The sequence below is a fragment of the Citromicrobium bathyomarinum genome (assembly GCA_001306305.2).
Taxonomy (GTDB): domain Bacteria; phylum Pseudomonadota; class Alphaproteobacteria; order Sphingomonadales; family Sphingomonadaceae; genus Alteriqipengyuania; species Alteriqipengyuania bathyomarina.
Window position 1 is genome coordinate 619851 of record CP155577.1, and the last position, 54998, is coordinate 674848.

A 54998-nucleotide genomic window follows, 5' to 3' on the forward strand; every position below is an offset into this window, starting at 1 on the left:
TGAGCACGATGAACTTCCGCAACATCTCCGCCTGGTCGATCCGCAACCCGGTCATTCCGCTGGTCTTCTTTACTGCGCTATTGCTGGCGGGTCTGCTCAGCTTCAGCCGGATGGACGTGGTCAACAACCCGGAGATCGAATTCCCTGCGGTCAACGTCAATATCTCGCAGCCCGGCGCGGCGCCGACGGAGATCGAGAACCAGATAACCCAACTGGTCGAATCCGCGGTCCGCTCGATCAACGGCGTGAAAAACATCAATTCGACCGCGTCGGAAGGCAATTCCAGCACCTTCATCGAATTCGAGATCGGCACCGATCCGAATGATGCGGTGTCCGAAGTGACCAACGCGATCAATACGGTTCGCGGCTCGCTGCCCGACGGAATCCTCGAACCACGCGTTTCGAAGGAAGAGATTTCCGGAGGTTTCCTGGGGATCTACGCGGTCGAAGCCGACGACATGACGCTGGAGCAGCTCAGCTGGTTCATCGACGATGTGGTGGCCAAGCGCTTGCTCGGCGTGGAAGGCATGGCCGAGGTCAATCGCTTCGCGGGGGTCGATCGCGAAATCGAGGTGATCCTCGATCCCCAAGCCATCCAGTCCTACGGAGTCACCGCCAGCCAGTTGAACGGTGTGCTGCGGCAGAACAACCTCAATGCCGCAGGCGGTGCAGCCGAGGTTGGTGGCACGCGCCAGTCTGTGCGCGTGCTGGGCAATAGTCAGGACGCCTATGCCCTTTCGCAGCAGCAGATCCAGCTGGGCGACGGGCGCACGATCAAGCTCGCCGATGTTGCGACCGTGCGCGACGGCTATTCCGAGCAGACCTCGATCAGCAAGGTCCGCGACAAGGAAGTCGTCAACTTCGCCATGTCGCGTGCCAAGGGCGCGTCCGATGTTTCGACCTTCCATGACGCGCTTGAGGAAATCGAGAAGATCGAGGCGGAAAACCCGGGCGTCCACTTCATCCAGCTGTTCAACACGGTGAAGTATACCGAGGAACAGTACGAGAGCTCGATGGCGATGATGATCGAGGGCGCTTTGCTCGCGGTCGTGGTGGTGTTTTTCTTCCTGCGCGACTGGCGCGCGACGTTCATTTCCGCGGTTGCTATCCCGCTCTCGGCGATCCCGACCTTCTGGTTCATGGATCTGCTCGGGTTCAACCTGAACTCATTATCTTTGCTGGCGCTCGCGCTGGTGGCAGGCGTGCTGGTCGACGATGCGATCGTGGAGATCGAGAACATCGTCAGACACATGCGAATGGGCAAGGACGCCTACGAGGCGTCGATCGATGCGGCGGATGAGATCGGTCTGCCGGTGGTCGCGACCAGCTTCTGCATCGTCGCGGTCTTCCTGCCTGTCGGCCTGATGCCGGGCATTTCCGGACAGTTCTTCAAGAACTTCGGGATCACCGTGGTGGTTGCGGTGCTGATGTCGCTGGCGGTCGCCCGCATGATCACGCCTATGCTCGCGGCCTACTTCCTCAAGTCCAAGGGCCATGCCAGCCATGGTGAGGGCCCGATGATGGACCGCTACATGGGCATCCTCCACTGGACGCTCGAACGTGGCAAGATGCTCCGTCGTCGTGAAGGCATCGAACCCCCGAAAAAGCGGTTTGCCTACCTGCCGGCGCTGCTGGTGACGGCGCTGGTGCTGATTGCGGTGACCGCCGTGGCCTTCTTCGGCGTGAACGGCGCGCTGAGCGGGCTGGGTCTTGCCGAGAAGGTGGGTGGCGCGGTCGCCTCTTCACCCGAGTCCGTGGCGGGCACATTCTATAACCGGATCGTTGGGATCGTGCAGATGGCGCTGGCCGCCGCGATCGCCTTCGCCGCCGGCTGGATCGTGCTCAAGCTGCTCGGCTTGCTGAGCTCGGTGTTCGGCCCGCGCGCCCGCGAAGTGTGGCGCTATCTCGAGGCGCGCTTCTACGACCATCGCGTGTGGATGCTGATGATCGGCTATTTCGCGCTGCTGCTGACCGTGCAGCTGTTCATGAGTGTGCCTGGCCAGTTCCAGCCGAATGTCGACAGCGACAACAGCCAGGTCCAGATCGAAATGGTCCCCGGTACGACGCTGGAAGATACCGAGGCAGTCGCAGACCGGGTCGCCACGCTACTGTACGAACAGCCCGAGGTGGAGCGTGCGCTGGAGCGGGTGCGGATGGGCAGTGCGACGATCTACATCACCTTGTCGCCCGATCGTGAACGGACCTCGATCCAGTTCGAGCGGCAGCTCGCGCCTCTGCTTGCCACCATTCCCGACGCCCGCGTGCGCTTCCAGTCGCAGCAGGGCGGCGGCGGCGGGAGCGGCCGTGACATCACCGTGATGCTCGCCGGATCGAATCCCGAAGTGTTGCAGGAAACGGCATCGCAGCTGGTCGAGCAGATGAAGGGGCTGAAAACCATTGTCGCCCCGCGCATCAACGCCGACCTTTCCCGGCCCGAGCTGATCATCGCGCCCCGGCCCGATCTGGCCGCCGATCTCGGCGTCTCGACGATCGCGCTGAGTCAGACCATCCGGATCGCAACGCTGGGCGAGATCGAGCAGAACGCGGCGAAGTTCTCGCTGTCGGATCGCCAGATTCCGATCCGCGTGAAACTGCCCGAAGCCTCGCGCGAGAGCCTGACCACGATCGAGAACCTGCCAGTGCCGACCCTTCGCGGGGGGACCGTTCCGCTGAGCCGGGTCGCAGATATCCGGTTCGGTTCGGGGCCGACCGCGATCCAGCGCTATAACCAGAGCCGCCGCATCCTGGTCGGTGCCGACCTCGCCGAGGGCGTCGTGACGGGCGAGGCGCGCGCGCAGATCGAGCAGTTGCCGGTGCTGCAGGATTTGCCTGCCGGCGTGACGCGTGACGCCGTGGGCGAGGAAGAAATCCAGAACGAGCTGATGACGAACTTTGCGATCGCGGTTCCGACCGGTGTGTTGCTGGTCTTCGCGGTGCTGGTGCTGCTCTACAAGCGTCTGATGAGCCCGCTGGTCAACATGACCAGCCTTGCGCTCGCGCCGCTGGGCGGCATCTTTTTGGTCTGGCTGGTCGGACAGCCGCAGTCGATGCCCGTCTATATCGGCGTGCTGCTGTTGTTAGGGATCGTGTCAAAGAACTCGATCCTGCTGATCGACTTCGCGATCGAGGCGATGGCCCATGGTCAGGACAAGATGGATGCCATCATCGATGCGGGGCACAAGCGCGCCCAGCCGATCGTCATGACGACCTTTGCGATGACCGCCGGGATGATCCCCACTGCGCTTTCGGGCGTGCTCGGATCGGGCGATGGGGCATGGCGCGCGCCAATGGGCACCATGGTGATCGGCGGGCTGGTGGTTTCCACGCTGCTGACCCTGCTCATCGTGCCGGCTGGTTTCAGCCTTGCCGACGGGTTCGAAAAGCGGGTCGGCCCCGCCTTGCGCAAGATGCTCTCGATCAACGCCGCCTCGAAGGAAGGAGCCGCACTCACCCCCGGTGTCGCGGCCCCATCCTCCGATTAAGCAAGCTGCTTGTATGGAGCGATCAGTGGCACAAGAAGATCTGTGCGACCCATTCGCTGTAGGTCCGGGCTTCGCGGGTGCAGATATCCGGCACGTCCTGCTGCGCCATCGCAAGAGTCGGGGTCGTCACAGCGCCGAGTACGAGAGCGCAAGCCAGGCTTTTCTTGATGATTTTCGACATCCGGTGTTTCCTTATACCAGCACGGAGATAGGTTCGTCTCCGCGTCGATGTATAAGCGAATGAGAGACAACCGGCTGATTGTAGGATCGTCTTTGGACCAAACCCGGCAGATCCGCCGCACCGCCACCGGCCTGCTTCTCGCCATGGCGGGCGTGTTCGTGGTGGCGGAGGTCAACCTCGATATACATCCGTTCTGGGGCTACCTGCACGCCTTTGCCGAAGCGGCTATGGTTGGCGGGCTGGCCGACTGGTTCGCGGTGACCGCGCTGTTCCGCCATCCGCTGGGCGTACCGATCCCCCACACCGCGATCATTCCGCGCAAGAAAGACCGGATTGCAGACACCATGGCGCAGTTCCTTCGCGCCAACTTCCTCACCCCCTCGGTCGTCGCGCGGCGGATGCGGCGGACGAATGTAGCGGCGAACGCGGGCGAGTTCCTGGTCAACCGTGAAGGTGGAGAACGCTCGCGCTTCATGGGCGGCGGCGCGGAGCTGGCGGCAGAGGTGCTCGAATCGCTCGACCCCGAGCGGCTGGGCCTGCGGGTGCGCGCGGGGCTCGCCAGCCAGTTGTCCAGAATTGAGCTCGCTCCGCTGCTTGGCAACCTGCTCGAAAACCTGATCGCCGATGGCCGCCATCGTCCGCTGCTCGACGGGCTGATCCGCTGGGCCGGGCTGACGCTGGAGGACAACGAGGAGGCGGTGCGTGAGATCATCCGCAGCCGCGCCAACTCGGTGCTGCGCTGGACCGGGCTCGACAGCCGTATCTCCAGCTCCGTCCTCGACGGAGTGTACCGCCTGCTGGCCGAAGTGCTGGTCGACCCAGAGCACCCGATGCGCGGCAAGATCGACGCGGCTCTGATCAAACTCGCGACACAGCTCAAGACCGATCCGGAGATGCAGGCCAAGGTCGAGGCGGTGAAAATGGACCTGCTGGAAAACCCGGCGCTGGCGGACTGGTGGATGGGCGTGTGGGAACGGATGCGGCGTTCGCTGATTGCCCGCGCGCGCGACCCCAACAGCGGACTGGGCAACGACCTGCGCGAGGCTCTGCGCGAGCTGGGCAAGGCCCTGCAGGACGATCCGCGCCTCCAGCGGCAGATCAACCGCTTCGCGCGACGTACTGCGGTAGGGATGACGTCACGCTATGGCGCGCAGATCGTCGCGCTGGTGTCCGACACCGTGAAGCGGTGGGACGCCGGCACAGTGACCGACCGGATCGAGAGCGCGGTGGGCCGCGACCTGCAGTTCATCCGCATCAACGGCACGCTGGTGGGCGGGCTGGTCGGCGTGACGCTGCACGCGATCACGCAGGCGTTCTGAACCGCAGCATCGCCGGGGCGCGCAAAAAAAGCCCCGCCACGAGGGCGGGGCTCTCCTGTAACCTTAAAGGCGTTGAGCCCTCAGAGCTTTTCGGTCAGTTCCGGCACCGCTTTGAACAGGTCCGCGACCAGGCCGATGTCCGCGACCTGGAAGATCGGGGCGTCCTCGTCCTTGTTGATTGCGATGATGGTCTTGGAATCCTTCATCCCGGCAAGGTGCTGGATCGCGCCCGAGATGCCGATCGCGAAATAGGCTTCCGGCGCGACGATCTTGCCGGTCTGGCCGACCTGGTAGTCGTTCGGGACATAACCCGCATCGACCGCCGCACGACTCGCGCCGATCGCGGCGCCCAGCTTGTCGGCCAGCGGCGTGATGTATTCCTCGAACGTCTCCGCGTCCTTCAGCGCGCGGCCGCCCGACACGACCACGCTTGCGCTGGTCAGTTCGGGGCGTTCGCTCTTGGCGAGTTCGCGGCTGACGAATTCGGAGGTGCCGGCATCGCCGGTGGTCTCGACCGTCTCGACAGTGCCGCTGCCGCCTTCGGCTTCGGCCTTGTCGAACGCAGTGCCACGCACGGTCAGGACCAGCTTGTCTTCGGTGCTTTCGACCGTGGCGATCGCGTTGCCCGCGTAGATCGGGCGGGTGAAGGTCTTGTCGCCTTCGACGCTCATCACTTCGGAAATCTGCATCACGTCGAGCAGCGCGGCGACGCGCGGGGCAATGTTCTTGCCGGTGGTGGTGGCAGGCGCGACGAAGGCGTCGTGATCGGCCATCAGCTTGGCGGCGAGCGGCGCGATATTCTCCGCCAGCATATCCTTGTAGGCGGCGTCGTCCGCAAGGTGGACCTTGCCCACGCCGGCGATCTTCGCGGCGGCATCGGCCACGCCCGCGCAGTCTGCGCCAGCGACCAGCAGGTGCACTTCGCCGAGCTTGGACGCGGCGGTGACGGAAGCCAGCGTCGCGTCCTTCACTTCTGTGTTGTCGTGTTCGACCAGAACCAGAGTTTTCATGTTCTTACCTCAATATCTCTAAGCGGGCGCAGGCCCTCAATCAGGCGATCCCGAGCGCCTTGACCTTGGCGACCAGCGCATCGACATCCTCGACCTTTTCGCCAGCCTGACGGACCGGCGGCTCGGAGACCTTGAGCGTCTTGAGGCGCGGCGCGGTGTCGACGCCGAAATCGGCCGGGCTCTTGGTGTCGAGCGGCTTCTTCTTGGCCTTCATGATGTTGGGCAGCGAGGCATAGCGCGGCTCGTTCAGGCGAAGGTCGGTGGTGACGATCGCGGGCAGGGTCAGCTTGACCGTTTCGAGGCCGCCATCGATCTCGCGCTTCACGGTGATCGAATCGCCTTCGAGCGTGATCGTGTTGGCGAAGGTGCCCTGCGGCCGGTCGAGCAGTGCGGCGAGCATCTGGCCCGTCTGGTTGCTGTCGTCCGAGATCGACTGCTTGCCCAGCAGTACGAGGCCGGGCTGTTCTTCCTCGACGATCGCCTTGAGGATCTTGGCGACGGCGAGCGGCTCCAGATCTTCATCGGATTCGACAAGGATTGCACGGTCCGCGCCCATGGCGAGCGCGGTACGCAGCGTTTCCTGCGCCTTTGCCGGGCCGACCGAGACCGCGACGATCTCTTCGGCATTGCCCGCTTCCTTGATCCGGATCGCTTCTTCGACCGCGATCTCGTCGAACGGGTTCATGCTCATCTTGACGTTGGCGAGGTCGACTCCGGAGCCGTCCGCCTTGACGCGGGGCTTCACGTTGTAATCGATCACCCGCTTGACGGGCACGAGTATTTTCATCGGTTGTCCTTTCGCGTGGATGGCACGGCGAGGGCTCGCCGGGCCGCGGAATGCTATATTTGTTCCAATGGCTGCGGGCGGTGTTGCGTTCCGGAAACAGCGCCGTCAAGGGCGCGTTCGGTGCGCCGCGAGAGCGTAGCGTCAGGTATGCCGCCCCCGCGCCTCCCCCGCCGAGGGCAGGCGGCCGCGAATCATCTGGCAGCAGGGCGGAACCGTCGCACTGCAGGGGGTTTGGACTATCATGGCGGATACCCCGAAGAACGTGTGCGGCATTCTCGATCGGCTGACCGATATCGGCGATCAGAATGACCGGGCGACCATTGGCGACATCGTCGAATCCTTCGGCAGCCGGTCCTACGGCCCGGTTCTGCTGGTGCCCGCGCTCATCGGCATATCGCCTATAGGCGGGATCCCCGGTGTGCCCACCTTTCTCGCCGTCACGCTTTTACTGATCGCGGTCCAGCTGGTGTTCGGCAAGCAGCACCTGTGGCTGCCCGGCTTCCTCAAGAACCGCTCGGTGGAGGGCGAGAAGCTCGCCAACGCGGCGGAGGATATGGAGAAGGTCGGCGCATGGCTGGACAAGATCTTCCACGGACGGCTGGAGATCTTCACCGGGCCGACCGCGGCGCGCATCGCCGCAGCGGTGATCGCGCTGCTGTGCCTGGCCGTGCCCCCGCTCGAACTGCTGCCCTTCGCCGTCGTCCTGCCGATGGCGGTGATCGCGGCATTCGGCATCGCGCTGACCGTGCGTGACGGGCTGCTGATGCTGATCGCCTTTCTGGGCAGCGGCGCGGCGTTCTACGTCGTCGTGAGTAAGGTGCTGCTCGGGGGAGGCGGCGGCGCGGCTAGCGGCGGGATGTTCTAGGCTCGCACCCGGCCATGGACCGCAATGACAAACGGGGCGCGAAAGTCTCCTCTCGCGCCCCGCTTTGCTGATCGGCCCACCGAATGATGGGTCCGGGCTTACTTGGCCTTGTTGACCTCGGCCACGATCTTCTTGGCGGCATCGCCCAGATCGTCTGCGGGCACGATCGCGAGGCCGGAATTGGCGAGGATTTCCTTGCCCTTTTCGACGTTCGTGCCTTCGAGGCGAACCACCAGCGGAACCTGGATGTTCACTTCCTTGGCCGCCGCGACGATGCCGTCGGCGATCACGTCGCACTTCATGATCCCGCCGAAGATGTTGACCAGGATGCCTTCGACAGCCGGGTCCTTCAGGATCAGCTTGAACGCCGCGGTCACCTTCTCCTTGTTGGCACCGCCGCCAACGTCGAGGAAGTTGGCCGGGAACGCGCCGTTGAGCTTGATGATGTCCATCGTCGCCATGGCGAGGCCGGCGCCGTTGACCATGCAGCCGATATTGCCGTCGAGCTTGATGTAGGCGAGGTCGTATTCGCTCGCTTCCACCTCGGCTTCGTCTTCCTCGGTGACGTCGCGCAGCTTTTCGACTTCCTTCTGGCGATACATCGCGTTCGAATCGAAGCTCATCTTGGTGTCGAGCACCAGCAGGTTGCCGTCTTCAGTTTCGACCAGCGGATTGATCTCCAGCATCGCGCAGTCATAGGCGAGGAAGGCTTCGTAGAGCTGCTTGGAGAGCTTCTGCGCCTGCTTGTTGAGATCGCCTTCCAGCTTCAGCGCGAAGGCCACCGCGCGGCCGTGGTGCGGCATGAAGCCCTGCGCCGGGTCGATGGTGATGGTGGTGATCCGCTCGGGCGTTTCGTGCGCGACGGTTTCGATGTCCATCCCGCCTTCGGTCGAGGCAACGATGGCGACTTCGCCGCTTGCCCGGTCGACCAGCAGCGCGAGGTAGTATTCCTTCGCGATGTCGACGCCATCGGTGACGTAGAGGCGGTTCACTTCCTTGCCCGCATCGCCGGTCTGCACGGTGACCAGCGTGTTGCCGAGCATTTCGCGCGCGGCCTCTTCGACCTCTTCGATCGACTTGGCGAGGCGCACGCCGCCCTTCGCGTCAGGGCCCAGTTCCTTGAACTTGCCCTTGCCGCGACCACCGGCATGGATCTGCGCCTTCACGACATAAAGCGGGCCGGGCAGCTGCTTGGCGCCCGCGACGGCTTCTTCGACGTTCATCGCAGGGATGCCCTTGGGGATGGCGATTCCGTGCTCGGCAAGCAGTTCCTTGGCCTGATACTCGTGAATGTTCATGGGGCGGTGCGTCCTTCGTGGCTGACAGCGTGATATAGGTATTCGTGGGGCGCCTAAGCATGGATGCGCCCGCTTGAAAAGGGCGAGAACCGGACGCACATGCCAAGTGCCAGTTATGATCGACTATCCCCGCCTTGAAGCCATCCTGCGCGAAGCGGGACGAATCGCCATGAATCGCTGGCCCGGAGCCGGAAACAGCGTGGAGGTGTGGGACAAGGGCACCAATGATCCGGTGTGCGAAGCCGATCTGGAGGTCGACACCTTCCTGAAGCGAGAACTGGGGGCCCTGCTGCCCAGCGCGGGCTGGCTATCCGAAGAGAGCGCCGAGAATGCCGAGCGGCTGGACGACCGGCTGGTGTGGGTGGTCGACCCGATCGATGGCACCCGCGACTTCATCCGCGGGCGCAGCGGCTGGGCGGTATCGGTCGCGCTGGTATCCTCGGGCAGATCGCTGATCGCGGCGCTCGAAGCGCCCGCGCGCGAGGAAAGCTGGCGGGCCACGGCAGGACGCGGCGCGACCCTCAACGGAGAGGCGCTCGCCACGTCGCGGCGCGAACAGCTGGATGGTGCGCGCATTCCCGCCAATGATCTGGCCAAAGACGATCGTGGCTTCACGAAGGTCGAGCAGCCCAACGGCATCGCCCTGCGCGCCGCGATGGTCGCCGCGGGCCAGGCGGACCTGCTGGCCACCATGCGCTGGGGCTACGAGTGGGATATTGCCGCCGCGACCCTGATCGCGCGCGAGGCAGGCGCTTCGGTGAGCGATATTTTCGGCCAGCCACTCGGCTACAACAAGCGCGATCCGCGCAGTTTCGGGCTGCTGGTATGCGCGCCCACGCTGCGCGAGCCGGCGATCGAGCATTTCGGCCAGCGGGCGCGCGAACTGCTCGCCCAGAGCAAGGCCCGATAGCGCGAGCGACAGAAAAGGGCCGACGCATCGCTGCGCCGGCCCTCCTGATATTCGATGCCGTAGCGGCGGAAGTTAGCGGCGCGCGGCGGCCACTTCTTCCTGACTGATCGGAACGATCTTGATCTCGACCCGGCGGTTGAGCGGCTCGTTCACGTTGTCGCCGGTGCGAACGCGCAGGTACTGCGGGTCTTCACCATAGCCGCGGGTCGCGATGCGGGCGCGCGAGACACCCTGCGAGACGAGGTAATTGGCGACCGCTTGGGCGCGCTGTTCGGACAGCTGCTGGTTGTAGCTCGGGCTGCCGGTGGTGTCGGTGAAGCCGTACACGTCGATCAGCGAGTTGGGGTAGCGGATCATGCTCTGCGCCACGGTGTCGAGCGTGCGCTGGAAGCTCGGGTTGATGTTCGCCGAGTTGGTAGCGAAGGTCACGCCGTCGGGCAGGCGCACGAGAATCGCGTCCTGATCGCCGATTTCCTCGACATCGACGCCGCTGCCGGCGGTCTGCTCGTCAAGCTCGCGGATCTGGTCGTCGAACTGGTCGCCCAGCACTGCGCCGGCGGAACCGCCGATGCCGGCACCGATGATGCGGGCCGCGCCGCCGCCGATGATGTCGCCGAGCAGGTAGCCCAGCGTACCGCCGACTGCCGCGCCGATCGCGGTGCGCGAAACCTTCTGCTCACCTGTGTTGGGGTCGGTAACGCAGGCGGAGGTGCTCACCAGCGCCGCAATGGCTACCGACGAGAGAATAAGACGGGGGGTTTTCATGAACTTGGTATCCCTTTGTGGTTTTTTATGCGCGCCCCCTCGGGCGCAAGTGCGGGCTTCGCGTCCCACCCACGCTAGCCGGTTCGTCAACGCCGCCCGCTTCCCGCTTGTTCCCGGCGGCCTGCACAAGCCGGTTCACGGCTGGCGCGGCGCAAGATTTGTGCTAGCGCGGCAGACACCGTGACACCTTTCCCCTGGACAGACCTGATCATCATTGCCGGATTGATCGTGCTCAACGGCGTCTTCGCGATGTCGGAGCTGGCGATCGTTTCGGCCAAGCACACCCGCCTGCAGGCCAAGGCGGAGGGCGGCAGCGTTGCCGCGGCAACCGCACTGGAGCTGGCGGGCGATCCGGGCAAGTTCCTCTCCACCGTGCAGATCGGGATCACCTTGGTCGGGATCATTGCCGGCGCTTACTCGGGCGCGAGCCTGGGCGGCCCGGTGGGCGAACGAATCGGCGATCCGCTGGGGCTGTCGGCCGACCGCGCGGAGCAGGTCGGCTTCATTCTGGTGATCGTGCTGACCACCTATGCCAGCCTGGTGATCGGCGAACTGGTGCCCAAGCAGCTCGCCCTGCGCTCGGCCGACCGGATCGCGATGGTCATGGCGCAGCCGATGAAATGGCTCGCGACGATTGCCGCGCCGGTGGTGTGGGTGCTCGATTTCTCCTCCGCCACCATCGTCCGCCTGTTCGGCGTGCGTCCGGGTGGGCAGAACAGCGTCACCGCCGAAGAACTGCAGATGCTGTTTGCCGAAGCGACCCGCAGCGGAGTGCTGGAGGCTGACCAGAGCGCCATCCTGAAAGGCGTGGTGAGGCTGGCCGATCGCCCTGTGCGCGAAGTGATGACTCCGCGCACCGAGCTCGACTGGATCGATGCCGATGCCGACCGGGCCGAGATCGAGGCGACCATCGGCGACACGCCGCACTCGCTGCTGCCGGTGGCGGAAGGCTCTGCCGACAAGGTTGTCGGCGTGGTCAAGGTGCGCGAAGTGCTTGCCGCGATGCTGACCGGGCAGCCGTTCAAGCTGACCGACCTGGCCAAGCGGGTGGAGGTGGTGCCCGACCAGCTCGACGCGATGGATGCGCTGCGCGTGCTTCAGCAGGCCGAAGTGGCGATGGCCATGGTCCACGACGAATACGGGCATCTCGACGGGATCGTGACCCCGATCGACCTGCTCACCGCGATCGTCGGCCAGTTCGAAAGCGACAAGGATCAGGGCGAGATACCCGAGGTGATCGAGCGCGCGGATGGATCGCTGCTGATCTCCGGCAGTCTCGATGCGGAATCGCTCGGCGACCGGCTGGCGCTGGATTACGGCGAGGATCGCGAATTCGCCACCGCCGCCGGATTTGCGCTCTCCGTGCTCAAGCATCTGCCCGAGGAGGGCGAGGTCTTCACCCACCAGGGCTGGCAGTTCGAAGTGGTCGACATGGACGGGCGCAAGATCGACAAGCTGCTGGTGCAGCAGAACGACTCGCCCGGTTCGGTTGCGACGGCCGATCTTGCCCAGTGACAGCCGGGGGTGACGGAACGGGCCCGCTCACGGGGCATTCGACCATCATGAGTATATCCCGCGATATCTGGTTGATTACGAACGAAGGCAGCGGATCGGTGCGCGAAGAGCTGCTCGCCGATCTGCACCAGGCGTGCGAGCGATCCAGCCTGTGCATCGCCGAGCGTACGACCTTCCCTTCCGAAGAGATTCCTTCGGTTGCGCAACTCGACCAGCGCGGTATCGACACCGTCGTCGCTTTGGGCGGTGACGGCACGATCAATGCGGTGGTCGCGCAGCTCGCGGGATGGGGTGGGGCGGTCCTGCCGCTGCCGGGCGGTACGCAGAATCTTCTGCCCAAGCGGGTCCATGGAGAGGCCGGGGTCCACGAGGTAATCGAGGCGTTCTCCACCGGAAAGGCGCGCCGGGTCCGGCCGCAGATCATCCGCTCGTCAAAGGGCATCGCGCTGGCCGGGCTGCTGGTCGGCCCCGGGACCAGCTGGAACGAGGTGCGCGAGGCGCTGCGCGCGGCCGATGCCGGTGGGATGCTGGCGGCGGCGGGTGCCGCGATTCAGAACACAGCCGGCCAGCCGCCCGTGCTGATCCGGCAGCCCGATACGGGCGCGCCCGAAGGCTACCCGATTCTGGAGCTGATGCCGCATGCGGGAGGCATCGATATTGCCGCGTACCACGCGCGGACCGGGGCTGATTTCGTCGCCCAGACCTGGGCGCTGTTGCGGCAGGAATTTCGCGAGGGACCGCACGATACCTTCGGCCCGTTTCAGGAGGTAACGCTCGCCAGCACTGGGGCTCAGCCGCTCGACCTGCTGCTTGACGGCGAGCCTGCCCATGGCGATGCGACCGAGACATTCGCGCTCGAGAAAAGCCCCGTCGATCTGATCGCGACACTGGCGCAAGAGGACTGACCCGATGGCCGACACGCTGCTGTTTCACGTCAGCGACATTCACTTCGGGCTCGAAAACAACGAGGCGCTCGACTGGTTCGCTGCCGAGGTCGCGCGGCTGAGGCCCGATGCGGTCGCGATAACCGGCGACCTGACGATGCGTGCGCGCCACCACGAATTTCGCGCGGCGGAAGAGTGGATCGGGACCCTGCAGGCCCCCGCCACGCTCGATGTCGGCAATCACGACATGCCCTATTTCAACCTGATCGAGCGGTTTGTAACGCCCTACAAGCGGTTCGGGCGGCTTACGGAGATTGTCGAGCGGGAGATCGACCTGCCGGGGATCGCGCTGGTGCCGCTAAAAACCGCGGTCCGCGCGCAGCCCCGCTTCAACTGGTCCAAGGGGTGGGTCACGGGCCGCGCGCTGGAGGACTGCCTCGCGCGGATCGACGCACTGCCCGCTGGCACCCGCGCGCTGGTGACCGTGCATCACCCTTTGCGCGAAGTCGGTACGCAAGGCACCGCGATGACCCGCGGCGGCTCGAATGCGCTGGCTGAACTGGCGAAGCGCAATGTGCTCGGCGTGCTGTCCGGGCATGTCCACGACGCGTTCGAGATCATGGAGGACACGCCCCATGGCCCGGTCCGCATGATCGGCGCGGGCACGCTGTCGCAGCGCCTGCGCTCCACCCCGCCGAGCTTCAACGAACTGCGCTGGGATGGCGAGACGCTGCGGGTGCATATCCGCAATCTCGAGAACATCGAGGACGAGGCGATGAAGATCGACGACGTCCCCGAGGACGCGCATCCGCCGCGCGAAGAGGGCGAACCGGTCGCGCCCGTCGGCGCTGTTCCGCGCACCGATCCGCCGGTGAGTTGATCCGCGCACGCGAAAAACCAGTTTCCCAAACAAAAAGGGCGGCGCCTCGCGGCACCGCCCCTCCTGGTGATCCGTTGTTCTTGTAGCTTAGCGCTTCGAGAACTGGAAGCTACGACGTGCCTTGGCACGGCCGTACTTCTTACGCTCGACCACGCGGCTGTCGCGGGTCAGGAAGCCTGCCGCCTTGACCGTGCCGCGCAGCGCGGGCTCGTACTTGGACAGAGCCTGTGCGATGCCGTGCTTCACCGCACCGGCCTGGCCCGACAGGCCGCCGCCGCGAACGGTGGCGATCACGTCGTACTGGCCTTCGCGATCGGTGATCGCGAACGGCTGGTTGATCACGAGGCGCAGAGTCGGACGTGCGAAATAGGTTTCCTGCTCCTTGCCGTTGATCGTGATCGTGCCCTTGCCCGGCTTGATCCACACGCGGGCGACCGCGTCCTTGCGGCGACCGGTGGCGTAGGCGCGGCCATGCTGGTCCAGCTCCTGCTCGCGCAGCGGCGCGGTGCTTTCGGCAACCACGGCGGCGTCGGCAGCAGGCGCATCACCCGCGATGTTCGCGAGATCGGCGAGATCGCGCACGCTCTCGGCCTTTTCGGACCCTTGCGATTCGTTCTGGTTCTTGTCGTCGGCCATTATGCGAGAGCCTTGTTCTTGCGGTTCATCGAAGCAACGTCGAGCACCTCGGGCTTCTGCCCGTCATGCGGATGCTCGGTGCCGGCATACAGGTGCAGCGCCTTCATCTGCTGGCGACCAAGCGGCCCGCGCGGAATCATCCGCTCGACAGCCTTTTCCACCACGCGCTCGGGGAACTTGCCCTCGAGGATCTTGGCGGGCGTGGTTTCCTTGATGCCGCCGGCATAGCCGGTGTGCTTGTAATACTTCTTGTTGCCCATCTTGCGGCCGGTGAACTTCACCTTGTCCGCATTGAGGATGATCACGTGATCACCGCAATCGACGTGCGGGGTGTAGCTCGGCTTGTGCTTGCCGCGCAGGATGTTCGCAACGATCGAGGCGAGGCGGCCAACAACCAGGCCTTCCGCGTCGATTACATACCAGTTCTTTTCGACCTCGGCCGGCTTGATCGACCGGGTCATCTTGCTGAGCGCCTTCATGGCTATCGTGTCCCTCGAGAATTAGGGGGGTCTCGCCGGAGGATGAAACGCGTGTTTCGCCGATTCGCCCAGCCGGTCGTGGAGCGCGCTAATGCGTCCAAAGGCCTCCCAAGTCAAGCAATCTCGGGGGTTAGAGAAGAGGTATTATGATACCGTGTCGTATAGCCGCCAAGTTTCGGCGGCGCTGCGCGAACTCTCGCCAACCGTTGTAATCGCTTCGCGCACGAAGCTTTCGAGCAGCCCGGATGCCGGGGCTGCCAGCGCCATTTCGCGCAGTTCGACCCGGCCCTGCCCGCCATCCGCCAGGGCGATCTCGCGGGTCGCCGTCCTGTCCCGGGGGGCTGGAAAGAGGAGGTCAGGTGGCAGGTGCGAAAGCCAGCCCATCTGCCGCTGCGAAAGCTGGGTGACGAATTGCCGCACGTTCAGGTCCACGGCGGGTGCGGACGAATGGCCCGCCACATAGTCTGCCGCAGCCTCGATTACCGTGTCGGGGAGAGGATCGAGCGCGCGATCGCCGGGCAGATCCACGATCGTCCCGCTGGCCGAGAGCCGCAGGGGCAGCAGGCTGGCTGCGCGCTGCTCCTCCAGCCGGGCGAGTGCGGCGAGCGCTGGCGGCGCCTCGACCACGCTCGTCACCTGCTCCCCGGTCACTTCAACACCGCCGCGAGCCGCCGCATCGAACCGGATCAGCCAGCCGCGATTGACGATGATTGCCTTGCCGTCGAACAGGTCGCGCCGCAGCACGCGCTCCAGCCGGAATTCGCCCTGAGGAACGGCGCGCGCGGCGAGCAGCGAAGCGGGGTGGAGGGCAAGCGGCGCAAACCCGACCAGACCAAGCCCCGTCAGAAAGCCGCGCCGCTCCATCTTGGCTAACCGCCCAGCGCCGCCAGCCAGGCCGTCGTGGCCTTGCCAGCGCTGTCCGCGCGCCAACCGAGAATGGCGGGCGCTTCATATTGGTGCAGCGTTTCCAGACGCGCGACGGCATCGTCCAGCCGCTCGGCATTGGTCTTGAACAGGATCGCGATCTCCTCGCCCTCGCCGCGCTCGCCATCCCATTCGAACAGCGACTTGATCCGGCCGATCACATTGGCACAGGCAATCAGCCGCTCGTCCAGCAGTTGCGAGGCGACCGCGCGGGCGTCCTCTCGAGTGGCGAACACGGTGTATATCAGCGCGCTCACGCGGCGAGCCCCTCCATCCTGCTGGTCCGTTGGCCCAGCGAGTGGGCCGAGGCGGCAGTGGCGGCGACCAGAAGGGCACCGGTCACCTGGTGGGCGACCGCGACCCAGATCGACACTCCCGTGACGACCGTGACGATCCCCAGCAGAACCTGCGTGCAGACGATCACCAGCAGAGCCTTGCCCGCGATCCCCTCCCGCCGGGAGGCTTGCAGGCCGAGCCAGACAAGCGCCGCGAAGGCGATCCACGCGAACCAGCGGTGGAGGAAGTGCAGCAGGAAGGGATCATGCGTGAAGGCCCAGAACGCGCCCTGCGCCCAATTCGCCTCGGGCAGGAAGCGACCCTGCATCAGCGGCCAGGTATTCGACGCCAGCCCCGCGTTAAGCCCCGCGACCCACGCACCCAGCACGATCTGGATAAACAGAACCACGCCCGCCAGCGCGGCGAACGGGGGCAGCCGCGCCGGTCGTGCGCGCGGATCGCGCTTTAGCGTGCGCAGGTCGAGCGCGGTCCACACCAGCCCCGCCAGCGTAATCAGCGCGGTGCCGAGGTGGATCGAAAGCCAGAAATGGCTCACGTCGGTCATCTCGCCGCCGAGGCCGGAACGGACCATCAGCCAGCCGAACACGCCCTGCAGGCCGCCCAGCGCGAGCAGCGCGAGCAGCCGAGGCTTGTAGCCCCGCGGAATCCATCCGCGCACCCAGGCGAAGATCAGGGGTAGCGCAAACACCATTCCGATCAGTCGCCCGAGCAGACGGTGGAACCATTCCCAGAAGAAAATCCCTTTGAAGTCGGATAGCGTCATGCCCGCAGGCCCCGCCTCAAGCCGATATTCCGGGGTCGCCTGATATCTCGCGAACTCCGCCTGCCATGCCTGTTCGCTGAGCGGCGGCAGCACGCCTGTGACCGGGTCCCACTGGGTGATCGAAAGGCCGGATTCGGTCAGCCGGGTAATGCCGCCAACCGCCACGATCGTAACCACCAGCACGGCCACCACAATCAGCCACCACGCGAGCCATCCGGGGCGGGCGGTGTCGATCATGCGCGGGGTGTCGGGGCGGCGGGATAACAGGCTTGCCATGGCGCCTGAATGCGTGCCCGCGCGCCCAGTTGCAAGCACGCAAACCTGCGTCAGGGCTGAATTTTCGCCCCGGTTATCTTGCAAAATAAAACAACGTCACATACTTGGCTGGCAATGGACATCCGCAGTCTCTCGAATCGTGTCCGTCTCGATGCGATGGGTATCGCCCTGTCCGCGCTGTGCGTGGTGCACTGCGTGCTGACCATCGTGGTGATTTCCTCGCTGGGCCTCGCGGGTGGCTGGCTGCTCGCGCCCGAACTGCACTGGTGGGGCCTTGCCGCCGCGACGATCATCGCCGGCGTCGCGATCGGTATCGGCGCGGTGCGGCACAAGCGGCGGATGCCCTTCGTGATCGCGATGACCGGGCTCACCTTCATGGGCGGTGCGCTGGCTGCGCCGCACGGGGTGGAAGAAGCCGCGCTGACGATCATCGGCGTGGCGCTGGTTTCGCTTGGCCACGTGCTCAACCTGCGCAGTTCGAGCGACCACAGGCACGGCATTGTCTTGCGCGAACGGCGCTGAGGCCCCAAGTCGCCCGGCCATGAGCGACACCAGATCCATCCAGCTGAACGGCGAGAGCCGCACCACCACCGCCCCCGACATCGCCGCGCTAGTGCGCGAACTCGGCCTTGCACCCGAAAAGGTCGCGGTCGAGCATAATGGCGAGATCGCACCGCGATCGCAGCTGGCCGAGATCGCGCTGACCGATGGCGATTCGCTGGAGATCGTGCACTTCGTGGGCGGAGGCGACCATGCGGCGCACGACGATGACACGTGGAGTGTCGCCGGGCGCACCTTCCGCTCTCGCCTGATCGTGGGCACCGGCAAGTACAAGGACTTCGCGCAGAACGCCGCTGCGCTGGAGGCGAGCGGGGCGGAGATCGTCACCGTCGCGGTGCGGCGCGTGAACGTGTCCGACCCCAATCAGCCGATGCTGACCGATTTCATCGACCCGAAGAAGGTCACATACCTGCCCAACACCGCGGGCTGCTTCACTGCCGACGAGGCGGTGCGCACGCTGCGTCTCGCCCGCGAGGCGGGCGGCTGGGATCTGGTCAAGCTGGAGGTGCTGGGCGAGGCGAAGACGCTCTACCCCGACATGCGCGAGACCCTGCGCGCGACCGAGACGCTGGCCAAGGAAGGCTTCCACCCGATGGTTTATTGCGCGGACGATCCCATCGCCGCCAAGCAGCTAGAGGAAGCGGGCGCGGTCGCGATCATGCCGCTGGGCGCGCCGATCGGCAGTGGCCTGGGCATCCAGAACCGCGTGACCATACGCCTGATCGTCGAAGGTGCGAGTGTGCCGGTGCTGGTCGATGCCGGTGTCGGCACCGCGTCGGATGCGGCGGTCGGCATGGAGCTGGGCTGCGACGGGATCCTGATGAACACCGCGATCGCCGAGGCTAAAGACCCGATTCGCATGGCCCGGGCGATGCGCCGGGCGGTGCAGGCCGGGCGCGACGCCTACCTCTCCGGACGCATGGCGACGCGTAAATATGCGGACCCCTCCAGCCCGCTCGCAGGGCTTATCTGACGCCGCTGAGGAAAGACCGGATATCAAGCTTAGCGGTTTGTTTACCAAGATCGCGGAAACATGCCTCTCATCGGACAAACGGGCCGCCTCGACTCGGCGGCCACGGAGGGGCACGATGGCGACGAAGAACAACACCACCAGCCTGAGCATCGCCGAGATGCGCGAATTCGCCGGGTTCAGCCCGTGCGAACAGCGCTTCATCCGCCGCAATCTAGATATCGGGCTGGGACGGTGCGATGCCTTCAAGCTCTGGGCCCGTAACGCGGGCGAGAATGTCGACATCCGCCGCCAGTACGTCGCCTATCAGGATCTGAAGGTGCTGCGCCACACGATGCCTGGCGCGGATGCGGGCGAATCGGTCTCCCTCTTCATGGGGCAGCTCTCCCGGCTTGCCGCGTTCGATCTGGCACAGGAACGGCTCGATGGCTTCTCGCCCTTCCGCTTCCTCTACGAACGCCTGCTGGGGCCTGAAGTGCGCCCGTGGCTGCCGAGCGCGTTTTGCGCCGGCGCCGCCATGCCGCACCTGCGCCCGGCGCGCCGCAAGCTGCTGCTGCAAAGCCTCAGCGAAGCTGCCGCGACCGCGCCTGCATGGTCCTCGCGCCCGCCGAGCTTCTTCCCCGAATATGTCGATCTGGCAGACGAGGCCGCCTGAACCGGACCACTCTTCGCGAGCGGCCCGGCACTGACGGCCCGATTGGCCAATCGGGTCAGAACGCGACCTGCGCGCCTGCCAGAATCACATTCGTATCCGCATCCTGGTTCGACCAGGTGCTGCCATCGGGGAAATTGCCCCCCGACAGGAAGTTGAGCGGGACGTAACCGTTCACGCGGATGAACTCGCCGAACAGGTTCACGTTCGGTGCGGGGAACCACGAACCGCCCAGCACGATCTGGTTCTGCCGCCGCCACGGGGAGCCTTCCTCACCCGAAATGAACTTCGAGAATTCGGCCGACAGCGCAAATTCGCGACGCTGCAAGGTCAGGCTCTCGGCCCCGAAACCGAAGCGGCCGCCGACCGTGAAAGCCTCGGGCTTCACTGCGTCATAAACGCTCAGCGGGTTGGTCGGATCGGGTACGGCGGTGCCCGCCCATTCCTTCGTCGTCTTCGCATATTCGCCCATCAGCGTCAGCGGACCATAGGTGAGCTTGCCATAGGCGGCGATGCCCGGGTTGTTGTCCTGACACGGGTTGAAGTGCGTGACCGGATAGTCCTGGCAATAGGCGGTCCCGCGCTGGTAGCTGGCACCGGCCATCAGCGCATTGCCTTCCCCGCCAAGGTCGATCGTGTAGCGCGCATCGACCGCGAAGTTGTTCGCGCGCGAAGGCACGCTGGTGCCCAGCACCGGCACATTTGCCGACCGGAACTGCGCGCCACCCTGGATGATCATCCCGCGCACATGCAGCCCGCCCGAGACGAAGCCGACCTGTCCGCCATAGGCCAGCCCTGCGAAAGCGTGCCAGTTGGTCGAATTGGTGAACGGGTTGACCGTGTCGTTGAGCCCGAAGGGCGTGTCCATCTTGCCGACCAGCGCATAGACCGGCAGCTGGTCCAGATTGCCGAACATCACCCAACCGCGGCGCAGCTGGATCTGGTTGCGCGTCAGCGCGGTGATCGTCCCCTGACCGAAGCTCTGCTCCGGATCGTAGAGCAGCTCCGCATACCCGGTGACGTTGGGCAGCAGCCGCGCGGTCAGCGCGAGGTTGGCCGAATGCAGCACCACTTCGGAGACATTGTCGCCCAGCTGGTTGGCGCTGGTCGGGTGGCGCATGAGGTAGCCGAACTTGGAGTCGACCGTCGCCCACTGGTAATTGGCAATCGCTGTGATCCCGCCAGACAGCGTGACCCGGTCGGTCAGTTCGCCCGATTGCAGCGCGGCGAGCTGGACCAGCGGCTTGGTGTTCACGTTCTCCGCATGGTCGAGCATCTGGTACGCATAGGCCGCATTGGTGCCGACGAAGTTCTCCGACCCCGCCACCTGCATCTCACGCGGGTCGTCGGCTTCGGTGACCACATCGACCGGGCCGGCAGAGCCTGCCGTCGTCGCGACGCGCGCCGTGCCGGGTATCTCGGCTTGCGCAGCCGCCGCAGGCACCTGCGCATCGGTCGCCGCGACGACGACATCGCCCTGCGCGGTTTTCACGCCGCGCATGTCTTCAAGCTGCGCGCGCAGCTGCTCGTTTTCGCTCTGCAGCGCATCGAGCCGGTCTTCGAGCGCTTCGAGACGCTCGAGCACGGCAGAATCCTGCGCGAGCGCCGGCGTGGCCAGCGAGAAAAGCAAAATACCCCCCAGAAGGATTGCGCATCGGCGCGCACGCCCGCGTGTTGCGGTTGGGCAACTATTGGTGTTCATCACGTATCCTTATGTCCAAGCGGCGGCACCATTCAGATTGCGAATAACGACCCCGATATCCGCGCAATCCCCGAAAAACCGCCGGTTGCGCGCGTTATCGCTCGTCTGCGCGCGTGCCAAGCCTCAGATGGCAGAGTATTCGAAAAATGTCGCAACGGCGCAACACGGACCTTCCCGCGCGACGCCAGCCGAGCGTTCTCTGGAATGCCGGTGCATGAAAACGCGCACGAAAGGGGGGCGGCCCAAGGCTCCCCCACCCTGGGTCAGATCACCGGCGTATCATCAACCTTGGGCGCCCCATGCCGAGCAGTGCCCTCAACCCGGGCCTGTCACCGCCGTGACCGTCCGAATCCCCGTCTCATCGGTGATCCGCATGGCCGCGGCCCTCAGCTGCGATAGAGGGCGTTCAGCCGATCGCCGTAGCGTTCCCTGATCTTGTGCCGCCGGATCTTCATGCTCGGCGTCATTTCCTCGTTCTCGATCGAGAACGGCTCGTCGGCGAAGGCGAAGCCGCGCACCTTCTCGACCACCGACAGTTCGGCATTGACCCGGTCGATCGCCTTGCGGATTTCCGCGCGAAACTCGGGCAGCTCGAGCACCTTCTTGCAGTCGAGCGACTTGTTCTGCGAATTGCACCAGTCTAGCGCCCATTCGGTATCGGGCACGATCAGTCCGACCACGTAGGGCCGCCGATCGCCGACGACCATCGCCTGCCCGATCTCGGGCTGCAGGGTCAGCATCCCTTCGAGCTTCTGCGGCGCGACATTGTCGCCCTTGTCGTTGACGATCATGTCCTTCTTGCGGTCGGTGATGACGATCCGGCCCCGCTCGTCGAGGTGGCCGATATCGCCGGTGTGCAGCCAGCCGTCCTTCAGCGCGCGGTCGGTCTCGCCCTGGTTCTGCCAGTATCCGTGCATCACCAGTTCGCCCCGGCACAGGATTTCGCCATCCTCGGCAATCTTGACCTCGACCCCCTTCATCGGCGGGCCGACCGTGTCCATCGAGACTCCGGCGGCTGGCCTGTTGCAGCTGATCACGGGCCCCGCCTCGGTCTGACCATAGCCCTGCATCATCGGCAGGCCGAGCGCCTGGAAAAAGATCCCGACATCGGGGTTGAGCGGCGCGCCGCCCGAGACCATCGCCTTGATCCGTCCGCCGAATTTCTGGCGGATCTTGGGCCTCAAAAGCTTGCCGACCAGCGCATCCATTGGCTTGTCGCGCAGGCGCTTCTTGCCCTTCTTGGCGGCCCGCTCCTCTATCTCCAGCGCGCGGTCCAGCAGGAAACTCGCCGCGCCGCCCTGCTTGGCGATCTGCTTCATGATCCGCGTGCGCAGCACCTCGAACAGGCGCGGCACGACGACCATGACCGTCGGGCTGGTCTCCTCGATATTGCTGGCGAGCTTCTCCAGCCCTTCGGCATAGAAGATCTGCGCGCCGACACCGATCGGCAGGAATTGCCCGCCGGTATGTTCGTAGGCGTGGCTCAGCGGGAGGAAGGAGAGGAAGCGCTCATCGTTCGACAGGTCGAAATCGTCGATCAGGATATCCGCCGCGCCCGCGACATTGCACAGGATCGCGCCATGGTGCTGCAACACGCCGCGCGGTGCGCCGCCGGTGCCGCTGGTATAGATGATGCAGGCAGTGTCCCTGCGCCCGATCTTGGCGATCCGCGCATCGACCGCGGCGCGCGCTGCCTTCGCATCGCCCTGCGTCATCCGCTCCCACCCATGGCAGGCCAGGTTCCCGCCCTGGTATCCGCGGACGCTTTCGATCGGGATGATGTGTTCGGCAATGCCGGTCGCGAAGATCGCCGGGATCAGCGGGCCCGACAGCTTCTCGTTGGAGACGATCACCGCCCGCGCGCCCGAATTGTCGAGGATGTGGACGTGGTCGCGCTCGGTATTGGTGGTGTAGGCGGGCACCGTGATGCAGCCCGCCGCCATGATCGCGAGGTCGGAAATGCACCATTCAGGCCGGTTCTCGCTGACCAGCATGACCCGGTCGCCGTCCCTGAGGCCGAGGCCGCGCAGGTTTTCCGCCAGCAGGCACACCTGATCGGCGGCCTCGCGCCAGCTGATGGTCTGCCACTCGCCCGCGACCTTGCGCCCGAGGAAGGGCTTGTCGCCGCCCGCGTCGGCGCGTTCCAGGAACAATGAGACGAGGTTGCTCGCCCGTTCGATCTCTTCAAGCTGCGTCAAAGCCGCACCGTCTCCCAAGTTTCGTTATTTTTATAACTATGTGCGGCGATCTAGGCTCCCGGCAGGATTACGGCAAGCGCGGGGGCCGATGCCCTCAGGGCAGTTCCAGCTGCCCTTCGAGCCGCGGATCGCGCGCCGAGACCCAGCGATCGCCCTCTCGCACCACGATCCCTGCCTTCACCGGCGCGGGGCGAATGGTCAGCATGGTGTGGCCGAGCGAGCGGAAGGCGTCCTGGCTGTCCGCCAGCCAGGTGCCTTCTTCCAGCAGAACGCTGTCGCCGAACGCCATGACGAAGGGCAGGCCCAGCGCGTCTTCGGGAGCCAGCCCGAAATCGATCACGCCGATGATGCTGCGCGCGGTCTGCACGGGGATCGTGCTGCCGCCCGCCGCGCCGACCGCCATGAAGGGTCGCCCTTCCGGATCGTACACCACCACCGGCGACATCGAGCTGCGCGGACGCTTGCCGCCCTCCACCCGGTTGGCGACAGGCTTCCCGTCGACCGTGGGCGAGCGGCTGAAATCGGTCAGTTCGTTGTTGAGATAGAACCCATCGACCATCAGCCCCGATCCGAAGGCGCTTTCGATGGTCGAGGTATAGCTGATCATCGTGCCTGCATCGTCGACCACCGCGATATGCGAGGTGCCGCGCTCCTCGGGCTCGTCGCCATCGGCCAGCGCGAGGTCCGCGCCTTCGGGCGTGCCGGGCTTCACTTCGGCCAGAGTACTGCCGGGCAGGATCAGCGCGCCTCGGCGGGCGAGGTAATCGGGTGCGATCAGTCCGGCGGCGGGGACGGGCACGAAGTCGCTGTCCGCGAGGTAGAGCTCGCGGTCGGCATAGGCGAGCCGCTGGGATTCGAGGAACAGGTGCCAGGTCACCGGATTGCGCGGGCCGAGCGCGTCAAGATCGAACCGCTCCAGCTGGCCGAGGATCTGCATCACCGCGATCCCGCCCGAGGTCGGCGGCCCCATCGCGCAGATGCGATAGGCGCGGTAGCGGGTGCACAGCGGCGCGCGCTCCTTCGCGACATAGCCTTCGATATCCTGCACGGTCATCGCCCCGCTGCGCGGTGTGTCGTCGGCGACCGTCTTCGCGATCCGCTCGGCAAGATCGCCGTCGTAGAACGCATCGGGCCCGGTCTGCGCGATTTTCTCGAGCGCGCGGGCCAGCGCCGGGTTGGTCAGCGTGGCGCCGATCGCGACCGGCGCGCCTGCCGGATCGTAGTACAGCGCCTTGCCCTGATGGCTGCGCGCACCGGTATCGGCGCTGTCGGACAGCGACTTGTTGAGCCGCGGATTGACGCGGAAGCCGTCGCGCGCAAGCGCGATCGCGGGTTCGAACAGCTCCGCCCAAGGCAGCTTGCCGTGCTCTGCATGGGCCTTCGCGGCGAGCGCGAGGTTGCCCGGGACGCCGACGCTCAGCCCGCTGCGCACCGAATCGCGGAACGGCGGCACCTTGCCGTCCTTGTCGAGGAACCAGTCCGGCGTCGCCCCTGCGGGTGCGGTTTCGCGCCCGTCATAGGTCGTGACCGTGCCATCGGCATCGCCCAGCACCATGAAGCCGCCGCCGCCGATGCCGGAGCTTTGCGGCTCGACCACGGTCAGCGCGAGCATTACCGCGATTGCCGCGTCGGTCGCGGTGCCACCCCGGCGCAGCATTTCGTCGCCCGCTGCCTGCGCGCGCGGATCGGCGGCGCTGACTGCACCGTGCATTGTCTGCGGCGCGGCGCTTTCGACTGGCGTGGCGGGCGCAGTCGCGCAGCCTGCGAGCGAGAGGGCGGCAAGGATACCCGCGAGCGGGCCGGTGAAAGTTCTGGCGAGCATGGCGATCCTCAAGCTTGCGATCCGATGGCGTCCTCAATCGACGCAAAGCCTTCCGCCCGCAACCTTTGCGACAGGCCCTTCGCGATCCGGCGGCCGAGCATCGGCCCGTGATAGACCATCGCGGAATAGAGCTGCACCAGGCTCGCGCCCGCGACGATTCGCTCCCACGCGGCGTCGGCGCTGTCGATCCCGCCGGCAGCGATCAGCGGAATCTGGCCCCCGGTCGCTTTGCGGAAATCCTTGAGCCGCTGGAGCGCGAGCGGCGCGAGTGGCGCGCCCGAAAGGCCGCCGGCCTCGTCGGCATGGGACGATTTCAGATCGGGCCGCGCGAGCGTGGTGTTCGAGATAATCAGCGCGGCAAGCGGGCTGTCCAGCGCGACCTTCGCGATCGCGTCGATCTCGCTTGGCTCCAGATCGGGCGCGAGTTTCAGGAAGACCGGGGTTGCCCGCTCTCCGCGTGCCTCGAACACGCCATCGAGCAGGTGCTTGAGCGCGTCGCCCGTCTGCAGGTCGCGCAGGCCCGGTGTGTTCGGGCTCGAAATGTTGATCGTCAGATAGCTGGCGAGCGGGGCCATCAGCTCGGTCATCAGCGCGTAATCGGCGATGCGATCGTCGCTGTCCTTGTTGGCGCCGATGTTGATCCCGACGATCCCCGGTCTGCCCGCACGCTTGCGAAGACGCCTGTGCGCGGCCTCGGCCCCGCCATTGTTGAAGCCCATGCGGTTGATGACTGCACGATCCTCCGCCAGCCGGAACAGGCGCGGCTTCGGATTGCCCGCCTGCGGCAGCGGGGTGATCGTGCCGACCTCGACGAAGCCGAAGCCCAGCCCCAGCAGCGCGTCGGGCACTTCGGCATCCTTGTCGTACCCCGGCGCGACGCCGACCGGGCTGGGGAAGGTGACCCCACCGATGGTCACGCCGAGCGCCGGATCGTGGCGTGGCGGGTGGCCTGTCGGCACGCGCTTGAGCCCGGCAAGCGACAGGCGGTGCGCGCGTTCGGGGTCGAGCGTGAAGAGCAGCGGGCGAGCAAGCGGAAACAGCATCGCGCTATGCCCTATGCTGGCCATCGCGAGGTGTCGACTGTCGTTTGCACCGCCCTATCATTGCCGCGCTGCCTGGGGCAGGGTGGCCAAAACATGCAATTCTTGGGGAGACGCCGCATGACCACCACCCGCATTCCGGGCCAGACCGCCATCGTGCTGCTTGCGAGCCTGGGGCTCGCCGCTTGCGCCACCACGCAGACCGAGACCAGCACCGCGCCGGTCGCGAGCGCGGAGGCACCCGCCGCGCAGGTTCCGGCGGATATCGACACTTTGTTCGACCGGTACGACGCGGCTCAGCTGGAAATGTCGCCGCTGACCAAGGCCTATCGCGGGATTCGCGACGAGGATTACGGCACCTGGGGCGATTTCTCCGATCAGGCGGAGGTGCGCGAACAGGCGCTGTTGCAGGACACTGCGGCGGCCATGCGGGAGGGCTACGATGTCTCCGCGCTCTCGCCGCAGGATGCGCTGTCCTACCGCCTGTTCGACGCGATGGCGAAGCGCTCCGCCTCGCTCTTCCCGTACCGCGACTACGGCTACATCTTCGACCAGATGAGCGGCGCGCAGAGCCAGTTGCCCGCCTTCCTGATCAACATCCACGCGGTGCAGAACGCCGATCAGGCGACCGACTATATCTCGCGGATCGATGGGCTGGGCGATGTGATCGACACGCTGACCGCCCAGTCGCGCGAGCGGGCCGATGCGGGCGTGATGCCGCCCGACTGGGTCTATCCCTATGTCATCTCGGATGTTCGCAACCTGCTCGACGCGGGTGAAAACAGCGCGGTGCTGGAGGATTTCCGGGGGAAGGTCGAAGCGCTCGACCTGTCTGCCGCAGATACCGCCGCGCTCGAAGCGGCGGCGACCAAGGCGTGGAACGCCAGCGCGGTGCCCGCCTACCAGCGCCTGCTCGCCGAGATGGAGCGGCAGCAGGGCATCGCGCCAACCGATGACGGGATCTGGCGCCTTCCCGAGGGTGAGGCGTACTACGCCGCACTGCTCAAGAATTACACCACGACCGATCTCACCGCCGACCAGATCCACCGGATCGGGCTGGAGAATGTCGCGCGCATTCACGATGAGATGCGCCAGATCATGGACCAGGTCGGGTTCGCAGGCACGCTGCAGGAATTCTTCGAATTCACCCGCACCGACGACCGCTTCTATTACGACACGCGCGAGGCCTATCTGGCCGATGCGCAGGCGCGGCTCGATGCGATGGAAGCCAAGCTGCCCGAGTTCTTCGCAACGCTCCCCAAGGCGCCGCTGCAGGTCAAGCCGGTCGAGGCGTTTCGCGAAAAGAGCGCAGGGAAAGCCTTCTACCAGAGCCCCGCACCCGACGGCTCGCGCCCCGGCACCTATTACGTGAACCTCTATAACCTGAAGGACATGAGCAAGAACGAGCTCGAAGCGCTCGCCTATCATGAAGGCCTGCCCGGCCATCACCTCCAGCGCACGATCCAGACCGAGCTGGGCGACGTGCCGCCCTTCCGCCGCTTCGGCGGGGTGACCGCCTATACCGAAGGCTGGGGCCTCTATTCGGAGGAGCTGGGCAAGGACATGGGCTTCTACACCGATCCCTATGCCGATTTCGGGCGGCTGCAGATGGAATTGTGGCGCGCGTGCCGGCTGGTGGTCGACACCGGCATCCATTCCAAGCGCTGGAGCCGCGAGCAGGCGATCCAGTACCTCAAGGACAACACGCCCAACCCGGATGGCGACATCCGCAAAGCGATCGAGCGCTATGTCGTCTATCCCGGCCAGGCGACCGCCTACATGATCGGCAAATTGAAGATCATGGAACTGCGCGAACAGGCACGCGCCGAGCTGGGAGAGGATTTCGACATCCGCGAATTCCACGATGCGGTGCTGCTGCCCGGGCCCGTGCCGCTCGATATTCTGGAGGAGAATGTCGAGGCGTGGGTTGCTGCGCGCAGCGCCGGTGCCGCCGTGGCTTCGGTGCAATAGGCTGAGCCTTTCCGAGCGCGACCAGCGCGAGGCAAGGGCGACAGCCCGTCCGGACCTGCTCCGGAGCGAAGCGGAGGAAATAGCAGGGAGGATGCTCGCCCGGATGGGCGAGCGAAAAGCTAAGAACGACTCGCAAGAGTCGGGTTTTGGTTGAAATCGGACTGATTTAGTCCGAATTGGCTGGCATGCGCCTTAGCAACCTTGCCGACTACGCTATCGTGATCATGGCCGCGACCGCCCGCAAATGCGGCGGCGGGCGCGTGTCGTCGGCCGATCTGGCGCAGGAAACCGGCATTCCCGTGCCGACCGCGCAGAAGATCGTCAGCAAGCTGAGCGCGGCTGGCCTGCTCCGCTCCACCAGAGGCGCGGGCGGCGGGCTCCAACTGGGCCGACCCGCGGCGGCGATCAGCATGGCCGACATCGTCGAGGCGATCGAAGGGCCTATCGCGCTCGTCAGTTGCATCGACACCGGCGATTGCGCAGTCGAGCACGAATGCAGCGTCAAGCCGCACTGGCCGGTGGTCAATGCCGCGGTGCGCGGCGCGCTGGCCGAGGTTTCGCTGGCGAAAATTGCGGGCGCAGTACCTGCACAGAAAGAAGTGGCATGAACGAAGCAATCGACCTCAAGCAGCCCGAGCAGGACGCGGAGGCAAAGGCAGCCGCCGCGAAAGCCGCCGACTACGAGTTCGGCTGGCATTCGGACATCGAGACCGACTACGCGCCCAAGGGCCTGAGCGAAGACACGGTCAGGTTCATCTCGGCCAAGAAGAAAGAGCCCGAGTGGATGCTTGAATGGCGGCTCAAGGCCTATCGCAAGTGGCTGACCATGACCGAGCCGGACTGGGCGAAAATCGGCTATCCGGCGATCGATTATCAGGACGCGTATTACTACGCCGCGCCCAAGAAGAAGGAAGAGCTCGAAAGCCTCGACGAGCTCGATCCCGAGATCAAGTCGGTCTACGACAAGCTGGGCATCCCGCTGGCGGAGCAGGAAGTGCTCGCCGGGGTGAAGGGCGCGCGCAAGGTTGCGGTGGATGCGGTGTTCGACAGCGTCAGCGTCGCCACCACCTTCCGCGAGGAATTGCAGAAGGCGGGGGTGATCTTCCTCTCGATCAGCGAGGCGATCCGCGAGCACCCGGAACTGGTCAAGAAGTGGCTCGGCCGCGTGGTGCCGCAGAACGACAACTACTTCGCGTGCCTCAACTCGGCGGTCTTTTCCGACGGCACCTTCGTTTACATCCCCGAAGGCGTGCGCTGCCCGATGGAGCTCTCCACCTATTTCCGCATCAATGCGGAGAACACCGGCCAGTTCGAACGCACGCTGATCGTCGCCGAAAAGGGCAGCTACGTCAGCTATCTCGAAGGCTGCACCGCGCCGATGCGCGACGAGAACCAGCTCCATGCCGCCGTGGTCGAGCTGGTCGCGATGGACGATGCCGAGATCAAGTATTCGACCGTCCAGAACTGGTACCCCGGCAACTCCGAAGGCGTCGGCGGGATCTACAATTTCGTCACCAAGCGTGGCCTGTGCCAGGGCGCGCGCAGCAAGATCAGCTGGACGCAGGTCGAAACCGGCTCTGCGGTGACGTGGAAGTATCCGAGCTGCGTGCTCAACGGTGAAAACTCCGTGGGCGAGTTCTACTCGGTCGCGGTCACCAACAACCACCAGCAGGCCGATACCGGGACGAAGATGATCCACAACGGCAAGGGCAGCCGCTCGACGATCATCTCCAAGGGGATCAGCGCGGGCCAGAGCAACAACACCTATCGCGGGCTGGTCCGCGTGGCCGCCAACGCCGAGGGCGTACGCAACCGCACCGAGTGCGATTCGCTGCTGCTGGGCGACCGCTGCGGCGCGCACACCGTGCCCTATATCGAAGTGAAGAACCCCACCGCGCAGATCGAGCACGAGGCCACCACCAGCAAGATCTCCGACGACCAGCTGTTCTACGCGCAGCAGCGCGGGCTCGACGAGGAAGCGGCGATCGCGCTGATCGTCAACGGCTTCGCCAAGGAAGTGCTGAAGGAACTGCCGATGGAATTCGCGGTCGAGGCGCAGAAGCTGCTGGCGATCTCGCTCGAGGGGAGCGTGGGGTGAGCCACGGCGATATCCAGCAGGGGTGGACCCAAGATGGCACTTTCAAGGACGCCAATGGTGACGACGTACGGTGTTACGATGTCGTAGCCCTTCTTGAAGCGGCGGCTTCAGAGCCGGACCCCGCTGGCTCTGTGGCTATGCTTCCTGCCGGCACCAGCGGGACCGTGCTTTTTTACAAGACCGGGCAGCCTTGCTGGCTTGAACTGGAATACGAGACAGACCGAAGGATCTTCGGAATTGTCGAGGCAACCAAGACTAAGCTCCACCTGCGCAGCGAAGAAAAGTATCCGCGATGACCGACCGCAAGACCCTCCAGCTCCGCGATCCTTCCGATAGCGAGACCAGCGCCCCCGCCGTCAAACGCAAGGGCCGCGGGTGGGAAATCTCGGAGAAGCGCCTCGATGCGCTGCATGATCGTGCGCGCGAGATGCGCCGCCATGCGAGCCCGGCGCACAAGGCGCTGGCCGAGAAGTTTTCCAAGGCCGATTTCGGGCGCTATTCATTCACCCGCTTCGCGGTGGTCGGCAGCGCGATCGTCGATTTCAACTCGCACAACATGGGCCTCGCGATCCTGATCGACGAGGAGGGTGTGGAGCCCGCCATCGCGACCCGGCGCGACAAAAGCCTCGAGGCGGTCGGCATCCGCGTGGTCCACGTGCCCGCCGCCGATATCCTCGCCGATATCGACGCGGTGCTGGCCAAGCTGACGCAGGAAATGCGCGCCGCGATCGCCAACCGCAAGGAAGCGCGCCGCCGTCACGAAGAGGCTAATCCGCGCCAGACCAAACCGCGCTACGATCGCGACGGCAACGGCCCGCCGCGCCCGAACAACCGGGGCAGGAGCGACCGGGGGCGGCGCGATGGATAGGCTCGAAATTCTCGCCCACGCAGAGGTGGCCGACGCGAGCCGTGACCTGCTCGCGATGCAGGCGCTCGCGCGGGAGGTGCTGACCTCCGACGCACCCCGCCTCGCGCCGCTCGCCCGCATCCTGCGCCGCGATCTCGACGCTGCGATCAATGGCAGGGCCACACCGTGGACGACCACGCGTACCCGTCTGGAAGCGCGCAAGCTTGCCAGGCTGGCGACTTCGCCCGCGCCGCAAGCCGCGCCCTTCGCGCGGACCCGCGCTGCGCGCCCTGCCGTGCATCCGTCCGATGAGCGCAACGAACTGCTGCACGTCGGCGCCGCGCTGACCGCGCTCGCGCTGTGGCTCGCCTGGGCCGCGCAGCTTTCGGCGCAGAACGTGATTGCGTGGGACGGCGGCACCGGCACGGCGCAGACGCAGAACCTCGTTTCCCTTTACGCACCCGCGGTGCTGGCGCTGCTCGCCACGCTGATCGCGATCAATCCTCCCAACCGGGTGGCACGCCCTTGAAGATCGCCTGCGCCATCCTCGCCGGGCTGCTGCTGACCGTGCCCATTTCTGCGCAGGAGACGCTGAGCCCTGCGCAGGCCGAAACCCGCTTGCGCGGATGCCTGCAAGCCGGCGCGGGAGGTGCCCCGCGTACGGGTCTGCGCGCTGCGGTGGTTGCGGTGAGAGCGCTGTGCAAACCGCAGATCGATCGTGTTGCCGACAATCGCATCGCGGACGCCACGCAAGGCCTGACCGGCGACGAGGCCGAGCAGGCCAGGCAGAGCGCCATCCTCCAGCTCAACGACGAGATCGCCCGTGCGATCGCCAATTTCACCGGATTGAGAACCCTTTAAGCTATGCTCCAGATCGATAACCTCCACGCCGAAATCGCCTCCGAAAATGGGGGGGGCAAGAAGATCCTCGACGGCCTCACGCTCACCGTGAACGCGGGCGAGGTGCACGCCATCATGGGCCCCAACGGCGCGGGCAAGTCGACGCTTGCCTATGTGCTCGGCGGGCGACCTGGATACGAAGTGACCGAAGGCTCGGTCACTTTCCGTGGGCAAGACTTGCTCGAAATGGACCCGCACGAGCGGGCGGCAGCGGGCCTGTTCCTCGGCTTCCAGTACCCGGTCGAGATTCCCGGCGTTTCCAACATCCAGTTCCTGCGCGAGGCGCTCAACGCGCAGCGCCGGGCACGCGGTGAAGAGGCGATGACCGGGGGCGATTTCCTCAAGCTGGCCAAGGAAAAGGCAGGCCTGCTCAAGCTCGACATGGAAATGCTCAAGCGCAACGTGAACGTCGGCTTCTCCGGCGGCGAGAAGAAGCGCGCCGAGATGGTCCAGATGGGCATTCTCGATCCGCAATTCGCGGTGCTGGACGAGACCGATAGCGGCCTCGACATCGACGCGCTGCGCGTGGTCGGCGACGGGATCAACGCGATCATGCGCAACCCGGAAAAGGGCGTGCTGCTGATCACCCACTACCAGCGGCTGCTCGACGTGGTGCAGCCCGACCGGGTCTCGATCCTGAGTAAGGGGCGCATCGTTAAGACCGGCGGGCCGGAACTGGCCACCGATCTGGAGCGCGAAGGCTACGACGCGGTGATGGCAGATGCCTGAAGCAGCGCTCCTTCCAACGAACCGCGACGAAGCCTGGCGCTATTCGGATATCGACGCGCTGCAGGATACCACACCCGACACGTTCGAGGCGTGGGAAGATGTCCGCGTGGCCGAGGGTGAGACGTGGTCCGACCTGATCGTACTCGACGGCGGCGCCAACAAGGATGGGGGCCTGGAGATGCGCCGCCTGCGGATCGTGCTCGAAAAGAACGCCCGGGCCGAACTCGCCGCCCTGGTCGCTGGCGGCCAGCTCGGGCGGCTCGAAGTGGTCGTCACGCTGGCCGAAGGCGCGCATTTCGAACTTGGCGGCATCACGCTGGGCGGTGGCGACACCACCCGCGAGATCGTCACCCGTATGGCGCATGAAAAGCCCGGCGCGACCAGCAACCAGACCGTGCGCAGCGTCCACTGGGGCAAGGGTACGGGCAATTTCCTCGGCCGGATCGACGTCGTGCGCGATGCGCAGAAGACCGACGCGGCGCAGAGCTTCAAGGGCCTGCTGCTGGAAAAGGGCGCGAGCGTGAACAGCGTGCCGCAGCTCGAAATCTATGCCGACGACGTGCAGTGCGCGCATGGCGCGAGCGTGGGCCAGCTGGACGAGAACGCGCGCTTCTACATGGCCGCGCGCGGCCTGCCGCCCGAAACCATCCGCCGCTTGCTGGTGCAGGCCTTCATCGGCGATGCCACGCGCGAACTGGCGGACGAAGCCACGCGCGAGACGCTGTTGGAAAAGGCGCTCGCCAAGCTGGAAGAGCGGGCGTGATGCGCGCGCAAACATTTTTTTGTGCGTGGCCGGTATTGCTGGCCGCATGCGCAGTTTCGGCTCAAGCTCCGGCGCATTCGCAGGAAATCGCTTCCTCTGACACCTATCGCGGAATGGCCCCGCCGGACCAAACTTTTGCGAACCCGCTTAGCGTCGCTCAAGCATTTACCGGAGGGTATTCTTCCTCGGCGGAGGTCGGCCCGGTAATAAAGGTGCGGGTCGACCCGCATCCGGATTCCGACGGTCGGGCGATCGTGACTGCGTCTGCTGAGCCGTTGCTCGACGACTCGATCAAGGCGGAGGAATGGGTTGCCATCATCGTACCGGAAGACGGTCGCTGGCGGGTAGAGACGCTTGCAATACGCTTCAAATGCTGGCGCGCTACAGAGCGAGATAAGTGGACGACAGACCTATGCCCGTGAAGGAACACACGCAGATGGTCTCGAAATCCGTATTCCCCGGCATGGTCACCGAAGATGGAAATCCGTGGCACTATCTCGACAGCGGTGCCACCGCGCAGAAACCGCGCGTGGTGATCGATGCGATGGCGCGCGCGCTGGGCGAGGATTATGCGACCGTCCATCGCGGGATCTACAGCCGCTCGGCGCAGATGACGCTGGGTTACGAGGCTGCGCGTCGCCGGGTCGCCGCCTTTATTGGTGGCGGTGAGGATGAGCTCGTCTTCACCCGCGGTGCGACCGAAGCGATCAACCTTGTCGCCTATAGCTACCCCAAGAAGGGCCGCGTGCTGCTCAGCCAGTTGGAGCATCACTCCAACATCGTGCCGTGGCAGTTGGCGGGTTGGCAGGTCGACGTCTGCCCCCTGACCGACGACGGCCGGATCGATCTCGACGCGGCGGAACAGATGCTGACGCCCGAGCACGAAATGGTCGCCTTCGCGCATGTCTCCAACGTGCTGGGCTCGGTGCTCGACGCCCAACGCGCGGCGGAGTTGGCGCATTCGGTGGGCGCGAAGTTGCTGCTCGACGGCTGCCAGGCTGCACCGCGCCTGCCGGTCGATGTCGAGGCGATCGGCTGCGATTTCTACGCGATGAGCGCGCACAAGATGTACGGCCCGACCGGCATCGGTGCGCTGTGGGGCCGCAAGGAGCTGCTCGAGTCCATGCCCCCATGGCAGGGTGGTGGCTCGATGATCGACAAGGTCACCTTTGCCGAAACCACCTACGCCCCGCCGCCGCAGCGGTTCGAGGCAGGCACGCCCGCGATCGCCGAAGCGCTCGCCTTTGCGACCGCGTGTGACTTCATCGAGGATATCGGCCTCGACACTATCGAGGCTCACGAACGTTCGCTGGTTTCGCAACTGCGCGAGGAACTCGCCCGCATTCAGGGCGTGCGCGTGTTCGGGCCGGAAGATTCGCTCGCCATCGTCTCGTTCGAACTGCCGGGGGTTCACCCGCACGATCTGGGCACCATATTGGATGAAGAGAACGTGGCGATCCGTGCTGGCCACCATTGCTGCCAGCCGCTGATGGACCACCTCGGCGTGCCGGGCACGGCGCGCGCCAGCTTCGGGGTCTATTCCGACGAGAGTGACATCGCCGCACTGATGCGCGGGATCGACCGCACACTGAAGATTTTCGCCTGAGGAACGCAGGATGAGCGACGAAGAAAAAGATTACATCGCGGCCCCTTCGCCGACCGAGCAGATGGTCGCGAGCAAACCACCCCGCGCGCGGGTGGAAGACGCGGTCGATCCGGATGAAGAAACTGCCGGCGAGAAGCTTGCGCGCAAGCGCGACTATCTCGACGGATTCCTCAAGAAGAAGCCCGAAGCGTCGAGCGAGACAGGTGCGGGCGGGGCCCTGCAGGAAGCGGTGATCGCCGCGCTCAAGGAAATCTACGACCCCGAAATCCCGGTCAATATCTACGATCTGGGCCTGATCTACGGCGTCGAAGTCTCCGAGGACAAGGATGTGGTCGTCACCATGACGCTGACCACGCCGCACTGCCCGGTGGCCGAATCCATGCCCGCCGAGGTCGAAATTCGCACCGGCTCGGTGCCCGGCGTGCGCGATGCCGAGGTCAATCTGGTGTGGGACCCGCCGTGGGGCCCGGACAAGATGACCGACGAGGCGCGGCTCGAACTGGGAATGTTATAGGCTTTCGTCCGAAGTGCTACTTCGGACGAGTTGGGATTGATCGATATGGCTACGAAAACTCGCGAACGGCCTGCCGCCGTCACACTGACGCCCGCCGCTGAGCAGCGCGTGGCCAACCTGATGGCGAAGGCTCCCGACGATGCGATCGGGGTCAAGCTCTCCACGCCGCGGCGCGGCTGCTCGGGTCTTGCCTACTCGGTCGATTATGTGAGCGAGGAACAGGGTTTCGACGAGAAGATCGAGACCCCCGGCGGCGTGTTCTACATCGATGGAGCCTCGGTGCTCTACCTCGTCGGCAGCGTGATGGACTGGGTGGAGGACGATTTCTCCGCCGGCTTCGTGTTCGAGAATCCCAACGCCAAGGGCGCGTGTGGCTGCGGCGAAAGCTTCATGGTATAGGGGGCAGATGAGCCCTGCCGCCAAAGTCGTCGCTCGAATGGTCGCGCTTGCCGTCGTTCACGGCCTTCGCAGCGGTCAAGGCCGCATCTCGGTGGAAGAGCAGGCGCCCTGGCTGTTCCAGAACCGGCAGCCGAAACGGCGTCGCAAGCCACCTGAGGCAGGAATGCCCGTCCCGGCAGTGCCACCGCGCGGACCGTTGCCCGCGCAGGGTGGGGCTGAAGCCCCGCTCGATTTCGGCAGGGACTAGCGCCGCAGCGCCTTGGCGCAGGCGCCCCGGTCCACATCCAGCGCATCGCTCGCGCGGCGGGCGTCGACATAGGTCGCGGTCGGCTCCGCGCCGGGCGATAGCGGGTAGAGAAACACGTCGAGCACGCATTGCTCGCCTGCGAATTGCAGCTTGCGCGCATCCCCTTCCAGAACATCGAGCCGGGGCGGGCCGAAGGTCTGTTCCAGCTGGCTCGCCCTCGATCCGATCACGAAGGACAGCGCGGGGTCGTTCATCACCTTGGGCGCGATGAACGCGCCGGGCACGCTCGGCCGGGGATCGCTCGGCGGGATCGGCGTGGTCCGGGGCGGCGGGCCGCTGCTGCGCGGCACGCTCGGCTGGCCGGTGCGCGGCGCAGGCGCACCCGGCGCGGCGCAGGCGGCGACCAGCGGCAGCAGCGCGAAGCCGAGCAGGGTCTTGGGAAGATCAGGCATCGCGCATGCGTCCTTGAACGAGATGGGTTGCAGCAGCCGCGCCGATGATCGGCGCGATGAAATTGAGCCCGGGCACTGTCAGCATCCCGGCAATGATCAGCCCCAGCGCGAAACGCGTGCCGCGGCCGATCGGCGGTTCCTCGTCCGAATCCTTGCGGTGGCGCAGCCACGCCATGTCGCGCAGTTCGCGCCCCAGCAGCCAGGCATTGACCAGCGCGAACAGTACCACCGTGCCGAAGCCGGTCACCAGCAGCACCAGCGCCAGCGGCAGGATCAGCAGGTTGACCAGGATCACCCGCACCGCGCCCTTGAAGCTGATCCACATGCTCTCGGCAAAGCCGATCCGCCGCGCGCTCTCCAGCGCTTCGGGGTAATACCGCGCCTCGACCGCCTCGACCACGTCGTCGGCGAAGAACTGGATCGCGGCGAGCGCGGTGACGCGGAACAGCAGCCAGCCGCCCAGCACCACCGCCAACAACGTGCCGATCGTGGCCAGTGCGCTCGCGACATTGGGCGGCAGGTTGGCATCGACCAGCGCGCCGAGCCCGCGGTCGAGCAGCCAGGCGAGCCCGAAATAGACCGCCACTCCCAGCAAGGCGAACAGCAGCACCGTCACCAGCAGCGACTTGATCAGCAGCCACAGCACGCGGGGGTCCGCGAGTTGGGCGAAGGCGCGGGCGAGAGAGGCGGGGAGCGATGTCATCGGGCGGGCCTTTTTCCGTTGGCGATGGCTGCAAGTCAATCGCCGCAGCGCGATCACCGGCTTGGCCTTGGCTCGCTTCATCGCTAGGCCCCCCGCCAACATCAACTCTTTGCTTCCATTCCCTACAGGAGACCGCCCCCATCATGGCCGACCCCAAATTCGACGTCATCGCCATCGGCAACGCCATCGTCGACGTCATCGCCCCGGTCAGCCACGAATTCCTTCGCCAAGAGGAATTGCCTGCCGGTTCGATGCGGCTGATCGACGCGGAGCGTTCGGTCGATCTCTACGGCAAGATGGGCCAGACCAAGGAAATCTCCGGCGGCGCGGCGGCCAACACGCTGGCGGGCGCGACCATGCTGGGCCTGAAGACCGCCTTCATCGGACAGGTCGCGGACGATCAGCTGGGCGAAATCTACCGCCACGACCTCACTTCCGTAGGCGTCAGCTTCGATACCCCCGCGCGCCCCTACAGCGACAAGGAAAGCGAACCGCCGACCGGCCGCTGCCTCGTGCTGGTGGACCCCGATGGGGAGCGCACGATGAACACCTCGCTCGGCGCATCGCAGTTCCTGCCCGCCGAAGCGATCGACGACGATCTGATCCGCAGCACGAAGGTGCTGTTCCTCGAAGGCTACCTGTGGGATCCGACCGAACCGCGCGAGGCGATGAAGCGCGCGATCGGCGTGGCGCGCGATGCGGGCGTGAAGATCGCCTTCGCCACCTGCGCCGATTTCTGCGTCCACATGCACGGCGGCGATTTCCGCGGCCTGATCAATGACGGCCTGATCGACATCCTGTTCGTGAACGAGGAAGAGGCGGGCATCCTCGAAGGCTCCGACCCCGAAACCGCGTTCGAAAGCCTCGCCAACGACGTCCCGCTGGTGGTGATGACCTGCGGCGCCAAGGGTGCGATCGCAGCGCGCGGAGACGAGCGCGCGCGCGTGACGCCGGAGCCGGTCGAAAAGGTGCAGGACCTGACCGGCGCAGGCGACCTCTTCGCCGCCGGCTTCCTCTCCGGCTATTGCCGCGACGCCTCGCTCGAAGAGAGCCTGATCCGCGGCGCAGTGGCGGCCGGAGAGGTCATCTCGCACTGGGGCGCACGGCCCGAGGCGGATCTGAAGGCGCTGGTGGCGAAGCGGCTGGGTTAGGGGGCGACCGGGTATCGCTGCCCGATCCACCAGTCATTCATCCAGTCTGCATAGCCAAGCAACTCGCCTTCGCGCCGCTCCTCAGTTGCGCTCCAGACTGGCGAGCGCATAAGCTCAATCATCGCCTCCATGCGCCATTCTTCTCCGGGAAGCGCATAGAGGATGCGGTGCAATCGTAAATCGGGCCGACCCGGGAATTGATCGAAGGAATCAAGTCGCAAGATTTGTCCGGCGGCAACATGCCTGTCGAACATACGCAGGTATCGCAGCATAGAGAGCGGGTAGCCGCCCTCGGCGTCTGCGAAATTGGCCAGCGGCTTTTTACCGCGAAGCATCAGCCCCAACTCTCGATTGGTATGGATGAGATAGGGCGGTCGCTGAGTACACTTAGTCACGCTATTCGGCAGTCTCCCGCTCCACCTCGCGCCAGCCGATATCGCGGCGGCAGAAGCCTTGCGCGAAGTCGATCGCATCGACCGCCTCGTAGGCTGCGGCCTGCGCCTGCGTCACATTGCGCCCCCGCGCGGTCACGTTGAGCACGCGGCCGCCGCTGGCGATCAGCGTGCCGTCGGGCTCGCGCGCAGTGCCCGCGTGGAACACTTTCGCGCCGCCCGCTTCCGCGTTGCCGAGGTCGATCGTCCCGCCCTTCCTGGGCGTGTCGGGATAGCCTTCGGCCGCCATCACCACGGTCAGCGCGGTGTCGTCGGAGAAGCGCACCGGCTCGGCATCGACCAGCTTGCCGGTCGCACAGGCCATCAGCAGTGCGGCGAGGTCACCCTCGAAGCGCATCATCAGCACTTGGCACTCGGGGTCGCCGAAGCGGATATTGTATTCGACCAGCTTGGGGCCTTCATCGGTCAGCATCAGCCCGGCATAGAGCACGCCGCAATAGGGCATCCCCTCTGCGCCCAGCGTGCGCACGGTGGGCACCACGATCTCGCGCATTGCGCGGTCGACCAGATCCTCGGTCAGCACCGGGGCGGGGCTGTAGGCGCCCATGCCGCCCGTGTTGGGGCCGGTATCGCCTTCGCCCACCCGCTTGTGATCCTGCGCAGAGCCGAAGGGGAGTATGGTCTCGCCATCGGTAAGCGCGAAGAAGCTTGCCTCTTCGCCGCGCATGAATTCCTCGATCACGACTTCGGACCCTGCCGAGCCGAACCTGCCGTCGAACATTTCGGAGAGCGCGTGCTGCGCCTCCTCGCGCGTCTCGGCGATCACCACGCCCTTGCCCGCCGCAAGCCCGTCCGCCTTGAGCACGAAGGGCGCGTTGAAGTGCTTGAGCGCGCCCCATGCCGCTTCGAGCGAGGTCGCCCGCTCGTAACGCGCGGTGGGGATCCCCGCACGCGCGCACAGATCCTTGGTGAAGCCCTTGCTGCCTTCGAGCTGGGCGGCGGCCTTGCCGGGGCCGAACACCGCGATTCCCTCGCCGCGCAGGTCGTCCGCCAGCCCCGCGACCAGCGGTGCTTCGGGGCCGACCACGACGAGATCGATGCCCTTCTCGTGGCAAAAGCCGATCACGGCCTTGTGATCGCTGGCGTCGAGCGCGACAATGTCCGCGTGATCGGCGATGCCCGGGTTGCCCGGCGCGGCGTAGAGCATGGTGCACGAGCGCGCGGCGGCCAGCTTCCACGCCAGCGCATGTTCGCGGCCCCCCGATCCGAGCAGAAGGATATTCATGAGCGCTTCCTATTCCGACGATGCTGACCCTTCGCTGCTAGCGAACAGCAGACCGGGCGACAATTCCGAGCCGCTGAGCGTTAGCGATCTCTCGCGCAGCCTCAAGCGGGTGGTGGAAGATCGCTTCGGCTTCGTGCGCATTCGCGGCGAGCTGTCGGGCGTGAAGCGGGCGGCTTCAGGCCACCTCTATTGCAGCCTGAAGGACGACAAGTCTGTTATCGACGGGGTGATGTGGAAGAGCGCCGCCCCGCGCCTCGCCTTCCGGCCGGAGGACGGGGTGGAGGTGATCGCCAGCGGCAAGGTCACCACCTATGCCGGGCGCTCTAAGTACCAGATCGTGATCGAGCGGATGGAGCTGGCCGGCGAAGGCGCGCTGCTCGCGCTGCTGGAGAAGACCAAGGCGCGGCTGGAGGCGGAGGGGCTGTTCGCCGACGCGCGCAAGAAGCCGCTGCCCTTCCTGCCGCGCACCATCGGGGTGGTCACCTCGCCGACCGGCGCGGTGATTCGCGACATCCTCCACCGCCTGTCGGACCGTTTCCCGAGCCACGTGATCGTGTGGCCCGTGGTGGTGCAGGGAGAGACCGCCAAGGGGCAGGTGAGCGCCGCTGTGCGCGGGTTCAACGCGCTTGAACGCGGCGGTGCGATTGCCCGGCCCGACCTGCTGATCGTCGCGCGCGGGGGCGGCTCGATCGAGGACTTGTGGGCCTTCAACGAGGAAGAGGTGGTCCGCGCAATCGCCGAATCGGAGATACCCGTGATCTCCGCGGTAGGACACGAAACCGACACCACGCTCGCCGATTTCGCCGCCGACCACCGTGCGCCCACCCCCACCGCCGCCGCCGAACGCGCGGTGCCGGTGCGCGCCGAACTGGCGGCAGGGATCGCCGATCTCGGTGCGCGACAGATGCGCTGCGCGACGCGGCCCGTGGCTCTGGGGCGAGAGCGGCTGGAGGCCTGTTCGCAGCGACTGCCCAGGCCGGACGCGCTGCTGCAGGCGGCTGCCCAGGCGCTCGACGATGCAATCGAACGCCACCGCCGCGCGCTGGTCGACCGGGTCGCGATCGGCCGCGCCACACTCGGCGAAGCGGCGGCGCGGCTGAGCCCGGCGACGCTCAACTGGCGGCTGGGCCAGGCGCGCGAGCGTCTGGAGCATGTCCGCCTGATGCCCGCAACGCTGACCACCCGCCACGCCCGCGCGACCGAGCGCCTGGCGGCAAATGTCGCCATGCTCCGCTCGCTCGATCCCGATGCCCCGCTCCAGCGGGGCTATGCGATGGTGTTCGACGGGCAGGGCGCGCTGGTCCGCAGTGCCGGGGATGCGCGCACGGCAGGCACGCTCAGCCTCAAGTTCGCCGACGGGCGCGTTGCGGCAAGCACCGGCGATGCGCCGCCGCCGCCCGCAACGCCCGCCCCTGCGCCAAAGCCCAGGCGGAAGAGCCCTCCGCCGCCGTCGGGACAGGGCGACCTGTTCTGAAGAGGGTGTTTCGGCGGCGCAGGATCGCTATATTGCCCACATGCTTACCACTTCCAGCGATCAGCCTGCCAAGCTTCACTATGGCCCCAACTCCTTCCGCGTGATCCGCAACGGGCGCTTCGTCCCCTGCGCGGTCACCGGCGAGCCGATCCCGCTCGACACTCTGCGCTACTGGAGCGCGGAGCATCAGGAGGCCTACGCGACCTGCGAGATCGCGACCCGCCGTCTGACCGGCCAGGTGTGAGCTTGCAGCCCACGAAGCTCGCCGCCGCGACCGGCGCTTCGCTCGCGATCCTGCTCGGCAGCTGCTCGGCACCCCGCGGTGCCGGAGGGCCGCGCGAAGTCGTCCAGCCGGTCGCCGCGCCGACCCCGAGCCCGACACCCAGGCCTGTCGCCACTCCGACGCCGGCTCCCACGCCTGCCCGCACCACCTTCGCCTTTCGCGGGGAGCTGGAACAGGGCGGCTGGATTCGCGGGCAAGTGCCCAGCAATACGCGCAGCGCGCGGCTGGGCGATCAACCGCTGCGGTTCGATGAGGATGGCAATTTCTTCGGCGCGTTCGACCGCGATCAGGGCCCGCAGATCGAGCTGGTCGCGACGCTGGAGAATGGGCGGACCATCTCCAGCCCGCTGACCATCCGCCCACGCGACTGGAAGCTCGAATATATCAACGCGCCCTATCGTGCGGGGCGGAGCAGCGCGGAGTTCCAGCGATTACGTGAAACCGAGCGGGCGCAGATCGTCGCCGCGCGCGCGCAGGAGACCGGGGCGGACGGCTGGCGGCAGGATTTCATCTGGCCGGTCACCGGTCGCATTTCAGGGCGATTCGGTTCGCAGCGCGTCTATCAGGGCAAGCCCGGCCCCTACCACTCCGGCCTCGACATCGCGCCGGGTGCTGGCGTGCCCTATGTCGCGCCTGCTGATGGGGTGGTCACGCTGGTCGCGCAGGACCCCTTCACGCTGGAAGGGCGGCTGCTGATGATCGACCACGGGATGGGGTTGAACAGCGCCTTCCTGCATTCCGCGACCATCGTCGTGCGCGAGGGGCAGAGGGTGAAGCAGGGCCAGTATCTCGGCACGATCGGCGCGACCGGCCGCGCGACCGGCCCGCATCTGCACTGGAGCCTCAAATGGCAGGATTCGCGGCTTGACCCGCTGCTGTTCGTGGGGCCGATGCCCGACTGACGGCGCGAGCCGCGAATCGCCCTCGCGGCCCGAGCCCTGACACACCTGACACACAGTCCAGGGGCTGAAAATCTTCGCCCCTAAAGGCCCGGATTCGGTGGGGGATCGACGGTGTGAAAGAGCCGCACCCAGCCTAGCGAGGGCGGACTATGTAGGACAGCAGCGCGTGCCTTGCAGACACACGTAGGGCGCGTTCGCAGCAACCTGCGAACGCGCCCGACCTGTTTCGAATGTGAAAGCCGAGAAGGCTCAGGCGGCGGGTGCAGCCGCCTTCTTGAGCTCGCGCTTGACCTTGAGCGCGCGGGCCGAGAGCTTCTCGTCCTTGGTCTTCAGCAGCCAGTTGTCGAGACCGCCATTGTGCTCGACCGAACGAAGGCCCTGCGTCGAGACGCGGAACTTGAAGCTGCGGTCCAGCTTTTCGCTCATCAGAGTGACGTTCTGGAGGTTGGGCAGGAAGACACGCTTGGTCTTGTTGTTCGCGTGGCTGACATTGTGGCCGACCTGGCGACCCTTGCCGGTCAGTTCGCAGATGCGCGACATGGCTTATCTCTTCTCAAAAATGGTGATCGGTCTGTGCCGGAAAGTCGCCGCGCTTAGCGGCCAATTGGCGAATCGTCAACAAGGACTCGCGCTTGCGAGCCGCTCGCTGCGCTTCTAGCGCATTTTTCATCATGACGCGATGGCCCTTGCCCGATCCGATGCAAGCCGCGCTGGCACAGGCGCAACTGGCCGCCGATGCGGGCGAAGTGCCGGTCGGCGCGGTGGTTATGCGCCATGGCGAAGTAATCGCCCAGGCCCACAACGCGCCGCGCACGCTCGCCGACCCGACCGCCCATGCCGAGGTGCTCGCTCTCCGTGCCGCTGCAAAGGCGCTCGGGCAGGAGCGACTCGAGGGCTGCGACCTGTGGGTGACGCTGGAGCCCTGCGCGATGTGCGCAGGCGCCATAGCCCACGCGCGAATCGGACGGCTGTATTACGGGGCTGCCGATCCCAAGGGCGGCGCGGTGGCGCACGGCGCGCGCGTGTTCGACCACCCGCAATGCCACCATAGGCCCGAAGTCTATTCGGGCATGGGGGAGGAAGAGGCGGCGAAGATGCTGCGGGGCTTCTTCAACGAGCGCCGGGGCTAGAGCCCCCGCCAGATCTTCGCCGGAGCATCATCCGCTGCCCCGCGCGCCGAGCGCTTGCACGCCGCCGGAAGCCAGTCGCGGCCATAGCAAAGCCGCAGTTCCTCCAGCCAGCCGCGCTCGTTGAGGATCACCGCGATCATCTCGGGCCGCCAGTTGGTGTTGGCCTGCATCCACGCCTCGCGGATGTCTCCCGCATTCAGCCCCTCCTTGCGCGAGAGGCGGTCGAGGTCGGGCCAGTCGAGGCTGCGGTGGAGGATGCGGGTGATGCGGAAATAGCGGTCGGGCCGGTCCGCCATGCAGCTGCCGTGCTTGGCCCATTGCCGCATCGCGAGACTGGCAGAGGGTTGCACGCACATCTGCCGGGCGAGCTGTGCGCCTGTGGGGCGGACGTTCCGCGCGGCGCACCATTGCGGCCAGCTGCGGGCACCTTGTGGCCACAGCCCGTGCACGATCAGTCCGAAGCTGCCGCTGCGGCCCGAGCATTGCTGCGCATGGCGCGGCGAATTCTCCCGGGTGCGGCAGAACTCGGGGCTCCAGCTAAGCGAGAGGACGTAGCCGGTAACCGGCATCGCGCGGGTCGGCCCTTCGCGCGCGACACCCGGCACCGCGACGCTGCGCGGCGGTGTGCACTGATAGCTCTGCGCGCTGGCGGTGCCTGCCAGAGCGGCGCCCAGCGCCAGCGCCAGCGCGATTCGCCGCATGGCTCAGGCGTCGGGGGGAGGCGGTGCGTCGTCCGTCGGCGTGCCGTTGAGCCAGCGGATCGCATCGCCCCGGAACAGCATGACCACGGCAGCCGCCTGCGCAAGCAGGCCGACCAGGCCGTAAATGCGGGACAGCACCAGCGGCCCGCCGAAATAGTCGCCCACTCCGATCAGCGAGAACAGGAAGAAGGCGACGATCACCCACTTGGCGATCACCACCCGGCGCTGTGACACCAGATACCACATCAGCAGGCCGATCAGCGCGCCGACGGCATAGCCGATCCAGATCACGCTCGGCGGAACGGCAACGCCGGTCTGTGCGGCCTGCGCCGCGAGCTGCGCCTTGAGTGCCGGATAGCTCGTGATGAAGGCCAGCAGGCCGATGAACATCGCCCCGAGGTAGAAATAGTCGAACAGTTTGATGGATTGCGGCTTCACCGATGTGCTCCCCTGGTGTCCCGAGGGATCGACGGTGCCGTATGGCGCGGGTCTCCGCAAGCCGCGGGTCACGCCAAGGTGGTGAAATCCAGCCCGATATCGGCTGCGGGCGCGCTCTGGGTAAGCCGCCCGACCGATACGTAATCGACCCCGGTCGCCGCCTTGGCGCGGATCGTATCGAGGTTGATCCCGCCAGAGGCCTCTGTCGGGACGCGCCCGGCAACCAGCGCGACCGCTTCGCGCAGGGTATCGGGTTCCATATTGTCGAGCAGCAGGCGCGTTGCGCCCGCATCCAGTGCGGGGCCGATCTGGTCGATCCGGTCGACCTCGCAGATGATGTCCGCAACGCCCGCATCGCGCGCGCGGCGCACCGCCTCGCCGACCGATCCGGCCACCGCGACGTGATTGTCCTTGATCATCGCGGCATCCCACAGGCCCATGCGGTGGTTTGCCCCGCCGCCCATCCGCACCGCGTATTTTTCGAGCATGCGCAGCCCGGGCAGGGTCTTGCGCGTGTCGAGCAATGTGCAGCCGGGATTGTCCATCGCCTGCACGTAGCTGCGCACCAGCGTGGCGATGCCGGAGAGGTGCTGCACCGTATTGAGCGCGGCGCGCTCCGCAGTCAGCAGGGCGCGGGCATTGCCCTCGATCCGCATCAGGTCGGTGCCAGGCGCGACCTGCGCGCCGTCCTCGACCAGCTGCTCGATCGCGCAGTCGGGGTCGAGCGCGCGGAAGAACGCCGCTGCGATCGGCAGTCCCGCCACGCTGATCGGATCGCGGCTGTCCATCACCCCGGTGAACTTTGCATCCGCCGGGATGACGGCTTCCGAGGTCACGTCGCGCCCGCCGCCGGGCAGGCCTTCGCCCAGATCCTCGGCCAGCGTTGCGCGCACGAAGGCATCGAGGTCGAAGCCGGGAAGAGTGAAATCGCTCATTGGCAAATCTTCGTCATTGCGAGCGGTCCGGGACCGCGCGGCAATCCATGGCACCATGGATTGCTTCGTCGCTCCGCTCCTCGCAATGACGACCTAAGCGGTCAATGCACGAAGCGCGCGACCACGTCGCGGTAGGAGCGCGAGACCTTAACCTCTGCGCCCGAGCTCAGCACAAGGAAGCACTCGCCATTGGTGTGCGGCTTCACCTGGCGCACCTGGTCGAGATTGACGATGGTCGAGCGGTGGACCCGCTGGAACTTGCGCGGGTCCAGTCGGCGTTCGAGATCCTTCATCGTCTCGCGCAGGATCAGCGAATTATCGCCGGTATAGATGCACATGTAATCGCCCGCCGCCTCGATATGTTCGATCGATTCGACCTCGACGCGGAAGATCTTGCCCCGGTCCTTGACGTTGAGCAGTTTCTCGAACCGGTCCGATCCGTCGGCCGCGCCTTCCTGCAATTCCTCGGCGGCTTCGGGGGCCACTTCGGCGAGCACGTTCATCAGCTTTTCCGCCTCGTCCGCGCCGCGCTTCTCGGTCATCCGCTGGCGGACGCGTTCGATCACGTCGGCCAGCTTGTCCTCGTCGACCGGCTTCATCAGGTAATGCAGCGCATTGGCCTGGAACGCGCGGATCGCATGTTCCTGAAATGCGGTGACGAACACGAACAGCGGTGGTTCGATATCCATCACGCCCTGCACCACGCCGAACCCGTCGAACCCGGGCATCTGGATGTCGAGGAAGACGAGGTCGGGGCGCAGCGTCTTGATCTTGCGGATCGCCTCGCGCCCGTTCGAGCAGGTGTCGATGATCTCGACATCCTCGAACTTTTCGAGCCGCAGTTGCAGACCCTGAATGGCCAGCTTCTCGTCGTCCACGATGATCGTCTTGATGGTCATTTTCTCACTATCCAATCGGGCTGGGGCCCATGGCGCGGGGGTACGCCGGTGAATCAACGGCCGGTCCAGCATCCTGTTTCCCGTGCCGCCGCTCGGTCGACCATCCATCCCGCGCCTCTCCGAGAAGCGAGGGGTGTGTGGTCAGTTCGGGCGGCGGTGCGAGCGCTGCGGCAATGTCTTCGCCTTCACGCTCGAACGGGATTTCGATAATCACCGTGAAGCCGCCCTGAACCGGGGAGCGAATTTCGAACAGATGGTTCTCGCCATACGCCTGGGCGAGCCGGTTGCGAATATTGGCGAGGCCGACCCCGGTCGAATCCGGGCTGTCGCTGCGCGGGAGCGAGGTGCCGGTGGCATCCAGCGGGGTCTTGAGCCCGGGCCCGGTGTCCGACACCACCAGCCGCAGGCGCGAGCCGGACAATTGCGCGGTGAGCGAGATCTTCGCGCCCTCCTCCAGCGGGGAGACCGCGTATTTGATCGCGTTTTCGACCAGCGGCTGCAGCAGCAGCGAGGGCAGGCACGCCTCGGCCGCTTCGTCCGCGATGTCGAATTCGGTCTGCAACCGCTCTTCGAACCGCATCCGCTCGATATCGAGGTAAAGCTTCAGCGTCTCCACCTCCTGCGCCACGGTCACCGTGCCGCCCGGCTGCGAGACCAGCGTGTGGCGCAGGAAGCGCGACAGGCGGGTGAGCATCGCATTGGCCGGCTCGGTCTGCTTGAGCAGCACCAGCGTGGAGATCGAGTTGAGCGTGTTGAACAGGAAATGCGGGTTGAGCTGATAGCGCAGCATCGCCAGCTGCGCGCTGGTCGCCTGCGCCTCCAGCCGTTCAAGCCGGTCGGCCTGCTCCTCCAGCTGGAGGAAATAGTTGATCGCATAATAGAGCCCGGTCCACGCACCCAGCAGCGGGCCCTCCACCGCAAGGTAGAGGAAGAACAGCTGGGTCAGCGTGGTTTCGCGATCGAAATAGTACAGCCCGGCCACCCATGCCTCGATCAGGACCAGCACGCTCAGCGCGGTGGCGAGGGCGAGTGTGGTCAACCCCCAGGTGACCAGCGGCTGCCGGCCCATCAGGTTGCGATAGATCACCGAAAGCAGCAGGCTGAGCGAAAAGCCCGTCACGGTTGCAGGGAACACGATCGCCAGCAGGCCGAGGCCCTGCCCGTTGACGAGGCCCTGCACACAGCGCAGCAGCATCGCGCCGCCCCAGCCTGCGAATTGCAGGTTCCAGAAGGCGCGATTCTTGTTCGCGAAGAACGGGGCGGGGCGGTAGGGCAGCACGGCCATGGCCCCCATTTAGCGCAACCGGCCGCATTCTCACAAACTTTTGCGCAAGCCGCGGTGATCGGTTAGTTTCTCACGCCAAGGAGAGGACCAATGCAACCAGCAGACACGCTGCATTCGGCCGCAGAGCGCGCCAAATTCCGCGAGATGAAGGAAGGCACCGCCCAGGACTGGGCGATCATCAGCGGCGAATACATGGCCTTCGCCAAGGGCCTGCCTGACCGCGTGCTCGACCATCTCAAGCTGCTAGACGGCGATTTCGGCGGCTTTCCGGTGTGCCGGCTGGAGCATTCGCTGCAAACCGCCACCCGCGCCCACCGCGACGGGCGCGACGAGCGCTACGTGGTGATGGCATTGCTGCACGATATCGGCGACACGCTGGGCAGCTACAACCATCCCGAAGTCGCTGCCTCGATCATCAAGCCCTTCGTCAGCGAGGAAGTGCACTGGATCTGCCAGAACCACGGCGCCTTCCAGGGCTATTACTATTTCCACTTCCTCGGCATGGACCAGAACGCGCGCGAACAGTTCCGCGATCATCCGCACTACGAAGCGTGCAAAGAATTCTGCGAGAAATACGACCAGGCCGCGTTCGACCCGGATTACGAGAGCGAGCCGCTGGAGTTCTTCGAGCCGATGGTCCGCCGGGTGATGGCGCGGCCCCTGTCCTCGCCCTACGCCAAGGCGCTCGATAACGAAGAGGCCGCTGCCTAGCGCCCGGCGAGATCCTTGCCCGGCAGCTCTTCGCGCCGGAAACCGGTCGCCCAGTCGGCCCCGTCGCCCTGCGCCAGCTGCGCTTCGATCAGCGGGATTTCGGCGAGGATGAACTCGGCCCGCTCGTCCCATCCGTCATGGCTGCGGGCGCGGAAGATCCAGCCGCCGTGGCGCGGGCCCCAGCGTTCGAAGAAATGCGCCCCCGCGAGCGGATCGAAGCCTGCATTGGCGAGCAGCCAGGGCATCAGCCGGTCCGCCTCACGCTCGGTCAGGCGCACGGTGCCCTGCTTGCGCCCGCCATTGGCGTCGAACCACTCGCGATGGCGCAGGATGTTGTGCGCGAACTCGTGCCCCAGCACCGCGGCGAGCAACGGATCGGGATAGTCGATCCCGGCAAATTCAGGGCCGATCACCACCCGGTGCCCGTCGGCCACGGCGCGGCCGCCTTCGCCGATCTCGAACCGGCTGCGGCAGGCGGGTTCGCCGGTGATGGTCAGCGTGACCGGCTTGTCCGCGCGCCGAACGGTGATCGGCAGGGTGCCGGTCTGCGCGAGCAGGCTTTCGGTCTTCGCGCGGATCGTCTCAATCCGCTCCCACGACTTCGACTTCTCGGTCGGGATATCGGCAATCACCAGGTCGCCCACAGCGAGCACGGTATCGTCCACCTGCAGCCCGGCGCGTGCGGCGGGGCCATCCGGCACCAGCGCCTGCACTCCAATATCGCCGGTCAGGCCGAGCAGACCGCGCAGGGCCTCGCCCTCGCCATAGGCGCCCATGTCGTGCAGCAGCAGCCCGGCGGTGTGGGTCCTGTCCGCGCAGAACCGCGCATTGCCGGTGACGAGGCGGTAGCCGAGCTGCAGGACGCGCTCGTCCTGCCGGCGCAGTTCGGCGATCTCCGGCGGCAGCGCTGCGCGCGGCGCGTCGACCGCAGCCGGAGGAGCCTCTGGCGTCTGCGCCTGCACGGGCAGCGCGCCAAGCCCCGCCGCGAGCGACAGGGTGATCGACGCCGCGATGGAAACTGGGCGGATCATGGCGTTTCGGCGCTGTCCTCGATCGCTTGGGCCAGGCGCTCGGTGCCCTGCGCGCCCTGCAAAATCCGGTTGCCGGTGATCCACGCGGGCGTGCCGGTAAAGCCGAGATCCTGCGCCAGCGCGGCAGTGCGCATCAGTTCCATCGTCACATCCTGCCCCTGCGCATCCCTGCGCGCACGCTCCATGTCGAGGCCGATCGCCTTGCCGACCTGGTCAACCGTCTGGCTGTCGGCCACCTCCTTCTTGTAGAGCGCATCGTGGAACGCGGCGTACTTGCCCTGCTTGGCAGCGGCGAGCGCCATCCGCGCGGCGACGTCGCTGCCTTCGAAGATCGGCCATTCCTTGATCACCACGCGCAGTTCGGGATCGCGCGCGATCAGTTCTTGCACGTGCTGCAGGCTCATCCGGCAATAGCCGCAATTATAGTCCGAGAACTCGAACAGGGTGCGGCTGCCCTTCGGATTGCCGAGGACCGCGCCGGGGAACGGCTCGCGCCATTCGTCGCCCGCCTGTGCCAGCCGCCGTTCGGTTTCGCGCGTCTGCAGTTCCTCCGCCATGCGGGGGAGGATTTCGGGATTGTCGAGCAGGTAGGCCTCTGTCCGCCGGTCGCCGAGGCCGGTCGCTGCGAACAGCCACGCGCCGAGAAAGCCGCCGAGGAGTGCGAGTGCGAGCACCCCGACCAGGCGCAGGATTTCGTTCTTCATGGGAAAGGGCCTCTAGCTGTCTTCGCGCGCGGCTTCGAGTGCGGCCTGCGCCTGCATCCGCACATCCTGCGCGCGCAGCCAGTCTGCCGAGCCTTCGGGCAGGGCGGATTCGGCGAGCTGGGCGCTGCGCAGCGCCTCGATATACTGGCGCTGCATCACCTGCTGTTCCGCGCTGGCGAGATGCGCGCGCGGCATGTCGCCCTTCGCGGCGTAGACCATGCCCAGCTGATACCACGCGAAGGGATTGCGGCGGTCCTTGGCAACCGCGGCGCGCAGCACGCTTTCCGCCTCGTCGTAGTGGCTGCGATCCTCGGTCGCGATCAGCGCATGGCCGAACAGCGATGCGATCAGCGGTTCGTTCTGCGTCAGCTCGGTCGCGCGGCGCAGCGCGGGCAGCGCCTCGTCGGGCCGTCCGGATTCGAGCAGCACCTGGCCGCGCAGTTCGAGGAAATAGGGGTTGTCGGGATCGCTGGCGATCAGCGCGTCGGTTTCGGCGAGCGCCTGATCGATCCGTGCATCCTTGTGATAGGCATAGGCACGGGCGTAGCGCGCGGGGATATCGGTCCGCGTCACCGGATAGGCTTTGAGCGTACGGGCGGGTTCGGCGAGATAACCGTAAAGCTTGGCACGCACGCGTTCGAAGCGGGCCTGCAGCTGCGGATCGGGCGGCGTGTTCCACGCAGGGTCTTTCTCGTACACTTCGCGCAGGCGTGCGATACGATCGCCCGAGAGCGGGTGGGTGCGGTTGAACCCTGCCTCTTCGCTCTGGCTGCGGCTGTAGCGGTATTCCTGGTTGAGCAGCTTGCCGAAGAATTCGAGCGAGCCCTTGCCCGTAATCCCGGCGTCGGAAAGGAACTGCGCCCCGGCGGCATCGGCAGAGGATTCCTGCGTGCGATTGAAGGCCAGGTACTTGCCCATCGCCGCACGCTGGCCTGCCATGATTGCGCCCATCGCCGCATCGCCGCCGCCCGCTGCCGCCATCGCGACCCCGATCAGCAGCGAGAGGATGGAGATGGTCTGCGCCGCACTCGCCCCGTCGGTGTTGATCACGTGGCCGCCGGTGATGTGGCCGAGCTCGTGCGCGATCACCCCCTGAACCTCGTTGGCGCTGTCCGCCGCGTTGATCAGGCCGGAGTGGAGATAGACCACCTGCCCGCCTGCAACGAAGGCGTTGATCGACGGGTCGTTGACCAGCACCACGTCGACATTGCCGGGCCGCAGCCCCGCCGCCTCGACCAGCGGATCGGCCAGATCGCGCAGCAGCGCCTCGGTCTCCGCATCGCGCAGGATGCTCTGCGCCATCGCGGGCTGGGCGGTCAGCGAGAAAGCGAGCAGCAGCGCGACGAATCGGGCCACAACGCGCCGCAGCGCAAGGGCGGGCATCGTGATGCGGGGGAGGTGCGCCATCATGCCGGCATGCTAGCCCCCGGCGGGCTGAATGTCTCCTGAAGCTTGCGCTGCGGGAGGAGCCGGGTCGCGGACTTCGCGAGCAGGCGGGCTGTCGGCATCGCGGGTCGCCGCCATCTCGCGTGCGCGGCGCTCCGAACGGACGCGTTCGCGTGCGGCATCGCGGATCTGCTCGCGCAGGAACCCGGAGACCTCGTCCTTCACCCGCCGGTCTTGATCAAACGGCTTGGCGAGGCCCATCACCAGCGTAATGTGGCCGATGTCCTCCAGCACCACGCGCCGGACGGGCGCGCCCTTCGCGGCGAGCGCATCGTAGAGCTTGCGCACATTGTCGGGGCTCACCTGCTCGTCGTCCGCGCCGGTGATCAGCAGCATGGGCGGCGCATCCTTGCGCGCGAAGCGGATCGGCTGGGTCGCGGCGAGCGGCTTTGCTTCGCCGAACGCGTTTTTCATCCCCTCTCCCTCCAGCGGCAGGAAGTCGTACGGCCCGGCCAGCCCGATCACGCCGTCGATCGTGTCTTCGGGCAGGCCCAGGCGGCGGGTCCAGCGCCGGTCCAGCCCCAGCATCACCGCGTTATAGGCCCCGGCGGAATGGCCCATCAGATAGATCTGGTCGGGATCGCCGCCATATCTGGCGATGTTCTGCACGGTCCACTTCACCGCCGCCGCGCTGTCCGCGAGCATCGCCGGATAGCGCCCTTCGGGGACCAGCCGGTAACCGGCATTGACCACCACGAAGCCGCGCGGGGCGAAGTTGCGACCGATGAAGCCGTAAGCCTCGGGGCTGCCATTCGCCCAGCTACCACCGTGGAAGAACACCAGCACGGGCAGCGCCGCCTCGCTGCGCGCCGCCTCGCTGCGCGCCGCCTCGCTGCGGGTAATGGTGAGAACCTGATCCTCGTGCCGCCCGTAGGCGATCGGCCCGCGCACCTCGACATCGTTGCGGAAGGTGAAGGCGAGATCCGCCTTGTCGAGCAGGTGGTGGCGCAGATCGGGCCAGATCCCGTGGTACAGGTTGTATGCGAGGATCGTCAGCGCGAGGACGAAGATCATCTGGACCAGGCAGCAGCCGCCCGGTTCCTTAGGCTTCTTCTCCATTTCGCGGACCCACCGTTTCCACGATGCGCGATGTTTCCCCATGCGGTGCCACCCCTGCTGCTCTCAGGAAATCCCGACCGATGGCATAGCTGTTCCCCAGCCACAGGGGCACCCCAAAGCTCTCGATGACCCGTTTCGCGTCAAGTTCCTTTTCCGACAGCGCCTTTTCGGTAGTGCGGATGAACACCGCCGCGATCCGATCGGGCTCGCGCGCGACCGCTTCGGCGAAGGCGGGCAGGTCGCCCTGGGTGTCGTCGCCGATGAAGGCGAAGCGCAGGTGCGAGAAATGCGCGAGGATCTCGCCAATCGCCTGATGCTTGTGCGCGCCGTGGCTCTTCTTGCCGATGGTCGCGCGGTTGAAGCCCCAGTTGCGCAGGAACAGTGCGCCCAGCGGCAATTCGCGCGAGCGCTGGAACGCGACGAGGTAGGAAAACAGGTTCCACGGCGAGGACGAGATGTAGAAGAACGGCCGGTGCGTTGTGGGAATGACGGCACCGGTCGGCGGCTCGGACTCGCTCACCGTCAGCCCGCCGCCGATCGCGCCGTAGAAGGAGTCTGCGCCTTCCACCAGAATCCGCTCGTGCGGCATCTGCGCGAAGATCCGCTTCCAGTTGCGCACGACATTGTGCCACCCGCCGGTGATCCCGGTTTCGATGATCGTGTCGTCGATGTCTGAGATCACGCCGATCTGCGCGTCTGCTCCCGGCACCAGCACATGGCCGGTGACGCTCTGGTGCCCGTCGCGGTTGTCCCATCCCAGCCGGACGACCTCCCAGGCGGTCTGCGCGGGATAGGGCCAGTCGCCTTCCAGATCGATCTCGAAGCGGAAATAGCCGTCGTCGTCGGAGCTGGTCGTGTAGCTGAAATCCTCCCCGTCGGAACGGGTCAGGCACAAGGTCACGCCGACATTGCGCACTTCCGAGGCGAAGAACTGCGACATCATCACGCGAAACGTGCGCCAGCGCCCGGCCTGTTCGAACTCTGGCGGGCGCGAGCGCTGGGTCCGCCCCACGAGCACCAGCCGCTCGCGGTTGCGATACCCGAAGAAGGGTTGCACGCGGACCGGTCGGCGAGTGAAAATCCCCATCCAAGGCGCGCTAGCGGGCCTCTGGCGCGGAGTGAACCCCTCAATGCCGCAAGATGCGGCAGAAACGGGGGTTATCGCGTGGCGTGGGCCAGATGTTTCGCTGCGCGGGCAAGCAGACGCTCGTCATCGGCGACTTCGCCGAGGAAGGCGATCGCCCCGTCGGCATCGCGGCGGATCACGCAGACGGAGAACTCCGCGCCCTCCACTGGGATCGCGTCGATCGGCTGGGCGGGCAGGGTGGCCAGCTTGCGGCGCACGCGTGCCTTTGCGCCGCTGGCGGCGGGCTTGCCCGCGGCTTCGCGGCGGAAGGTCCGCTCGCGCGCAACCACGCCTTTCAGGCCGCCGTCCGCCGCGTCGAGGAAAGCGGCGAGGGCGCCATGGGCGATCCCCTCGCGCTGGGCGAAGGCGAGCACTGCGGCATATTCGGCGATGCGCGACTTGTCGTAGTCCGTCCCGAAGACGAGCTTGACCACAGGGGTCATCGGCGCGCGCGGCGCAGCCTCGATTGCATGCTCGTGCAGCAGCGCGGCAAAGGCGTCGGGCTCCGCCTGTGCGGCGAGGGCGACATCATGCGCACGCGACACCGCAGCGTAGAGCGCCACGCGGCTGCGTGCATCGGCATGCCCGGCGGCTTCGACCA

The 54998-nt window shown here is 66.1% G+C and carries 60 protein-coding genes (2 of these 60 cut by a window edge); 30 read left to right on the plus strand and 30 right to left on the minus strand.

Annotation, left to right across the window (positions count from 1 at the left end):
- Positions 1–3, plus strand: partial view of an efflux RND transporter periplasmic adaptor subunit gene (locus VO57_003150; protein ID XBL70352.1) — the 3' end only. The gene continues 1146 nt to the left of window position 1, outside the view; 3 of the gene's 1149 nt are visible here — the last part of the coding sequence; the start codon falls outside the window, past its left edge; the stop codon is at positions 1–3.
- 5 nt (positions 4–8) lie between these two features.
- Positions 9–3482, plus strand: a complete 3474-nt coding sequence (locus VO57_003155) for an efflux RND transporter permease subunit (GenBank protein ID XBL70353.1) — start codon at positions 9–11, stop codon at positions 3480–3482.
- A gap of 22 nt (positions 3483–3504) precedes the next feature.
- On the opposite strand, the gene VO57_003160 is transcribed toward VO57_003155, so the two are convergent.
- Positions 3505–3663: a hypothetical protein gene (locus VO57_003160; GenBank protein ID XBL70354.1), complete on the minus strand. Its 159-nt coding sequence runs from the start codon at positions 3661–3663 to the stop codon at positions 3505–3507.
- 59 nt (positions 3664–3722) lie between these two features.
- On the opposite strand from VO57_003160, the gene VO57_003165 reads away from it, so the two are divergent.
- Positions 3723–4982, plus strand: coding sequence for a DUF445 domain-containing protein (locus VO57_003165; protein XBL70355.1), 1260 nt, complete (start codon positions 3723–3725; stop codon positions 4980–4982).
- Between the two features lie 80 nt (positions 4983–5062).
- Here VO57_003165 and VO57_003170 read toward each other — a convergent pair whose 3' ends face one another.
- Both VO57_003170 and VO57_003175 read right to left on the minus strand, forming a co-directional pair.
- Positions 5063–5992 (minus strand): electron transfer flavoprotein subunit alpha/FixB family protein, encoded by a 930-nt coding sequence (locus tag VO57_003170; protein ID XBL70356.1) that lies wholly within the window; start codon positions 5990–5992, stop codon positions 5063–5065.
- Between the two features lie 40 nt (positions 5993–6032).
- Positions 6033–6779, minus strand: coding sequence for an electron transfer flavoprotein subunit beta/FixA family protein (locus tag VO57_003175; protein XBL70357.1), 747 nt, complete (start codon positions 6777–6779; stop codon positions 6033–6035).
- 241 nt (positions 6780–7020) lie between these two features.
- Between VO57_003175 and VO57_003180 the strand changes: the two genes are divergently transcribed.
- The gene (locus tag VO57_003180) at positions 7021–7644 is read left to right on the plus strand and encodes an exopolysaccharide biosynthesis protein (GenBank protein XBL70358.1); all 624 of its coding nucleotides are present in this window, start codon (positions 7021–7023) and stop codon (positions 7642–7644) included.
- 98 nt (positions 7645–7742) lie between these two features.
- Here VO57_003180 and sucC read toward each other — a convergent pair whose 3' ends face one another.
- Positions 7743–8942, minus strand: a complete 1200-nt coding sequence (gene sucC / locus VO57_003185; protein XBL70359.1) for an ADP-forming succinate--CoA ligase subunit beta — start codon at positions 8940–8942, stop codon at positions 7743–7745.
- 115 nt (positions 8943–9057) lie between these two features.
- Here sucC and VO57_003190 point away from each other — a divergent pair, with 115 nt between their 5' ends.
- Entirely contained in the window at positions 9058–9852 is a 795-nt protein-coding gene (locus tag VO57_003190; protein ID XBL70360.1) for a 3'(2'),5'-bisphosphate nucleotidase CysQ, read from the plus strand.
- Positions 9853–9924: 72 nt separating this feature from the next.
- Here the strand turns inward: VO57_003190 and VO57_003195 are convergent, their stop codons facing one another.
- Entirely contained in the window at positions 9925–10617 is a 693-nt protein-coding gene (locus VO57_003195) for an OmpA family protein (GenBank protein XBL70361.1), read from the minus strand.
- Between the two features lie 180 nt (positions 10618–10797).
- Between VO57_003195 and VO57_003200 the strand changes: the two genes are divergently transcribed.
- The 3 genes from VO57_003200 to VO57_003210 are packed head-to-tail and all read left to right on the plus strand — an operon-like array spanning position 10798 to position 13896.
- Positions 10798–12132: a hemolysin family protein gene (locus tag VO57_003200; protein ID XBL70362.1), complete on the plus strand. Its 1335-nt coding sequence runs from the start codon at positions 10798–10800 to the stop codon at positions 12130–12132.
- 47 nt (positions 12133–12179) lie between these two features.
- Entirely contained in the window at positions 12180–13037 is an 858-nt protein-coding gene (locus VO57_003205; protein ID XBL70363.1) for a diacylglycerol kinase family protein, read from the plus strand.
- Positions 13038–13041: 4 nt separating this feature from the next.
- Positions 13042–13896, plus strand: coding sequence for a metallophosphoesterase (locus VO57_003210; protein XBL70364.1), 855 nt, complete (start codon positions 13042–13044; stop codon positions 13894–13896).
- Between the two features lie 87 nt (positions 13897–13983).
- On the opposite strand, the gene rpsI is transcribed toward VO57_003210, so the two are convergent.
- The 5 genes from rpsI to VO57_003235 form a co-directional block, all read right to left on the minus strand.
- Positions 13984–14532, minus strand: coding sequence for a 30S ribosomal protein S9 (rpsI, locus tag VO57_003215; protein ID XBL70365.1), 549 nt, complete (start codon positions 14530–14532; stop codon positions 13984–13986).
- Positions 14532–15011: a 50S ribosomal protein L13 gene (rplM, locus tag VO57_003220; protein XBL70366.1), complete on the minus strand. Its 480-nt coding sequence runs from the start codon at positions 15009–15011 to the stop codon at positions 14532–14534. Before rplM ends, rpsI begins: the two co-directional genes overlap by 1 nt.
- 144 nt (positions 15012–15155) lie before the next feature.
- Positions 15156–15875, minus strand: a complete 720-nt coding sequence (locus VO57_003225) for a hypothetical protein (protein XBL70367.1) — start codon at positions 15873–15875, stop codon at positions 15156–15158.
- Between the two features lie 5 nt (positions 15876–15880).
- Complete coding sequence (gene cutA / locus VO57_003230) at positions 15881–16192, minus strand: divalent-cation tolerance protein CutA (protein XBL70368.1); 312 nt, start codon at positions 16190–16192, stop codon at positions 15881–15883.
- Complete coding sequence (locus VO57_003235) at positions 16189–17271, minus strand: COX15/CtaA family protein (GenBank protein ID XBL70369.1); 1083 nt, start codon at positions 17269–17271, stop codon at positions 16189–16191. Before VO57_003235 ends, cutA begins: the two co-directional genes overlap by 4 nt.
- A 114-nt stretch (positions 17272–17385) precedes the next feature.
- Between VO57_003235 and VO57_003240 the strand changes: the two genes are divergently transcribed.
- From VO57_003240 to VO57_003250, 3 genes are all read left to right on the plus strand, one after another.
- Positions 17386–17793 carry a MerC domain-containing protein gene (locus VO57_003240; protein XBL70370.1) on the plus strand — a complete coding sequence of 136 codons (408 nt, stop codon included), beginning with the start codon at positions 17386–17388 and terminating at the stop codon, positions 17791–17793.
- A 19-nt stretch (positions 17794–17812) separates the two neighbouring features.
- A complete protein-coding gene (gene thiS / locus VO57_003245; GenBank protein ID XBL70371.1) occupies positions 17813–18805 on the plus strand; it encodes a sulfur carrier protein ThiS in 993 nt (330 codons plus the stop codon).
- A gap of 115 nt (positions 18806–18920) precedes the next feature.
- Entirely contained in the window at positions 18921–19457 is a 537-nt protein-coding gene (locus tag VO57_003250) for a hypothetical protein (GenBank protein ID XBL70372.1), read from the plus strand.
- Positions 19458–19512: 55 nt separating this feature from the next.
- Here the strand turns inward: VO57_003250 and VO57_003255 are convergent, their stop codons facing one another.
- From VO57_003255 to VO57_003270, 4 genes are all read right to left on the minus strand, one after another.
- Positions 19513–21039: a hypothetical protein gene (locus tag VO57_003255; GenBank protein XBL70373.1), complete on the minus strand. Its 1527-nt coding sequence runs from the start codon at positions 21037–21039 to the stop codon at positions 19513–19515.
- A 503-nt stretch (positions 21040–21542) separates the two neighbouring features.
- A complete protein-coding gene (locus VO57_003260; GenBank protein XBL70374.1) occupies positions 21543–23354 on the minus strand; it encodes a long-chain fatty acid--CoA ligase in 1812 nt (603 codons plus the stop codon).
- A gap of 94 nt (positions 23355–23448) precedes the next feature.
- Positions 23449–25176 carry a gamma-glutamyltransferase gene (gene ggt / locus VO57_003265; protein ID XBL70375.1) on the minus strand — a complete coding sequence of 576 codons (1728 nt, stop codon included), beginning with the start codon at positions 25174–25176 and terminating at the stop codon, positions 23449–23451.
- Between the two features lie 8 nt (positions 25177–25184).
- Positions 25185–26219, minus strand: a complete 1035-nt coding sequence (locus tag VO57_003270) for a quinone-dependent dihydroorotate dehydrogenase (GenBank protein ID XBL70376.1) — start codon at positions 26217–26219, stop codon at positions 25185–25187.
- Positions 26220–26336: 117 nt separating this feature from the next.
- Between VO57_003270 and VO57_003275 the strand changes: the two genes are divergently transcribed.
- From VO57_003275 to VO57_003335, 13 genes are all read left to right on the plus strand, one after another.
- Positions 26337–28187, plus strand: a complete 1851-nt coding sequence (locus tag VO57_003275; protein XBL70377.1) for a DUF885 domain-containing protein — start codon at positions 26337–26339, stop codon at positions 28185–28187.
- Between the two features lie 185 nt (positions 28188–28372).
- Positions 28373–28795, plus strand: coding sequence for an SUF system Fe-S cluster assembly regulator (locus tag VO57_003280; GenBank protein ID XBL70378.1), 423 nt, complete (start codon positions 28373–28375; stop codon positions 28793–28795).
- Positions 28792–30285, plus strand: a complete 1494-nt coding sequence (sufB, locus tag VO57_003285; protein XBL70379.1) for a Fe-S cluster assembly protein SufB — start codon at positions 28792–28794, stop codon at positions 30283–30285. The genes VO57_003280 and sufB overlap by 4 nt, the downstream gene beginning before the upstream one ends.
- Positions 30282–30581 carry a hypothetical protein gene (locus VO57_003290; protein ID XBL70380.1) on the plus strand — a complete coding sequence of 100 codons (300 nt, stop codon included), beginning with the start codon at positions 30282–30284 and terminating at the stop codon, positions 30579–30581. Before sufB ends, VO57_003290 begins: the two co-directional genes overlap by 4 nt.
- Complete coding sequence (locus VO57_003295) at positions 30578–31153, plus strand: DUF559 domain-containing protein (protein ID XBL70381.1); 576 nt, start codon at positions 30578–30580, stop codon at positions 31151–31153. Before VO57_003290 ends, VO57_003295 begins: the two co-directional genes overlap by 4 nt.
- Positions 31146–31661 carry a hypothetical protein gene (locus VO57_003300; protein ID XBL70382.1) on the plus strand — a complete coding sequence of 172 codons (516 nt, stop codon included), beginning with the start codon at positions 31146–31148 and terminating at the stop codon, positions 31659–31661. The genes VO57_003295 and VO57_003300 overlap by 8 nt, the downstream gene beginning before the upstream one ends.
- Entirely contained in the window at positions 31658–31993 is a 336-nt protein-coding gene (locus tag VO57_003305) for a hypothetical protein (protein XBL70383.1), read from the plus strand. Before VO57_003300 ends, VO57_003305 begins: the two co-directional genes overlap by 4 nt.
- 3 nt (positions 31994–31996) lie before the next feature.
- Positions 31997–32761, plus strand: coding sequence for a Fe-S cluster assembly ATPase SufC (gene sufC / locus VO57_003310; GenBank protein XBL70384.1), 765 nt, complete (start codon positions 31997–31999; stop codon positions 32759–32761).
- A complete protein-coding gene (locus VO57_003315) occupies positions 32754–33524 on the plus strand; it encodes a SufD family Fe-S cluster assembly protein (protein XBL70385.1) in 771 nt (256 codons plus the stop codon). The genes sufC and VO57_003315 overlap by 8 nt, the downstream gene beginning before the upstream one ends.
- Positions 33524–33946 carry a hypothetical protein gene (locus tag VO57_003320; GenBank protein ID XBL70386.1) on the plus strand — a complete coding sequence of 141 codons (423 nt, stop codon included), beginning with the start codon at positions 33524–33526 and terminating at the stop codon, positions 33944–33946. Before VO57_003315 ends, VO57_003320 begins: the two co-directional genes overlap by 1 nt.
- Before the next feature lie 14 nt (positions 33947–33960).
- Entirely contained in the window at positions 33961–35130 is a 1170-nt protein-coding gene (locus tag VO57_003325; GenBank protein XBL71387.1) for a cysteine desulfurase, read from the plus strand.
- 10 nt (positions 35131–35140) lie between these two features.
- Entirely contained in the window at positions 35141–35644 is a 504-nt protein-coding gene (locus tag VO57_003330; protein XBL70387.1) for an SUF system Fe-S cluster assembly protein, read from the plus strand.
- 45 nt (positions 35645–35689) lie between these two features.
- Positions 35690–36043 carry an iron-sulfur cluster assembly accessory protein gene (locus VO57_003335; GenBank protein ID XBL70388.1) on the plus strand — a complete coding sequence of 118 codons (354 nt, stop codon included), beginning with the start codon at positions 35690–35692 and terminating at the stop codon, positions 36041–36043.
- 243 nt (positions 36044–36286) lie between these two features.
- Here the strand turns inward: VO57_003335 and VO57_003340 are convergent, their stop codons facing one another.
- Together VO57_003340 and VO57_003345 are read right to left on the minus strand one after the other, a co-directional pair.
- A complete protein-coding gene (locus VO57_003340; protein XBL70389.1) occupies positions 36287–36742 on the minus strand; it encodes a hypothetical protein in 456 nt (151 codons plus the stop codon).
- The gene (locus tag VO57_003345) at positions 36735–37445 is read right to left on the minus strand and encodes an EI24 domain-containing protein (protein XBL70390.1); all 711 of its coding nucleotides are present in this window, start codon (positions 37443–37445) and stop codon (positions 36735–36737) included. Before VO57_003345 ends, VO57_003340 begins: the two co-directional genes overlap by 8 nt.
- A 143-nt stretch (positions 37446–37588) precedes the next feature.
- On the opposite strand from VO57_003345, the gene VO57_003350 reads away from it, so the two are divergent.
- Positions 37589–38596: an adenosine kinase gene (locus tag VO57_003350; GenBank protein XBL70391.1), complete on the plus strand. Its 1008-nt coding sequence runs from the start codon at positions 37589–37591 to the stop codon at positions 38594–38596.
- Here VO57_003350 and VO57_003355 read toward each other — a convergent pair.
- A complete protein-coding gene (locus VO57_003355) occupies positions 38593–38931 on the minus strand; it encodes a hypothetical protein (protein XBL70392.1) in 339 nt (112 codons plus the stop codon). The two genes, VO57_003350 and VO57_003355, sit on opposite strands and share 4 nt — an antisense overlap.
- A gap of 61 nt (positions 38932–38992) precedes the next feature.
- Positions 38993–40273 carry a phosphoribosylamine--glycine ligase gene (gene purD / locus VO57_003360; protein XBL70393.1) on the minus strand — a complete coding sequence of 427 codons (1281 nt, stop codon included), beginning with the start codon at positions 40271–40273 and terminating at the stop codon, positions 38993–38995.
- Between purD and xseA the strand changes: the two genes are divergently transcribed.
- Genes xseA through VO57_003375 form a run of 3 tightly spaced genes read left to right on the plus strand, consistent with a single transcriptional unit; the run spans position 40272 to position 42932 of the window.
- Positions 40272–41747 (plus strand): exodeoxyribonuclease VII large subunit, encoded by a 1476-nt coding sequence (gene xseA / locus VO57_003365; GenBank protein XBL70394.1) that lies wholly within the window; start codon positions 40272–40274, stop codon positions 41745–41747. The two genes, purD and xseA, sit on opposite strands and share 2 nt — an antisense overlap.
- A gap of 40 nt (positions 41748–41787) precedes the next feature.
- A complete protein-coding gene (locus tag VO57_003370; GenBank protein ID XBL70395.1) occupies positions 41788–41991 on the plus strand; it encodes a DUF2093 domain-containing protein in 204 nt (67 codons plus the stop codon).
- 2 nt (positions 41992–41993) lie between these two features.
- Positions 41994–42932: a M23 family metallopeptidase gene (locus VO57_003375; protein XBL70396.1), complete on the plus strand. Its 939-nt coding sequence runs from the start codon at positions 41994–41996 to the stop codon at positions 42930–42932.
- A gap of 249 nt (positions 42933–43181) precedes the next feature.
- Here VO57_003375 and rpmB read toward each other — a convergent pair whose 3' ends face one another.
- Positions 43182–43472 carry a 50S ribosomal protein L28 gene (rpmB, locus tag VO57_003380; protein XBL70397.1) on the minus strand — a complete coding sequence of 97 codons (291 nt, stop codon included), beginning with the start codon at positions 43470–43472 and terminating at the stop codon, positions 43182–43184.
- A gap of 131 nt (positions 43473–43603) precedes the next feature.
- Between rpmB and VO57_003385 the strand changes: the two genes are divergently transcribed.
- A complete protein-coding gene (locus tag VO57_003385; protein ID XBL70398.1) occupies positions 43604–44062 on the plus strand; it encodes a nucleoside deaminase in 459 nt (152 codons plus the stop codon).
- Here VO57_003385 and VO57_003390 read toward each other — a convergent pair.
- The 5 genes from VO57_003390 to VO57_003410 all read right to left on the minus strand — a co-directional run bounded on the left by VO57_003390 (position 44059) and on the right by VO57_003410 (position 48320).
- On the minus strand, positions 44059–44763 hold the full coding sequence (locus VO57_003390) for a ribonuclease T (protein ID XBL70399.1): 705 nt from the start codon (positions 44761–44763) through the stop codon (positions 44059–44061). The two genes, VO57_003385 and VO57_003390, sit on opposite strands and share 4 nt — an antisense overlap.
- 3 nt (positions 44764–44766) lie before the next feature.
- On the minus strand, positions 44767–45201 hold the full coding sequence (locus VO57_003395; GenBank protein ID XBL70400.1) for a hypothetical protein: 435 nt from the start codon (positions 45199–45201) through the stop codon (positions 44767–44769).
- Positions 45202–45269: 68 nt separating this feature from the next.
- On the minus strand, positions 45270–46136 hold the full coding sequence (gene nadC, locus VO57_003400; GenBank protein XBL70401.1) for a carboxylating nicotinate-nucleotide diphosphorylase: 867 nt from the start codon (positions 46134–46136) through the stop codon (positions 45270–45272).
- Between the two features lie 101 nt (positions 46137–46237).
- Positions 46238–47035: a LytTR family DNA-binding domain-containing protein gene (locus VO57_003405; GenBank protein ID XBL70402.1), complete on the minus strand. Its 798-nt coding sequence runs from the start codon at positions 47033–47035 to the stop codon at positions 46238–46240.
- A gap of 7 nt (positions 47036–47042) precedes the next feature.
- On the minus strand, positions 47043–48320 hold the full coding sequence (locus tag VO57_003410) for a histidine kinase (GenBank protein XBL70403.1): 1278 nt from the start codon (positions 48318–48320) through the stop codon (positions 47043–47045).
- A 90-nt stretch (positions 48321–48410) separates the two neighbouring features.
- On the opposite strand from VO57_003410, the gene VO57_003415 reads away from it, so the two are divergent.
- Positions 48411–49031 carry an HD domain-containing protein gene (locus VO57_003415; GenBank protein ID XBL70404.1) on the plus strand — a complete coding sequence of 207 codons (621 nt, stop codon included), beginning with the start codon at positions 48411–48413 and terminating at the stop codon, positions 49029–49031.
- Here the strand turns inward: VO57_003415 and VO57_003420 are convergent.
- The 6 genes from VO57_003420 to VO57_003445 all read right to left on the minus strand — a co-directional run.
- A complete protein-coding gene (locus VO57_003420) occupies positions 49028–50062 on the minus strand; it encodes a hypothetical protein (GenBank protein ID XBL70405.1) in 1035 nt (344 codons plus the stop codon). The two genes, VO57_003415 and VO57_003420, sit on opposite strands and share 4 nt — an antisense overlap.
- A complete protein-coding gene (locus VO57_003425) occupies positions 50059–50766 on the minus strand; it encodes a DsbA family protein (protein ID XBL70406.1) in 708 nt (235 codons plus the stop codon). Before VO57_003425 ends, VO57_003420 begins: the two co-directional genes overlap by 4 nt.
- 12 nt (positions 50767–50778) lie before the next feature.
- On the minus strand, positions 50779–52149 hold the full coding sequence (locus VO57_003430; protein XBL70407.1) for a M48 family metalloprotease: 1371 nt from the start codon (positions 52147–52149) through the stop codon (positions 50779–50781).
- Between the two features lie 36 nt (positions 52150–52185).
- Positions 52186–53271 carry an alpha/beta hydrolase gene (locus tag VO57_003435; protein ID XBL70408.1) on the minus strand — a complete coding sequence of 362 codons (1086 nt, stop codon included), beginning with the start codon at positions 53269–53271 and terminating at the stop codon, positions 52186–52188.
- Positions 53255–54328, minus strand: a complete 1074-nt coding sequence (locus tag VO57_003440; protein XBL70409.1) for a phosphatase domain-containing protein — start codon at positions 54326–54328, stop codon at positions 53255–53257. Before VO57_003440 ends, VO57_003435 begins: the two co-directional genes overlap by 17 nt.
- A 101-nt stretch (positions 54329–54429) precedes the next feature.
- A protein-coding gene (locus VO57_003445; GenBank protein XBL70410.1) for a hypothetical protein crosses the window boundary here: on the minus strand, positions 54430–54998 show its 3' portion. 892 nt of this gene lie beyond the right edge of the window; 569 of the gene's 1461 nt are visible here — the last part of the coding sequence; its start codon lies beyond the right edge, outside the window — the gene reads right to left on this strand; it ends in the stop codon at positions 54430–54432.

What these genes read in the sequence shown, in the direction of transcription:
- VO57_003175 (XBL70357.1), bottom strand. Translation starts at nt 6,779, where the DNA reads ATGAAAATACTCGTGCCCGTCAAGCGGGTGATCGATTACAACGTGAAG.
- VO57_003295 (XBL70381.1), top strand. Translation starts at nt 30,578, where the DNA reads ATGACCGACCGCAAGACCCTCCAGCTCCGCGATCCTTCCGATAGCGAG.
- VO57_003355 (XBL70392.1), bottom strand. Translation starts at nt 38,931, where the DNA reads ATGCTTCGCGGTAAAAAGCCGCTGGCCAATTTCGCAGACGCCGAGGGC.
- VO57_003210 (XBL70364.1), top strand. Translation starts at nt 13,042, where the DNA reads ATGGCCGACACGCTGCTGTTTCACGTCAGCGACATTCACTTCGGGCTC.
- VO57_003160 (XBL70354.1), bottom strand. Translation starts at nt 3,663, where the DNA reads ATGTCGAAAATCATCAAGAAAAGCCTGGCTTGCGCTCTCGTACTCGGC.
- VO57_003390 (XBL70399.1), bottom strand. Translation starts at nt 44,763, where the DNA reads ATGCGGCGAATCGCGCTGGCGCTGGCGCTGGGCGCCGCTCTGGCAGGC.
- VO57_003205 (XBL70363.1), top strand. Translation starts at nt 12,180, where the DNA reads ATGAGTATATCCCGCGATATCTGGTTGATTACGAACGAAGGCAGCGGA.
- rpsI (XBL70365.1), bottom strand. Translation starts at nt 14,532, where the DNA reads ATGGCCGACGACAAGAACCAGAACGAATCGCAAGGGTCCGAAAAGGCC.
- xseA (XBL70394.1), top strand. Translation starts at nt 40,272, where the DNA reads ATGAGCGCTTCCTATTCCGACGATGCTGACCCTTCGCTGCTAGCGAAC.
- rplM (XBL70366.1), bottom strand. Translation starts at nt 15,011, where the DNA reads ATGAAGGCGCTCAGCAAGATGACCCGGTCGATCAAGCCGGCCGAGGTC.
- ggt (XBL70375.1), bottom strand. Translation starts at nt 25,176, where the DNA reads ATGCTCGCCAGAACTTTCACCGGCCCGCTCGCGGGTATCCTTGCCGCC.
- sufC (XBL70384.1), top strand. Translation starts at nt 31,997, where the DNA reads ATGCTCCAGATCGATAACCTCCACGCCGAAATCGCCTCCGAAAATGGG.
- sucC (XBL70359.1), bottom strand. Translation starts at nt 8,942, where the DNA reads ATGAACATTCACGAGTATCAGGCCAAGGAACTGCTTGCCGAGCACGGA.
- VO57_003385 (XBL70398.1), top strand. Translation starts at nt 43,604, where the DNA reads ATGACGCGATGGCCCTTGCCCGATCCGATGCAAGCCGCGCTGGCACAG.
- VO57_003165 (XBL70355.1), top strand. Translation starts at nt 3,723, where the DNA reads ATGAGAGACAACCGGCTGATTGTAGGATCGTCTTTGGACCAAACCCGG.
- VO57_003340 (XBL70389.1), bottom strand. Translation starts at nt 36,742, where the DNA reads ATGCCTGATCTTCCCAAGACCCTGCTCGGCTTCGCGCTGCTGCCGCTG.
- VO57_003275 (XBL70377.1), top strand. Translation starts at nt 26,337, where the DNA reads ATGACCACCACCCGCATTCCGGGCCAGACCGCCATCGTGCTGCTTGCG.
- VO57_003415 (XBL70404.1), top strand. Translation starts at nt 48,411, where the DNA reads ATGCAACCAGCAGACACGCTGCATTCGGCCGCAGAGCGCGCCAAATTC.
- VO57_003180 (XBL70358.1), top strand. Translation starts at nt 7,021, where the DNA reads ATGGCGGATACCCCGAAGAACGTGTGCGGCATTCTCGATCGGCTGACC.
- VO57_003420 (XBL70405.1), bottom strand. Translation starts at nt 50,062, where the DNA reads ATGATCCGCCCAGTTTCCATCGCGGCGTCGATCACCCTGTCGCTCGCG.
- purD (XBL70393.1), bottom strand. Translation starts at nt 40,273, where the DNA reads ATGAATATCCTTCTGCTCGGATCGGGGGGCCGCGAACATGCGCTGGCG.
- VO57_003300 (XBL70382.1), top strand. Translation starts at nt 31,146, where the DNA reads ATGGATAGGCTCGAAATTCTCGCCCACGCAGAGGTGGCCGACGCGAGC.
- VO57_003280 (XBL70378.1), top strand. Translation starts at nt 28,373, where the DNA reads ATGCGCCTTAGCAACCTTGCCGACTACGCTATCGTGATCATGGCCGCG.
- VO57_003235 (XBL70369.1), bottom strand. Translation starts at nt 17,271, where the DNA reads ATGGCAAGCCTGTTATCCCGCCGCCCCGACACCCCGCGCATGATCGAC.
- VO57_003405 (XBL70402.1), bottom strand. Translation starts at nt 47,035, where the DNA reads ATGACCATCAAGACGATCATCGTGGACGACGAGAAGCTGGCCATTCAG.
- VO57_003170 (XBL70356.1), bottom strand. Translation starts at nt 5,992, where the DNA reads ATGAAAACTCTGGTTCTGGTCGAACACGACAACACAGAAGTGAAGGAC.
- VO57_003370 (XBL70395.1), top strand. Translation starts at nt 41,788, where the DNA reads ATGCTTACCACTTCCAGCGATCAGCCTGCCAAGCTTCACTATGGCCCC.
- VO57_003325 (XBL71387.1), top strand. Translation starts at nt 33,961, where the DNA reads ATGGTCTCGAAATCCGTATTCCCCGGCATGGTCACCGAAGATGGAAAT.
- VO57_003195 (XBL70361.1), bottom strand. Translation starts at nt 10,617, where the DNA reads ATGAAAACCCCCCGTCTTATTCTCTCGTCGGTAGCCATTGCGGCGCTG.
- VO57_003430 (XBL70407.1), bottom strand. Translation starts at nt 52,149, where the DNA reads ATGCCCGCCCTTGCGCTGCGGCGCGTTGTGGCCCGATTCGTCGCGCTG.
- VO57_003425 (XBL70406.1), bottom strand. Translation starts at nt 50,766, where the DNA reads ATGAAGAACGAAATCCTGCGCCTGGTCGGGGTGCTCGCACTCGCACTC.
- VO57_003190 (XBL70360.1), top strand. Translation starts at nt 9,058, where the DNA reads ATGATCGACTATCCCCGCCTTGAAGCCATCCTGCGCGAAGCGGGACGA.
- VO57_003225 (XBL70367.1), bottom strand. Translation starts at nt 15,875, where the DNA reads ATGGAGCGGCGCGGCTTTCTGACGGGGCTTGGTCTGGTCGGGTTTGCG.
- nadC (XBL70401.1), bottom strand. Translation starts at nt 46,136, where the DNA reads ATGAGCGATTTCACTCTTCCCGGCTTCGACCTCGATGCCTTCGTGCGC.
- VO57_003320 (XBL70386.1), top strand. Translation starts at nt 33,524, where the DNA reads ATGCGCGCGCAAACATTTTTTTGTGCGTGGCCGGTATTGCTGGCCGCA.
- VO57_003335 (XBL70388.1), top strand. Translation starts at nt 35,690, where the DNA reads ATGGCTACGAAAACTCGCGAACGGCCTGCCGCCGTCACACTGACGCCC.
- rpmB (XBL70397.1), bottom strand. Translation starts at nt 43,472, where the DNA reads ATGTCGCGCATCTGCGAACTGACCGGCAAGGGTCGCCAGGTCGGCCAC.
- VO57_003250 (XBL70372.1), top strand. Translation starts at nt 18,921, where the DNA reads ATGGCGACGAAGAACAACACCACCAGCCTGAGCATCGCCGAGATGCGC.
- VO57_003330 (XBL70387.1), top strand. Translation starts at nt 35,141, where the DNA reads ATGAGCGACGAAGAAAAAGATTACATCGCGGCCCCTTCGCCGACCGAG.
- VO57_003350 (XBL70391.1), top strand. Translation starts at nt 37,589, where the DNA reads ATGGCCGACCCCAAATTCGACGTCATCGCCATCGGCAACGCCATCGTC.
- VO57_003270 (XBL70376.1), bottom strand. Translation starts at nt 26,219, where the DNA reads ATGCTGTTTCCGCTTGCTCGCCCGCTGCTCTTCACGCTCGACCCCGAA.
- VO57_003435 (XBL70408.1), bottom strand. Translation starts at nt 53,271, where the DNA reads ATGGAGAAGAAGCCTAAGGAACCGGGCGGCTGCTGCCTGGTCCAGATG.
- VO57_003315 (XBL70385.1), top strand. Translation starts at nt 32,754, where the DNA reads ATGCCTGAAGCAGCGCTCCTTCCAACGAACCGCGACGAAGCCTGGCGC.
- VO57_003345 (XBL70390.1), bottom strand. Translation starts at nt 37,445, where the DNA reads ATGACATCGCTCCCCGCCTCTCTCGCCCGCGCCTTCGCCCAACTCGCG.
- VO57_003240 (XBL70370.1), top strand. Translation starts at nt 17,386, where the DNA reads ATGGACATCCGCAGTCTCTCGAATCGTGTCCGTCTCGATGCGATGGGT.
- VO57_003155 (XBL70353.1), top strand. Translation starts at nt 9, where the DNA reads ATGAACTTCCGCAACATCTCCGCCTGGTCGATCCGCAACCCGGTCATT.
- thiS (XBL70371.1), top strand. Translation starts at nt 17,813, where the DNA reads ATGAGCGACACCAGATCCATCCAGCTGAACGGCGAGAGCCGCACCACC.
- sufB (XBL70379.1), top strand. Translation starts at nt 28,792, where the DNA reads ATGAACGAAGCAATCGACCTCAAGCAGCCCGAGCAGGACGCGGAGGCA.
- VO57_003410 (XBL70403.1), bottom strand. Translation starts at nt 48,320, where the DNA reads ATGGCCGTGCTGCCCTACCGCCCCGCCCCGTTCTTCGCGAACAAGAAT.